Origin of the sequence: Buttiauxella ferragutiae (assembly GCF_022637515.1) — a bacterium.
Classification (GTDB): Bacteria; Pseudomonadota; Gammaproteobacteria; order Enterobacterales; family Enterobacteriaceae; genus Buttiauxella; species Buttiauxella ferragutiae.
In genome coordinates this window covers 2,595,219-2,651,877 of sequence record NZ_CP093332.1, presented here as the reverse complement: position 1 = coordinate 2,651,877, position 56,659 = coordinate 2,595,219, and the positions used below count along the sequence as shown (strand labels likewise).

The following is a 56,659-nucleotide window of genomic DNA, read 5'->3' as shown; positions in this document are numbered from 1 at the left end:
ACAATTTTTGCCGTTAAGCAAGGCGTAACATGCCGAAAATTTAATCTAAATTGTTAACGCGCCTCGTGGATCTCAAATTGACAAACCCTTACCAAGCGGTGCTTCCAATTCAGGCCGAGCGGTGCCTACACTGCAAATGGCAGCAATTGCCAGGGCTTATCCATTCATCACCTACCTACTCGACTCCGGAGGTTTGCAATGTTTCCTGAGTACCGTGAATTGATTACCGAATTAAAATCCGCCAACCCGCGTTTCCTCAGCTTGTTTGACAAGCACAATCAGCTTGATGATGAAATTTTACGCAAGGAGGGGCCGCAAGGGACGGGATACAACGAAAAAGTCATGCAGATGAAAAAAGAGAAGTTGCGGCTAAAAGATGAGTTGTATCAGATGTTGAAGAAAGCCAGTCAGTAGGTGAAATTTCAGGAAGGGGAAACTCCCCTTCCTTTGTTTTTTAAGCCGCAGTAACCAACCTAAAAACAATCGCATAAAGCTCATTCAGACCTGGATAAATATCCGCAATCACCTCTTTAAGCTGAGGCAGCGTCATATTTTCCTGACGCGCATGCTCGTCAGTCAGTTGCCCGAGCAACACCGGCATCACACTGATCACTTCGATGGTGCAAAAATAGACATCGTCTTCATAACGCCCGACACGTAATTGCTGGCCTGCCGTAAAGTGCGACTCAGAGACATCACGCAGCGTGATTGTTTTACGGCCGGCAACAATATCACCCTCAAAGCGCTGGAAAAAAGTTATGTCATTCATCACGTACCGTTCCTGTTCTTTAACTAGTTGAAGTATAGAGAGTTTAAAACAGAGAAAACAACAACGCGACAGGGAAACTCATTGGCCAGGTTGCCCCTACCAGCACAGAACATAACAGTTTGATGCTCTTTTTATCCCGAGATAAAAACCATGTAATAATCGCGGTTATTAACGACATAACCACATAAAAAACCAACATCTTCTGATAAACCGACATTTTTATAAGCTGATTGCAGTGAAATTACACTATAAAATATGCTCTTTTTTGTGGCGTATATCAAGTTTTAACAATCACGCCCCCTCCTCAGCCACCTCATTGATTGATTGCACTATATTTAAGCTACTCACCAGACAAAGGGTCTGGGGTAAAGCGGAGATTTTTTATGGGTCACTACGTTTTAAAGAAATCAGCGAAGGCGACTGCCGAACCATTTTATTTCGTGTTAAAGGCCTCTAACGGGCAAATTATCGCCCAAAGCGAAATGTATGCCTCGAAAGCGGCTGCACAGAAGGGGATTGAATCGGTTCAGAAAAATGGTGCATCGACTGATATTCGCGATGAAACGGAATAATTAACAATATATAAAGGTGATGACGCCGGCACTAAGTAGTGAAAACCTCTGTCTTAAAGAAAAGTGCAAGCGTCATCAACTTATTAAATGGAAATAACTAATCATTAAGGGGTGATTTTATCTGAATCATAATCTCAGTGCCGGATAGCGACTATCTTTAGATTAGATTTATCGCTCTATGATTCGAGGCCATTATGTTTCTAAACTACTTTGCGCTTGGTGTGCTTATTTTTGTGTTTCTCATTATCTTTTACGGGATCATTATTCTTCACGACATTCCTTATCTTATTGCTAAATCACGTAATCACCCACATGCCGATGCGATTCATGTCGCTGGTTGGGTGAGTTTGTTTACCCTGCATGTTATATGGCCGTTCTTATGGATTTGGGCCACTCTTTATCGCCCGGAACGCGGCTGGGGGATGCAGCAAGACCCAGAGATTACACTGGCTTCGTTACAGCAAAGGGTGACTGAGCTGGAGCAAAAGTTAGATAACAATAAAATAACTCCATCGGAGTAATATCATGGATTTACTCATTATCCTGACATATGTTGCTTTGGCATGGTCAATATTCAAGATATTTAAAATACCAGTAAATAAATGGACAGTGCCAACCGCTGCATTGGGAGGAGTGTTTTTAATTGGCGCGCTCATTTTATTAATGAACTACAACCACCCTTATACTTTCCTGGCGCAAAAAGCGGTTATTTCAATTCCGCTGACGCCACAAGTCACAGGGATAGTGAGTGAAGTGACCGATAAACAAAATACAATGATTAAAAAAGGGGAAGTGCTGTTTAAATTAGAACCCACCCGCTATCAGGCACGGGTAGACAGACTTCAGGCTGATTTAACCACTGCCATTCATAGTACGGAGTCACTCAAATCAGAACTTGATGCCGCCATTGCCAACACGGCCCGTGTCAGTGCAGAACGCGACAGATTGTACAAAGATTACCAGCGTTACCTTCAGGGCAGTAAAGCGAAGGTTAACCCGTTCTCTGAAAGTGATATTGATAATGCCCGACAAAATTATCTTGCACAGGACGCACTGGTAAAAGGCTCGGTTGCTGAGCAGTCACAAATCAAAAGCCAGTTAGATAGCATGGTCAACGGCGAACAATCCCAGATTGTTAGCCTGCGCGCCCAGCTTGCAGAAGCCAAATACAACCTTAACCAAACCGTGGTTCGTGCTCCGAGTGACGGTTACGTGACTCAAGTGTTAATCCGCCCAGGTACCTATGCAGCAGCCCTGCCGTTGCGCCCGGTGATGGTGTTTATACCGCAACAAAAACGCCTGATTGTCGCGCAATTCAGGCAAAATTCGCTGTTACGTTTAAAACCTGGTGATGAAGCCGAAGTGGTGTTTAATGCACTCCCAGGCCAGGTTTTCCCTGGAAAACTCACTTCAGTTTTGCCGGTCGTCCCTGGTGGTTCTTATCAGGCACAAGGTACGCTGCAATCATTGACGTTAACCCCAGGAAGTGACGGCGTGTTGGCGATAATTGAGCTTGCCCCTAATGCGGATGTTGATGCGTTACCTGATGGGATTTTTGGCCAGGTCGCCGTCTATTCCGACCATTTCACCCATGTGTCGGTGATGCGTAAGGTGCTACTGCGTATGACTAGCTGGATGCACTACCTGTATCTGGATCACTAAACTAACAAAGACAAAAAAGCTCGCCGAGGCGAGCTTTTTTTATGCACAAACCAGTTAATCAAATACACCATTAATAACAGAAGTCACAATCGCGGTACTGAGTGCGACTAACACGAGGTCCTGACCAACCGCCTGCCATTCATAACCAGGATAATAAGGCAGTTGATTCAGCATCGTTCCCGGGACCGATTTCTTCGCGATACCCGGAGGTAACGGTTTACCGCGTGCCAGGTTTTTTGCAATACCTGGAGGCAACGGTTTATATCCGGTAAAACCATAGTTAACCGCTAAACGTCGCGCATCATTAAATGTGATGTCGGTATCGACGTGGTCTGGCTTGCCGTAGTTTTTACGGCTCCCTTGATTTTCTTTTGAATTACCGTTTCCTTTATCACTCTTATCCGCTTTAGCCGATTTATCGGATTTGTTACCGCTATTTCCCTTATTACCATTGCCATTACTGTTTCCCTGGCTGCCACCATTACCACCACCGTTTCCATTGCCAGGATTTGCTAATGCTGACACGGAAAAGATGGACAGTGTAAGAGCAACCGTCGCAGCAGTTAATAAAGAGCGAGGCTTACGCATATTCATTCCTGTTAGTGTGGATACTCCTACAAATTTATGTGTGTCTGAGCCAACTCGCAAGGTGAAAACTCCTGGAGTGTGGGGTCAAACATGAGTATCCATATTGTCCGGCCGAATGCCCCACCTCGCACTTTCAGTACTTGATATCGCGGGCGGTTTGTCGGCCTTCCCGTTTATTCTGACGGTGTTCTTGACGGCAATCAGCATTACCGAACACGCCATTGCGACAATCTTGTTTGGTTTGTCGAGAATTTTCGCGCGTGTCCTGGCGCACGCCTCGGGCATCCTGGCGTTGCTCTGATTGCTCAGTTGCCTGTGCGGGTATAGCGCCTGCCATGAACACGGCGGCCAGCAGCATTAATACATATTTCTTCATAGTAACCCCTCAAAAGAAAGCACATCAGTGTGGCACACCTAAATTATAGACTTCATGAGCACAACCGCTTATTGGCGTCTTAATGTTTAATCATAACATGGCGGACAACGGTGTAATCCTCCAGCCCAAACAGTGACATGTCTTTGCCGTAACCCGACAGTTTTTGCCCACCATGTGGCATTTCACTAACCAGCATGAAATGGGTATTCACCCAGGTACAACCGTACTGTAAGCGAGCGCTAAGGCGATGCGCGCGGCCCACATCTTTTGTCCAGACTGAAGAGGCCAGGCCGTAGCTGGAATCATTCGCCCAGCCCAAAACCTGCTCTTCTTCATCAAATGCGGTCACGCTCACCACCGGACCGAAAACTTCTTTCTGCACGATGTCATCTTCCTGCTTCGCCCCCGCAAGCAAGGTTGGCTGGAAGTAATATCCCGGCCCGTCCACTTTCGCCCCGCCCGTTACCACTTTGACATGTGCCAGAGCTTTGGCGGCATTCACCGCGTTGTTGACCCGCTCAAGATGTGCGGCAGAACTTAACGGCCCAAGTTCGGTAGATTCATCTTCCGGCGCGCCAACTTTCAGGCTGCTGACCGCTTCCCCCAGTTTCTCAACCAGTTTGTCGTAAATACCCTTCTGCGCGTAGATACGACAGGCTGCGGTACAGTCCTGGCCCGCGTTGTAATAGCCAAAAGTCCGCACGCCTTCCACTACCGCATCCAGATCGGCATCATCAAACACAATTACCGGCGCTTTGCCGCCCAGCTCCATATGAGTGCGCTTAATCGAAGGCGCAGTATGGCTGATGATATGTTCACCGGTAGCAATCGAACCGGTTAGCGACACCATGCGCACTTTCGGGTGACCGGTCAGCACATCGCCGACCGTTTGCCCGCGCCCAAACAGCACATTCAACACACCTGCCGGGAAAATATCTTTCGCCAGTTCCGCCAGCTTAAACGCAGTAAGCGGGGTGATTTCAGACGGTTTAATCACCACACAGTTACCAGCGGCAAGTGCCGGGCCGAGTTTCCAGGCTGCCATCATCAACGGGTAGTTCCACGGCGCGATAGACGCCACCACACCCACCGGATCACGGCGGATCATCGAAGTATGACCGCTCAGATATTCCCCCGCCGCTAGCCCGTTCAGGCAGCGGCTTGCGCCCGCAAAGAAGCGGAACACATCCACCACCGCGGGAATTTCATCATTCAACACGCAGTGATAAGGCTTGCCGCAGTTTTGCGATTCCAGGCGGGCAAACACATCGCCATTTTGCTCAATCACATCAGCCAGTTTCAGCAGATGTTCGGCGCGCTCTTTCGGCGTGGTTTGCCCCCAACTGGCGAAGGCGTTATCCGCCGCTGTCACTGCGTCATTAACCTGGTTCGCCGTGGCTTCGGCGATTTCCAACAGCACTTCACCGGTTGCCGGATTGTAGACCGGTAACTTTTCCCCGAGGCCGTCTACTAACTGGCCGTTAATTAATAGCTGGCTTTGCATAGTGATACCCTTCTCAACGTTATTTACCGCTGCCCGCGACGTCATCTCCGCCACGGCTCAGCCAGTACGCCCCTAGAATCGGAATGGTGGTCATCAGCATCACCATCAACGCCACCACATTAGTAACCGGAACTTCACGTGGGCGCCCAAGCTGGTTGAGCAGCCACAACGGCAAGGTGCGTTCGTGTCCGGCGGTAAAGGTGGTGACAATAATTTCATCAAATGACAGCGCGAACGCCAGCATGCCTCCGGCTAACAGTGCCGAGCCGAGATTCGGCAAAATCACATAGCGGAAGGTTTGCCAGCCGTCAGCCCCCAGATCCATCGAAGCTTCAATTAAACTATAAGAGGTGCGACGGAAACGGGCGATGACGTTGTTAAACACAATCACCACGCAAAACGTTGCGTGGCCCACCACAATAGTCAGGAAACCGGGTTCAAAATTCATCATTTTAAAGGCGGTTAACAACGCAATACCGGTGATAATTCCCGGCAAAGCAATCGGTAACAGCAGTAATAACGAGATGGCATTTTTGCCAAAGAATTCCCGCCGCCAGAGTGCCGCAGCGGCCAATGTCCCGAGAATCAAAGCAAGTAGTGTTGCCAGTGAAGCAATTTTAAGTGACAACGTCACCGAATCCAGAATATCGCCGCGCGATGCGGCAACGCTGAACCAGTGCAGCGTCAGCCCTTTGGGTGGAAAGCTGAATGCAGCTTCTTCGGTGTTAAAGGCATAAAGCGCGATAATCAGCAGGGGGAAATGCAGGAAAATCACCCCGCCCCAGGCGGCGATTTTCAGCAGTAACGGAGCGCGTTCAGAGTGCATCGAAAGCCCCCAGTCGTTTCACCAGTGAAAGATAAATGGCGATCAATACAATCGGCACCAGCGTAAAGGCCGCGGCCATCGGCATGTTGCCAATTGCCCCTTGCTGGGAATAGACCATGTTGCCGATGAAATACCCCGGCGGGCCCACCAGCTGCGGCACAATAAAATCACCGAGGGTGAGCGAAAAGGTAAACACTGAACCCGCCGCCACACCTGGAATCGCCAGCGGTAAAATCACATGGCGGAAGGTTTGAGCCGGGCGAGCCCCCAAATCTGCCGATGCCTGTAACAATGACGGCGGCAAGCGCTCAAGTGCGGCCTGAATCGGTAAAATCATGAACGGCAGCCAGATATAGAGAAACACCAGGAAGCGGCCAAAACCAGAAGTCGACAGCGTATTGCCGCCGATTGCCGGAATGGTCAGCATCAGGTTAAGCAACGGCTCCAGACCCATGTGTCCAAGAAACCACTGCGCCACACCATCGCGTGAAAGCAACAATGTCCAGGCATACGCTTTCACGATGTAGCTCGCCCACATCGGCAACATCACCGCGATATAGAAAAACGCTTTGAGTTTGCCGGTGGTGTAGCGCGCCATGAAATACGCCATCGGAAACGCCAACACCGCACTGGCGATCGTCACGGCGATCGCCATGGTTAGCGTGCGCAAAATAATGTCGTAATTCGCCGGGTTAAACAGTGCGGCAATGTTGGCGAACGTCAGGTCTGGCGTGACCGACATGGTGAAATCATCGAAGGTGTAAAATCCTTGCCACAACAGTGTCAGCAACGACCCCAGATAAATAACACCAAACCACAGCAATGGTGGCAGCAGTAACAAAGCCAGCCAGAATCCAGGACGTTGCCACAAAAACGTAGCAACGCGGCGCATCAGGCGGTTGTCAGGATGGGATGCGGGAAGACTCATATCCATTTCATCCTTCCCCCAGCAACGGAACCATCGCCGCCCGGGGCCAGACTGCGGTGACCTGCTGGCCGATTTGATAGCGTTCTTCGCTGATAATGCGTTGCGGGTTCGCCTCACTGACCAACAGTTTTTCGCCACCGGCAAGACGCAGTTCAAAACGCGTTGCCGCCCCTTGATAGTGGATTTCCTGAATCATGCCATTGACACGAATTTCGTTGCTGAGGCTCGGTTCATTACTCAGGACGATATGTTCAGGGCGCAGTGAAAATAACGCTTCTTCGCCACATACTTTCCCGGAAAGCGCCGGTTGCAACACGTTTGAAGTGCCCACAAAACTCGCCACAAACGCAGTGCGCGGTTTCATATACAACTGGCGTGGCGTATCAACTTGTTCGATACGGCCATTGTTAAACACCGCCACGCGGTCGGACATCGACAACGCTTCACTTTGGTCATGGGTGACAAAAATAAAAGTGATGCCCAATTCACGCTGCAGGTTTTTCAACTCGCCCTGCATCTGTTCACGCAGTTTGAGATCCAGCGCGCCCAGCGGTTCATCCAGCAACAAGACACGTGGGCGATTGACTAAGGCACGTGCCAGCGCCACACGTTGCCGCTGCCCACCGGAAAGTTGCGACGGTTTACGAGCGTGAACAAAACCCAGTGCCACGCGCTCGAGTGCTTCTTGCGCTTTGGCGAGGCGAGTTTTCTTATCCACGCCTTTGACCATCAAACCATAAGCAACATTTTCAAGCACCGTCATATGGGGGAATAAGGCGTAGTCCTGGAAGACGGTATTCACATCCCGTTGATAAGGCGGCACGTCTTGCGCCGGTTTGCCGAAAATGGCGATTTCGCCGGAGGTGACCTGTTCAAAGCCCGCAATCAGCCGTAAGCAGGTGGTCTTGCCCGAGCCAGATGGCCCGAGCATGGAGAAAAACTCCCCGTCTTCAATATCAATTGAGACGTTATCTACGGCTCGCACATCACCGTAAAGGCGCGAGACGTTTCGAAACTGCACAGCGTACGGCATAACTCCTCCAGGCTTAACGGCCACCCATGATGGCGATGTAATCCTGGGTCCAGCGACTGTACGGCACGAATTTACCGCCTTCGGCTACCGGGGTTTTCCAGAACACGATCTTATCGAAGTAGTTATAGCCGTTGGTTTCACAGCCTTTATCGCCGAGCAAGGTACTGGCTTTACAACCTTCAGCCACGGCAGGCAGTGAGCCAAACCAGGCCGCTACGTCACCCTGAACTTTCGCTTTTAGCGAGTGGTCCATCCATTTGTAGGCGCAGTTCATATGTTTCGCATCAGCATGCAGCATGGTGGTATCTGCCCAACCGGTGACGCCCTCTTTCGGGAATACGGTACCAATCGGCTGGCCTTCCCCTTTCAGGGCGTTGGCCTGATACGGCCAGGCGCTGGAGGCCACCACCCCTTCGTTTTTGAAGTCGCTCATTTGCACAGTGGTGTCATGCCAGTAGCGGTGAATCAGACCGTGTTGGTCACGCAGTACCTTCAGCACTGCCGCGTATTGTTCTTCGGTGAGTTGGTACGGGTCGGTAATGCCAAGTTGTGGCTGTGTGGCTTTAACAAACAACGCGGCATCGGCAATGTAAATCGGCCCATCATAAGCCTGCACTCGGCCCTGATTGGTTTTGCCGTCAGGCAAGTCTTGTTTGACGAACACCACGCTCCAGCTGTCAGGCGGTGTCGGGAAAGTTTTGGTGTTGTACATCAGCAGGTTTGGCCCCCACTGATACGGCGTGCCATACACTTTGCCGTCGACGTTAAACCACGAGCCTTTTACCAGGCGCGGATCAATATTTTTCCAGTTAGGGATAAGCGCAGTATTAATCGGCTGCACACGTTTACCCATAATCAGGCGCAATGAGGCGTCGCCCGATGCGGTCACCAGGTCGTAACCGCCCTTCGCCATCAAACTGACCATTTCGTCAGAGGTGGCCGCCGTTTTCACGTTCACCTTACAACCGGTCTCTTTTTCGAAATCCGTCACCCAATTGTAGGCTTTGTCGGTATCACCACGTTCGATGTAACCCGGCCACGCGATAATATCGAGCTGCCCTTCACCGGCACCAATTTTGTCTGGAAGCCCTGCCGCCTGTGCAGAAAGCACGGTCAAACAGAGGGTGGATAGAGTCCATATAGCCTGTTTTGTACGCATTGCTGCTACTCCTGTCGGAAAGATAAAGGCGGCACGACATGGGTTATTTGTGCCAAAAGTGCAAAAAAATCCCCGTACAAAAACAATAGTCTGCGCCAATATGGCAAGCATGGCGGTAACCGGATATTTCACCAGGATGTGATAGAGGGCGCAGTAAACAGCGCGACGGGCATCGCGGTACGAGTAAGATAACCAGATGATTTTTAAAGTGTAGACAAGGTGTAAACGAAGCGGTGACTCTGCGCTACTGCTTTCCACAACTATCGAAATTTCATATGGATGGAGGTAAAAGATGCAGGTTGCTCATATCGCCCTGTGGACCAACAATCTTGAGAGCGCCTGTGCCTTCTGGCGTCAACATTTCAACGCGCATATTGGTGAGGCTTATCACTCAAAGCGCCGTGAAGGGTTTATCTCCCATTTTGTGACGCTGGAAAATGGCCCCGCACTGGAACTGATGACGCTACCGGGGCTGGTGGATAAACCGCCGCGCGAAGATAACCGCACCGGCTGGGCGCATATCGCTATTAGCCTGGGTTCTGTGGAAGCGGTCGATAAACTCGTCGCCAGCCTTAAACCGCTCGATGCTCTGGTACATGAAGCTCGCTGGACTGGCGATGGTTTTTACGAGGCGGTGATAGCAGACCCGGATGGTAATCTGATTGAGATAACGTCCTGATAACCGACAGTGGTACAGATTGAAGAAGTAAAAAATCAGGGCCATTAACGGCCCTTTTTTCGCTCACCGATTTCCGGGGCGGCTATCGCCTTTTCAATTATTGAGATTTCATATGGATTACTATGTTTAATTTCATTAAATATGTAATTAATAATACCTCAATGAAGTTATCTTTTGAGCTACAAATACCATCAACAAATCAATAAATACTCTTATTTCACGGTAATTCATTGAAAAATATTCTTTACATACATTATCATGCAGCAATTAAATACACGTAAATATATGGAGCCATAACTATGTTCAGTAAAGATCATCGTATTGATATGCACATCAATAATGGTTTATTTAACGGGAAGATTATTTACATTCATTACACTTCTAAGGAAGGACTTGCTGCAATTAAAATGCAAAGAAAGATATCAGCCAACCCCAATCGGGCTCGCCGGGGAGACAATGCTAAAAAAGGGGTGTACCTGGCGTTGGCTAAAGATGCAATGAATAACACCTATGCACATAATTTACTGTTTTTAGGTGAAAAGAAGTACGAAGCAAGTGCTATGTATTGCATTGTTTTTGTCTTCAATACAACTTGTTATCTTCATTCCGCTCCAGTCAGCTCCGGCAGCCCTGCAACAGAAGTTATCTCATTGGATGATATATACTTTAATAAAATAAATATCCTGTATGACGGCCAAAATCCTTTTATTTAGACACTATCGTATTTGTGGATAATGCGCGGGAGGGAATGATTTTTCATCCTCCCAGCGAGGTTCGCAGATGTTTTACTGTTCAGTCCACATTTGCCATAAAAATGCTTCAACCCTCGCCAGGTAAAATACCACCATTCTGCGCGCTGGCGCGGCTAGTCTGGTGGAAGAGGTCACCTGATGCGAAACAACGGCTTAAAAGCATGCTTATTTATCATCATAATGAATCGAAGATGGATGACGGCATAACGCATCAACTTTAATATCCATATACGGGTACAACGGCAACTCTATCAACAGGTTATGTAACTCTTCGGCATCTTTAACATCAAAAATGCTGACATTGGAATATAAGCCAGCAACCCGCCAAATATGGCGCCACTTACCTTCATGCTGTAATCGTTGTGAATAGGCTTTCTCTTTGGCTTTAATTTCAGCAGCAGTTTCCACTGGCATATCAAGTGGAATATTTACCGTCATCTCTACTTTAAATAACATGATTATTTCCTTATACCTTGCGGCAATATTATGGCACTCATATTCTTCCCGTCAGTTTTCAAGATGTTTGCCGGTCAAGTCTCCCCGGCAAGCAAAACGGTGCGTTCTGATAATAGAAGTTCCCCCACCAAAGCGTCAACGGCGGTAATCGAATTTTCGTGCGAATATCGCCCGCGCGGCGGCTAAAGCATCTGGTTTTTGGTGATGCGGTACAGTACGTGGCGGCACAACGGCTGGCCTTGCTTGAGGGCTGGGTGGTCAAACTCTTCGCAACGATGCATGCCGATTTTTTCCATCACGCGTTGTGATGGCTGATTTTCCAGCGCGGTAAAAGCGACGATTTCGTCCATTGCGTATTGGTTGAAACCAATTTCCAGCGCTTTACGTGCCGCTTCCGGTGCGTAACCTTTACCCCAGAACGGTTTATCCAGCCGCCAGCCTATTTCAATCACCGGGGAAAACGGCAGTTCGTATCCAGGAATATTCAGGCCCACAAACCCGATAAACGCCCCGCTGCTTTTCTCTTCCACCGCCCATAATCCCCAACCTTTATCGGCGAGGATCTGTTCGACAGCATTCACCATATTGTCGCTTTCTTCACGGGTGCGCGTATTGGGGAAGTAACGCATTACTTCAGGACTGGCATTCATCGCGGCAAACGGCTCGCGGTCGCTTTGCTTCCATAGCCTTAAAATCAGGCGCTCGGTCTGGTATTCCATTGTTCACTCCTTAATTTGTTGGCGAATTAAATCAGCCAGGGTGATCACCGCGTGTTGTTCACGCTCACCTAACACCCACGAAGCATTAAGACGAAAATAATTATGCCATGCGCCGCCAGTGGTAAACATTTTGCCCGGTGCAATGCTGATTTTGTGGGTAATAGCTTGCTCACTCAACACGCTGGCATCCATATAATCGGGTAATTCTACCCACAGGAAATAGCCGCTTTCGCTATGGTGAATTTTCACCTCAACTGGGAAATACTGATGTAGCGCCTGCAAGGTTTGCTGTTTACGCTCAGCCAAAATGCGCCGCAGTTTGCGTAAATGGGTGTCGTAACGTTTGGTCGCCAGATAATCAACCAGCGCCAGTTGCATCGGCGAACTGGTGGAAAGTGTGCTCATTAATTGCAGTTGCTGAATACGCCGCGCATGTTTGCCTGCCGCCACCCAACCGATGCGAAACCCCGCGACCAGGCATTTCGAAAATGATGAACAGTGCAGCGTGATGCCTTGCTCGTCATACGCCCTGGCCGGTAACGGACGATCGCGTCCAGAATACAGCTCGCTGTAAACATCATCTTCGATAAGCGTGACATTATGCTGTTGTAACAATTCCACCAGTTGCAGCTTCTTATCAGGTGACAACGTCACGCCTAGCGGATTCTGACTATTGGTCATTAACCAACATGCTTTCACCGGATAGTCGTTAAGCGCCTGTTTCAGTGCGATGAGATCAATGCCGTTTTGCGGGTCAGTTGCCACCGACAGAGCCTTTAAGCGCAAGCGTTCCAGCGCCTGTAACGCGCCATAAAAACACGGATTTTCAACAATCACCCAATCCCCCGGCTCAGTGACTGCTTGCAGGCTGAGATTGAGCGCTTCAAGCGCACCAGCGGTTATCACAATCTCCTCTGGCGATACCTGCATTCCCTGCTGCGCATAACGCCTGGCAATGGCGTGCCGCAAGGCTTCGTTACCCGGTGGCAAGTTTTCAATCACGCTCATGGCAGTGGCGGTTTTGCTGACAGTGGCCAGTGAGCGGTTAAGTTGTTGTTGCGGAAACAGACGCGGATCTGGGAATGCCGAACCGAATGGCACTACCGATGCGTCGCAACTGGCCTGCAACACATCAAAAATGTAGGTATTGATATCCACCGCTTCATCACGCATGACTTTCACGGGGGCAAGCGTGCTCCGCGCTGCAGGGCGAGAAGCGACGTAATAACCCGACTGCGGCCTGGCAACAATCAAACCCTGGCTTTCCAGGGTTTGATAAGCATGGCTGACGGTCATGAAGCTCATACCACTCATCGTCACCTGCTCACGTAGCGAAGGAAGCTTGTCCCCTGGCAACCACACCCCGAGTGCAATCTGGTCAATGATTTGCTGCGCAAGTTGCTGGTATTTTTTCATGATTAACCTGTGCTTGCTGCCTATATCAGATAGCTAAAAATACGCTAAATTTCACAACTGTTATAGGCAAAAAACGTTGTTCTGTTTCTTATTCCCACCAGGATAACCCTCTAACATAGCGTCGAAGTTACTGTGCTATGAGGTTGCGCATGTTTGGTTTAGACGCTTTTCATCTGGCGAGGATTCAGTTTGCTTTTACTGTCTCCTTCCACATTATTTTCCCCGCCATCACCATTGGGCTGGCCAGTTATCTGGCAGTGCTTGAAGGGTTGTGGCTCAAATCTAAAAACCCGGTTTTTCGTTCGCTTTACGATTTTTGGTCAAAGATATTCGCGGTTAACTTCGGCATGGGCGTGGTGTCCGGGCTGGTGATGGCCTATCAGTTCGGCACCAACTGGAGCGGTTTTTCGCAGTTTGCAGGCAGTATCACCGGGCCATTGTTGACCTATGAAGTGCTGACCGCATTTTTCCTTGAGGCAGGGTTCCTGGGCGTGATGCTGTTTGGCTGGAAGCGCGTCGGGCCTGGGCTGCATTTCTTTGCGACCTGCATGGTGGCGCTGGGCACTTTGATGTCCACCTTCTGGATCCTCGCGTCCAATAGTTGGATGCAGACACCGCAAGGTTTTGAAATTCATAACGGGCAAGTGGTGCCTGTTGACTGGTTTGCCGTGGTGTTTAATCCGTCATTCCCTTACCGCTTACTGCATATGTCCGTGGCCGCTTTTCTTAGCAGCGCGTTTTTTGTTGGGGCATCAGCGGCCTGGCATTTGCTGCGGGGCAACAAAACTCCGGCGATTAAAACCATGTTTTCAATGGCATTATGGATGGCGTTAATCGTCGCGCCACTGCAAGCGATGATTGGGGATATGCACGGCCTGAATACCCTGAAACACCAACCGGCGAAAATTGCCGCCATTGAGGGGCATTGGGAAAACGTACCCGGCGAACCTACCCCGCTGCTGCTGTTTGGCTGGCCGGATATGGAACAAGAGCGCACGCGTTACGGGCTGGAGATCCCGGCACTCGGCAGCCTGATCCTCACCCATAGCCTGGACAAACAGGTTCCGGCGCTAAAAGAGTTCCCGAAAGAAGATCGGCCAAATTCCACCATGGTGTTCTGGTCATTCCGCATTATGGCGGGGCTGGGCATGCTGATGATTCTGGCAGGCGTGTTCAGTTTGTGGTTGCGCTATCGCCACCGGTTATACGAAAGCCGCCCGTTCCTGCGCTTTATGTTGTGGATGGGGCCATCGGGGCTTATCGCGATTCTGGCAGGCTGGGTGACGACTGAAGTGGGTCGCCAACCGTGGGTGGTGTATGGCTTGCTGCGCACCAAAGATGCCGTTTCGGCACACGGGAATTTGCAGATGAGTATCAGCCTGCTGACCTTCTTTGTGGTGTATATGTCGGTGTTTGGCGTGGGTTATAGCTATATGGTCAGGCTTATCAAGAAAGGCCCGCAGCCATTTGATGACGATACGCCCTCCACGCACGGCACGCCTTCTCGCCCGCTATCGGCGGTCACCGATTCACTGGAGGAGCCACGTTAATGGGCATCGATCTGTCAGTTATTTGGTTTGTGATTATTGTCTTTTCCACCCTGATGTACATCGTGATGGATGGGTTTGATCTCGGCATTGGCATCCTTTTCCCGTTTGTTCGCGGTGCACAAGACCGTGATGTGATGGTCAATAGTGTTGCCCCTGTCTGGGATGGCAACGAAACCTGGCTGGTGTTAGGGGGGGCGGCACTGTTTGGTGCTTTCCCTCTGGCTTATGCGGTGATTGTTGATGCGTTAACCATCCCGCTGTCGTTGATGCTAATCGGGCTGATTTTTCGCGGTGTAGCGTTTGAATTCCGCTTTAAAGCCACGCCAGCGCACCGTCCATTCTGGGATAAAGCGTTTATTGGTGGTTCGATCCTGGCAACCTATTGCCAGGGTGTGGTAGTCGGTGCGGTGATTTCAGGTTTCCCGGTGACAGGACGCACTTTTAGCGGCAGCCAGCTTGACTGGATCACGCCGTTTAATCTGTTCTGCGGCCTTGGTTTGGTGGTGGCGTATGCGCTGCTTGGCGCCAGTTGGCTGGTGATGAAAAGCGCAGACCCGCTACTAAAAACCATGCGTAACATCATCAAGCCGCTGTTGATGGTCATGCTGGCGGTCATCGCCGTTATCAGTATCTGGACGCCGCTTGGGCACCCGCAAATTTCCACCCGCTGGTTTAGCCTGCCGAATTTCTGGTTCCTGTTGCCGGTTCCACTGCTGGTGGTAGCGTGCAGCGCCTGGTTATGGCTCTCGGTCAGTCGAGAAAATAGCTGGCACAGCACGCCGTTTTTGCTGACGTTAGGGCTAATTTTCCTCGGCTTTAGCGGACTAGGGATCAGTATTTGGCCGTATCTGATCCCGCCATCCATTACCTTGTGGCAGGCCGCCGCCCCGCCGCAAAGCCAGGGTTTTATGCTGGTCGGCGCACTGTTTATTATCCCGATAATTTTGGTTTACACCTTCTGGAGTTATTACGTTTTCCGCGGAAAAGTGCCGCATGGCGAGGGGTATCACTGATGAAACAGACTGGAGTTCGTTTGTTGTGGATGGTGGCGTTATGGGGCGGCAGTGTTTTGGCACTGGCCGCCGTGGGGATGGGTTTCCGGCTGCTGATGACCGCGGCGGGGTTTAAGTCCTGACCGGAATAGCGGTGGATGACGCTAGCGTTTATCCACCCGACAAAACCAAAGCTATTTGGCCAACACCCCGTTGGCCGCACTCATATAACGCAATGAGAAGAAAATTCTGTCCTGCCCCTGCGGGACAGGGGTCGACAACAATTTCTGCTGATACGCCGCCGGAGCGGGTTGCGCTTTAAAGGTTTCGGCCTGCTTATCCTGGCGGAATAGCTCTATGACCTTTCCGGCAGATGGCGCTTGCAGATACAACGCCCGCTCAGTTTCCGTCAGCACTTGCGTTCCCGCACCGTCCTGCATCCACACTTTCACACCGCTATGGTTCAGGGTGGTTATCCATTTACGGTATGAGTCCGGCGTCATGTTTCCGGCAAAGAAGCTACTGACCGCAACCGGTTTATCCGCGACAGCGGCCAACGACAAACGCGTGTTGTTCATCCAGTTTTCCGCAACTTGCTGCATTTGCGGGGTGCGCCAGCGTCGGTCATCGAGTTCACTGCTGATATACCAGCCAGAAATCGCCTGCTCACCCAGTACTTCAACCCAGCGTTTTGCCACGGCAACGTCGTTGGCGCGCAAGTGGTTGAGATAGTTTTCCAGTGCGGGCATTGGTTGTTTTTGGCGTTCGAAAAACTGTCCATCAGCTGCCAGACCAATCACCAGTTTTAGGCTGCTTGCGGTGGTGAGTTGCGCTTTACGCTCAAGCCAGGCGCGAGACTCCCCGCCCGTGAAAGCATCGTCGTAACGGCTCCATTGCAAGACCAGGGTATCAATTCCCTGCCCTTTAAGTTTGCTCAATACGCTTTGCCACTGCGCGTCGGAAACGGTGGTATCGCGCAGTTGCGGCTGATACATCACGGCATTCATCGCACTGGCAAAAGGCACTACCAGCAGTAGCGTTGTTGTCAGAAGTATTTTCTTCATTACCAGCGCACTCCCAGCGTCAGGAACAAATTATTTTTGGAATTAGTATCGCGGTTGTGGCCGGAAAATACTCTCTGGTATTCCAGCCCGACGCTCGCTTTATGCGGGAACGCGTCGTAATGCGTTTGCCCAAACCACGTATTTAACCGCACCCCAACGCCACCCAGCGTATTGTCCTGGTATGGGTCGCCCGTGTTGGCGTTGTACTGCGCGTGCCAGTAAGGCTCAATGGTTTGGTGTTGATTGATTTTCTGATGCCAGCTCATTCGGTAATCCGCGGTGTAAAGCTGATAATCCGCTTTCACGTAATGTGCCGCATCAAGATACAGGTTTTGTGCCATCCAGCCATTACCGGTGGGATGCCAGTCATCACTGTATTTACCGCCGTTGAAGAACGACGCACTCGCGCGCAGCATCAGGTCACTTTCGCCATGCGCCTTATCTAACGGGATCTGCTGTTCAGCCGCCAGGTAGATAACCTGGTCACGCAACGGTTTCCAGCGCACGCCAATCCCTAACATCGGCTCATACAGCGGCATGAAGTTATGGTCGCTTTCAGTGCTGCTGCCCGCGAACAGACGGCTGTAAACCGAGAGCTGGTCACCGTCGACAATTTGGTTTTTACCGATGCGGTACTCCGCCTCAAACTGCTGATAGCTACGGTAGCTTTTATTCGGCTGTACGCCGCTGCTGCTGCCCGAACTGTTCAGCGAGTCAGGCGTTAAACCGAATGAACCGTCCCAGGTAAAAGTCCAGCGGCGTTCGCTGTCTTCGTGGGTGCGGCGGAACTCAAAGCGGTCTTTTTTCTGCTGTTCGTTGAGCGTTTGCTGTGGTGTGAGAGTGTTATCTATGTCATCGACTACCCGCTCGCTGTACTCGCGAGTTTTGGGTTTATCGTCCAGTCGCTCGTTGAGATACACCAGTTGGCGCAGGATTTCGGGCGAGTCGGGTTGAGAAGCGCGGGCTTTTTCCAGCGCATCGCGGGCTTCAGAATGTTTGCCTTGCGTCAGTAGCGCAAAGCCACGCGCCGCATCATCCATTTCTGGTGCTGAGTCAGTTTTCAGGTTCGGTCTTTCTGATGCGGGAACGCGCGCCCAGCTGGCCTGTGCTAACTGATAATCTTCCGCGGTATACGCCAGATAAGCCACTTGCCGTTGGTAGTAAGGTGACGGATCGCGAGCTGCCGCTTGTTGCGCGGCATGCAGAGCAAGACCTGGCTGGAATGGATAACATTGCGCCAGATGTGACCAGCTTTCCGCGTCATATTGTGGCGACAAATCGCCTAATAAATTACGCACAATCGGGCAGTTTTCTGCGCCCTGGAACACGCGAGCCTGAGCCATGCGCTGCGTGGCTGTCGGTAACGGTTTTTGCAACCGCGCTTTATTTTCCTCAGACAACCACTGCGGATGCGCCGCAAGCTGGCTGTACAAACGCGTTGAGAGCGAATCCTGCAACTTACCGGCTTGTTCAAACGGCCAGTAGTTCAACAGCAATTCGGTGGCTGCTTGCTCCTGCCCCATAGCCACCATTTGGTAGCTGGCGGTTTCCAGTTCCTGCGCGGACAGACTACGCATTTGGCTAATTTTGCGGATCAACTCCATGCTGGCTTGCGTGTCTTTTCGCGCAAAACTTAACGCCAGGCGCTGATCAAGTCCCTGATCGTCCGGGAAGTTACTGAGCAGCGCGTTGGCTCCTTGCCAGTCGCCTTGTTGGATACGGATGGGGACCAAGGTCGACAACACATACTGTTGGTTTTCTGGGTGTTTGACCGGCCAATGGGCAACCGTGTTACCCGGGTCCTGGCAGTAGGTTGCCAGTAACCGTAGCCAGTTACGCTCTTCGGCAGGGTTGGTGAACTCCGGCTTATGGCTGGTGAGATAACGGCGCAGTGGTGCCAGCGCGTTACGTTCAGCCAGCGATTGAGCATACGCCAGTTGCATACCAGGGCTGTTCATCACACCCTGACTTTGCAAATCGAGGATCCGCTGGTCGCGCTGCATATGCAGTAAAATGGCAAACCATTGCTGGTACTGCGCCTCGCTCAGGGTGGCATCGCTATCCAACAGTGCAAAACCCTGGTCGGCGGCCGCCCACTGATGCCTGAAGATCGCCCGCTGGATGTAGTTATCCGTTAACGCTTGCGCGGCTTTGGTGTGACGGAATTGAGGGTCAGACAGTTGGGCGCGAGCGATGTCTAACTGGTTGAGTTTGACCGCATAATTCCCTACTTTGCTGCGGCAATCCACCGTAGGCTCGGCATCGCATTTCTTCTGCAACTCCTGCAATTGGCTGAGGGATTTCACTTGCTGCTCGGCAACCGGAATCGCCGCCAGGGCTTGCTGCAAATCAGGGTTTTGCGGATTTGTCTTGAGCTCACGTTTCAGTAAAGCTTGCGCTTTCTTTTCGTGACCAAAATGACGGTAAGCCTCTGCCAACCATAATGTCAGACGCACACTGTCAGGCGCCATTTCATGCGCATGTTCAAAACTGCTCAAGGCGCGCGTTTCATCGTTAACCTTCATGGCTTGATGCGCCCGCTCGATATGCGGGTAAACCTTGAAATAGCGGTAATCGCTCAAGCCCAGGTCTTGTTTTGATCCTTCTTCTGCAGCGAGCGCAGGCGTTGCGAGTAATGTACCGCATATCAACATGGCCAGCGGATTCAGGCGGATGTTCATAACACCTCCCTAGCCAGGCGCGCCTGTTGTAACTTAGTGATACCGGCATTTTGCAGCAGTTGGCTGAGGGACGGTTGCAGTTTATCTTGCTGTTCCAGTGCGCGACTGACCACGTTTTGGTCGACCACACCTTCTTGCACCAGGAATTCCCCAAACATCAAATCGCTACGCTCATAGCGCAATAACACCGCACGCAGAACCGCTTCGTTGAGCTTGAATTCGTTGGTGAGCACTTCGGCAAAAAAAAGTTGACCGGAAACATATTGCTTCCAGAGGTCATCAGCCTGTGACGGGCTGATAAGATCTTCACTCACCGCACTTTCCAGTATCTGTTTCTCTTTGAGCAATTGCTCTGAGCCGTACCAGTAGCGCAAGCCAATCACCACCTGTCCGCGTGGCACCACCACGTATTTAACCGGACGGCCAACTTTGCGGCTTAGTGCCGAAAGCGAAACCGGGTCGATTGTGTTTTCGCAGGCCAGAGTCAGTGTCTCACCTTCAAGGCGCAATGGCAGCACCGCATGGTGTTGAGCGACTTTTGCCGGGATGCTGTTGACCAGTTGTGGATCCAGTGCCAGCGAGTCTATTGATTCCATCGGCACATCGGCCTGTTTTGCGAGTGCGACCGCAAGTTGTTCGGCGGTGATATAGCCGAGTTGTACCAGGCTACCCCCCAGTTTCAGACCTGGAATACGGTTTTGCAGTGCTTCTTCAAGTTGCTGCTGGGTAAGCACTCCCGAATCCACAAGGATGTAACCCAGAGGCTGAGCGGAACGTTGCTCGCTGACCGTCGGGAAATCGTGGGTAGTTTTATCCCAGGCAACGCGACGCGGGTCGCCGTGCTGGATAACCTGCTTAATCGCCCGCCAGTTAGCAACAAAGTTAATCAGGTTTCCCCAGAACAGACGCGGGATCACCAGCAAACCTTGCCCCATCCCGTAATAGCCGGTGACAAAAATCATGCGCTGGAGTATGCGATTGGACATCAACCCGAAGTTAATCCACAGCAGGGTTGTCAGCCATGGGCCACCCACGAAGATCGACAGAAATTGCCACGCACCATCAACGCTACGCTGATAAATCATGATCGCTACCAGCTGCATCATCACCAGCATCGCAGCAAAACTGAGGAAGTTGGCAATGGCCCCTTTGCGGTCACGCCACAAGAAATAGTTAAGAATCGGGCTTGGGCTCCAGCGGTGTGTTTTAAACCCCTGGAAGACAATACCGATGATCCAGCGCGATTTTTGCCGCACCGCAGTCGCAAAGGTGTCCGGGAAATATTCACGTACACAAATCACGTTGGCGGTACGCGAACGTTGTAAGAAAGGTTTTGCTGAGCTGTCGTTTTCATCCACGACAGGGAAGCGGCAGAAAATTTCTTCCATGCCCTTCTGACGCAAGCGGAAACCGATGTCGTAGTCTTCGGTCAAACTCTGCACGTCAAACGCAATACCATCACCGTCTGCCAGCAGTGCTAACACGGCTCGACGACTGAAACAGGTCCCTACGCCTGCACTCGGAACCTGCCCCGCTAAAGCTTCACGAACAGGCACATCTTTGCCGTGCAGTTCGGAAAATTCATCCAAATAACTGAGGCTGGTGAAATGTGTCCATTTGCGCTCAAACGGATAAACAGGGATCTGAATTAAATCTTTTCTATCGACCAGATAATTGAACAGGCGTAATTCGAGTGGAGAAATAACGTCTTCTGCATCGTGCAGAATAAAGCCGGAGAAATTAAAACGCGCGCTACGTTCAAACTGCAAAATCGCGTCGAGAATGTTATTCAGGCAATCCGCTTTGCTGGTTGGGCCTGGCCGTGCACACACCACTTTATGGACATTTGGAAAACGCGCGCAAACGTCGTCGACATCGCGTTGGGTGTACGGGTCATTAGGGTAAGTGCCGACAAAAATATGATAGTTTTCGTAGTCCAGCGAGCTGGCGGCCAATCTCGCCATGTTACCGATAACCCCGGTCTCATTCCACGCGGGAACCATAATTGCCAGTGCCTTTTCTTGCGGCTCATACAGGGCTTTATAGTCCAGATAATCGTTGTTGCGGTAAACCGTCGCTGAGCGCCATACCCGGCGAACCCAATAAACGACATCGATAAATAAATCATCTACTCCGCTAATTAACATCAATATCGCCAGAGTAATAGCGATGACTTTCAACCCGTAAAGATAGGTTGAAAAGCAATCAACAAACCAATCCATTTTTTACCCCAAAGGTCATGTGAAACCGTGTACTGTCATCCACAAGAGGGCTGATGCAGACACAAAAAAGCCTCATATGTTACCGGTATCATAATGTAACAAGATAAACTCAGAAAGGAGATAACTCTAATATTGCACTTATTTACAATCACAAAGATTATACCATCAACAACAAAACCAGTGTTTTCAGCTGACATTTACAATTGTTACAGGACATTTGAAGTGAGCAATGGTTTCTGGTGCCAGTTCTTGCCAGAAACGGCTTTGATCTTTACATTGGCGGGCTGAATACCTGTGGGAGAAACGGATATGACTTACTTCTGGCTCATTGTGGCAATTATTGCCGAGGTGATAGCAACTACCTCACTGAAACTATCAGAAGGTTTTAGCCGTTTATGGCCAAGTATCACCACCATTTTGTTTTATGGCGTGGCGTTTTATTGTTTATCCATCACTATGCGCACCATCCCTACCGGGATTATTTATGCGATTTGGTCAGGGGCCGGGATCGTGTTGATTGGTGCGGTAGGCTGGATATTTTTGGGGCAGAAACTCGACTGGCCTGCTCTTGCAGGTATGGCGCTGATCATTCTGGGTGTGTTAGTCATTAACCTGTTTTCAAAATCAGTCGCTCATTAATTCTGCCTTATAATGCCTGGACTGCGCCCTTTTCACTGGTAAAAGGGTTGTAGCATGTCATCTCTTTAATCAACCTATCGTAAACCAAAAGCTAACAATCTGGTCTTTTACACTGCTGACAATTCTTTTGTTTTATTTCTAAAAGTTGAATAGTCACAAGGTGAAATCATCTATACAGTGGGCCCGTCACGTTAATGAGATTGAAGATGATGGTTAAACAGTTACGATCAAAACTGGGGATGATTTTGTTAGTCATTGGTGCGGCCTTGTTCTCTGGCCAGACGGCTGCGCAAACTCACGGTCACCTGTATTTAGTCGTCAAAAGTGCTGACATGTTGCTGCGCCATCAGGCTGATAGCGATGAAATCCGTCAAGCCGCCGAAGAGTCTGCCGCTGATTTCCGTGAGCATTATTATCACGTTAAAGAGCGACGGGCCGGGACCTTTCAACTTTAGAAAGTATTGCTCTCACCGATTCTGCCGGCAAAATTAACCGGGAATCGGTGAGATCAATTTATCGGTTATTTATCGCCGAAATGGATAACGGTACGAATCGATTTTCCTTCGTGCATTAAATCGAATGCTTCGTTGATTTGCTCAAGCGGCATGCGATGGGTGATAAACGGGTCGAGGTTGATTTTGCCAGCCATCGCATCCTCTACCATGCCAGGCAATTGTGTACGCCCTTTCACGCCACCAAACGCTGAACCACGCCAAACACGGCCGGTAACCAGTTGGAACGGACGGGTTTTGATTTCCTGGCCGGCACCTGCAACGCCGATGATCACGCTCTCGCCCCAGCCTTTATGGCAGCATTCTAGTGCCGAACGCATAACATTCACGTTACCGATACATTCAAAGCTGAAGTCCACACCGCCGTCGGTCAACTCGACGATGACATCCTGAATCGGCTTCTGATGATCTTTAGGGTTGATGCAGTCGGTCGCCCCCATTTCAGTCGCCAGTTTGAATTTTTCTGGGTTGGTGTCGATAGCCAGAATGCGACCCGCTTTTGCCTGTACCGCGCCCTGAATCACCGCCAACCCAATGCCGCCGAGGCCAAACACCGCGACGGTATCACCCTCTTTTACTTTCGCCGTGTTGTGAACCGCCCCGATACCGGTGGTGACGCCACAACCCAGCAGACAAACTTTATCCAGTGGCGCTTGTTCGTTCACCTTAGCCAGTGAAATTTCCGCAACCACAGTGTATTCGCTGAAAGTACTGGTACCCATGTAGTGATAAATCGGCTCGCCATTGTATGAGAAACGTGTGGTGCCATCTGGCATCAAACCTTTACCCTGGGTGGCGCGAACCGCCTGGCAAAGGTTGGTTTTACCCGATTTACAGAATTTACATTCGCGACATTCTGCGGTGTACAACGGAATAACGTGATCGCCAGGTTTCAGGCTGGTCACGCCCTCACCAACTTCCACCACAATCCCGCCGCCTTCATGCCCCAGCACCGCCGGGAAAACACCTTCAGGATCATCACCCGACAATGTGAACGCATCGGTGTGGCAAACACCAGTATGGGTAATTTTGACCAGCACTTCGCCTTTCTGTGGCGGAGCAACATCAATTTCTACGATTTCCAGAGGCTTGCCTGGACCGAATGCAACAGCAGCACGTGATTTCATATTATTCTTCTTCCGTCGTCAGATGAGTGTGAGTTTTATTTTAGATAAGAGCGGATTAAATGGCCGACTTCCGCCATGCGTACAGCACGCTGATCTTCGGATGTCTCCCCCGCGACCAGTTCGTCTTTAAGATGGATTTCCATCATTTCGCCCATCAAACCGTTGGCTGCGCCGCGCACGGCAGCGATTTGTTGCAGGATGGCAATGCAAGGATCGCCATTTTCCAGCGCACGCTCTATCGCTTCCGTTTGACCGCGAATCCGCCGCACGCGAGTCAGGATACGTTTTTTGTCTTCAGGTGAATGTGGCATAGCGACCTCAATATACTATAGGGGGGTATGGTACATGAAAAATATCCCGCCTGACACCAGTAACAACCAATATCAAACTGTACAAAAAATGAACCACGGAAAATTCCGGTGTTCTAATTAAAATGGATGGTGATTCAATATCGGCTGCTACAAAGCCTGGCACCATGTCACTTTGATTTTTAACTCAGACTTTGGACTTAAGGGGGTAAGATGAAAAGACATACGGAAAAACGAATAGCAGGCTCTATTCTGGAAGTAAGATGTTTGCGCGTGACCCCTCCCGTTTGTATTCATAGAGTTGCGTTCGAAGATGGTAAATTTGCGGTGGTGCGTTGCGTAACAGATGGTTGTCTCGTTCCCGGACACGTCATCAACCGTGATGCGCAGGGATGGCACTATGATGAGAAAATAATGAAGCTGCTGCCTTTTGAATACGTTAATCAAACAGAATCAGAGCGTGATTTCGCGGAATACCCTTAACGATAAAACAAAGACCCCATGATTTCGATGTGGTCTTTGTCCGATCATCAGTTTGAAGCGACACCCGCCAATAAACTCACTCTTTTTTGCCTGGCATCATGCGCAGCAAAGTGTTGTCTTTCCATACGTAATGGTGGAAAAGTGCCGCAAACGCATGAGTGCCGATGACGAAGTAGCCAATATTGGCGATGAGTTCGTGATAGCTTTTGATGGTGAATTCCATATCTTCATCAGGCTCCATCGCATGTGGCATAGAAATGCCAAATACCGACCAGTCACTGCCTTTGAAGTACACGGTTAAAAAACCGAGGATTGGCAGCGTAATAAACATCAAATAAATAATGGTGTGCACCAAATGCGACACACCGGTGATGGCCGGGTGTGGCTTAGGGATAATCGCGGGAGCACGGTATTTAATCCTTACCAGCAGGCGCGCAACCATCAAAAAGAACACGCTAATCCCGCAGGTGACGTGAGTGGCATTAAAGATTGGCCGATAAGAACGAGGTGCAAAACCTTTGAGTTCCATCGCGCAATACGCCCCAACGACCAGTAAAAAAACCAACCAATGAAGCGTTATCTGTAACGCGGTGTATTTGCTACGCATTTGACTGCCCTGCTTTGTGACAATGATTTTGCCAGGATAACGGCAATTACTTAGAAAATCATTAACATCACCTAAAATGACCTAACATTTCCGCTAACAGCGGGAGTTTGCCACCCCCTCATTTCTGAACTATCACTACAGTTGATTAAGATTTAAGCAGCCATCAACAGTTAGACATGAGGTTCTGGTCATGAAAAAAATCGGTATTAATGGTTTTGGACGTATTGGTCGACTGGTGTTGCGCCGCGTTCTGGAAACCAAAAGTGAAGTTGAGATTGTGGCTATCAATGATTTGACGTCGCCAAAGGTGCTGGCTTACTTGCTCAAGCATGACTCCAGCTATCGTAACTTCGACGGCACCGTAGATTTCACCGACGATTCTCTGGTGGTCAATGGCAAGAAAATAGCGGTGTATGCCGAGAAAGACGCCAAAAATATCCCATGGGGGAAAGATGGCGTTGAGATAGTGATTGAATGCACTGGCTTCTATACCTCGGAAGAAAAAGCCAGTGCGCATCTGGAGGCTGGAGCGAAGAAAGTGTTAATTTCTGCCCCTGCGGGGGATATGAAAACCATTGTTTTCAACGTTAACTGCAACACTATTACACCTGAGGATAAAATACTGTCCGTCGCCTCCTGCGCCACGAATTGCCTGGCACCAATGGCAAAGGCGCTGCACGACAACTTTGGCATTAAACTCGGCACTATGACCACGATTCATGCCTATACCGGTACGCAATCGCTGGTTGACGGCCCGCGAGGCAAAGATCTGCGTGCTTCTCGTGCCGCCGCGCAAAATATCATTCCCCATACTACCGGTGCGGCAAAAGCCATTGGGCTGGTTATCCCTGAACTGCAAGGCAAACTCAAAGGACACGCGCAACGCGTGCCAACGTTGACTGGTTCAGTCACGGAGCTGGTGTCGATTCTGGGGAAAAAGGTCACGGTCGAAGAGATTAATGCGGCGTTGAAAAAGGCCACCGAGGGCAATGAGTCGTTTGGTTATACCGACGAAGAGATTGTTTCTTCCGATATTGTCGGGACACATTTTGGTTCCGTGTTCGATGCGACTCAAACAGAAGTGACTGAGGTCGGTGATTTGCAGTTAGTGAAAACTGTGGCCTGGTACGATAACGAATACGGTTTTGTGACTCAGTTGGTGCGGGTTTTGGACGCTGTAGCGAAAGAGTGATAGCTACCCTCTCCCTGCGCTTATCCGGCGGGGAGAGGGTTATAAACTTACTTCAGCAAACGCACTTTAACGGATTTGCCTTTGATTTTACCCTGCTGCAATTGCTTCCAGGCATGACGTGCAACGGATTCACGAACCGCGACATAAACGTGCATTGGATGAACATCAATCTTACCGATATCCGCACCATCCAGCCCCATATCACCGGTCAATGCACCGAGGATATCACCCGGACGCATTTTCGCTTTCTTGCCACCATCGATGCAGAGTGTAGTCATGGTCGCTTCAAGCGGCTTAATGCTGCCGCCCGTTGGGGCTGGTTGCCAGTTCAGAGACAAATTCAGCATTTCAGCTAACACACTGGCACGCTGTGCTTCTTCTGGAGCGCACAGGCTAATCGCCAGGCCGCTTTCGCCTGCACGAGCAGTACGCCCGATGCGGTGCACGTGGACTTCCGGGTCCCACGACAACTCGTAGTTAATGACCATTTCCAGTGCTTTGATATCCAGACCACGCGCGGCAACATCGGTCGCCACCAGCACGCGGCTGCTGCCATTGGCGAAACGCACCAGCGTTTGATCGCGGTCGCGCTGTTCCATATCACCGTGTAGCGCCAACACACTTTGGTTGCTTTCAGTCAGCGCATCGCATACGGCCTGGCAATCTTTTTTGGTATTACAGAACACGACACAAGACGCAGGCTGATGCTTGCTGAGTAATTTTTGCAACAGGCTGATTTTGCCGCTGCGGGAGATTTCATAAAACTGCTGCTCAACAGACGGCAATTCGTCTACTGAATCAATTTCGATAGTTTCTGGCGTGCGCTGCACACGAGAACTGATAGCGGCAATGGCGGTTGGCCACGTTGCGGAGAACAGCAACGTTTGCCTGTCTTGCGGCGCATGGCTGATGACTTCGTCAATTGCATCCGCAAAGCCCATATCCAACATCCGGTCAGCTTCATCCAGTACCAGTGTTTGCAAGGCATCTAAATTAACGGTCTCTTTTTTCAGGTGATCGAGCAAACGACCTGGCGTTGCCACAATCACATGAGGCGCGTGTTGCAGCGAGTCGCGCTGCGCACCAAACGGCTGGCCACCACAAAGCGTCAACACTTTGATATTTGGCATATAGCGCGCGAGACGACGTAGCTCTTTCGCCACCTGGTCTGCGAGTTCACGAGTTGGGCATAACACTAACGATTGAGTAATAAACTGGCTGGCATCAATGTGTTGCAGCAAGCCCAGACCGAATGCTGCCGTTTTACCACTGCCAGTTTTCGCCTGTGCACGGACATCTTTCCCAGCCAGAATCGCGGGTAATGCGGCCGCCTGAACAGGCGTCATGGTGTGGTAACCAAGTTCGGTGAGATTGGCGAGTTGTTCTGCTGGCAGAACGTTTAGGGTAGAAAAAGATGTCACAGTTATACTCTCAATTAATGGGCTGTCAGACAGCGTCTGGCGCGCATGTTAGCAGATTTGAGGGGGCTTCGCGGCAGTTTCCAGCAAAAGGAAGGCAATTAAAGGCACGACCTATATTTAAGTTGCAGCAGTCTATCCTGAATTGAATAAAGCCAGATGTGGGTAAAATATTGTGTTTTGTGCAAACGGTATCCGAAACGGACCAGGTAATAATGGATAAGTTTGGATTTACAGATATTAAACGGTGGTTAAACGAATATAAGTAAATTCTCATACAGCTAATCGCAAGGCTGTAAATCCCTATATTTCAATGCGAGACTACGCGAAGTTCACACATAAAAAATAGGGTTGTTATGAAAAAGTTAATGATAGCGGTAGTAGCAGCAGCGGCATTATCTGGTTGTGCACAGCAGACTTTCACAATTAACAAAGATATTGCTGAGAAACCACAGCAAACAACGACACATCACTTCTTTGTTAGCGGAATTGGCCAGACCAAAACTGTTGATGCGGCGGCTGTATGTGGCGGTGCCGATAAAGTGGTTCGTACTGAAGTTCAACAAACGTTTGCCGATGGTTTCCTGGGCTTTATTACCTTTGGTATCTATACCCCACGTGATGCACGCGTTTACTGCTCTAAATAAGTATCATTGCCGGTGTCATTCACCGGCAGTTAATTATAAAAATAACCTTCCAGAATGATGCTATCCGACCATTGTCAGGCTGGCTGAAACGACAACCGTACTTCACTTGATGTTCATACCTCTTCCGAAACAGCGGTTACTGCAAAACGTGCTGGCATTCGGCGCGCTAATCCGTACCATACACGCCAGAATTACGCGTTATGCGTGTTGGTTTAGCCTGAGAACTTCATGACCAGTCAAAAAGAAACTTACAACCTGAACAAATTACAGAAGCGCCTGCGTCGTAACGTGGGTGAAGCGATCGCTGATTACAATATGATTGAAGAAGGCGACCGCATTATGGTCTGCCTGTCTGGCGGCAAAGACAGCTACACCATGCTGGAAATTCTGCGCAATTTGCAGCAGAGCGCGCCAATCAACTTCAGCCTGGTTGCCGTTAACCTCGATCAGAAACAACCGGGGTTCCCTGAGCATATCCTGCCCCAGTATCTGGAAAGCATCGGCGTTGAGTACAAAATCGTCGAAGAAAACACTTACAGCATCGTCAAAGATAAGATCCCAGAAGGCAAAACCACCTGCTCGCTGTGCTCTCGTTTACGCCGTGGCATTCTTTATCGTACTGCTACTGAGTTGGGCGCGACGAAAATCGCCCTGGGTCATCACCGCGACGACATCCTCCAGACGCTGTTCCTGAATATGTTCTACGGCGGCAAGATGAAAGGCATGCCACCAAAGCTGATGAGCGATGACGGCAAGCATATTGTGATTCGTCCGCTGGCTTACTGCCGTGAAAAAGACATCGAGCGCTTTGCCATTGCTCGTGAGTACCCGATTATTCCGTGTAATTTATGCGGTTCGCAGCCGAATCTGCAACGTCAGGTGATAGGCGATATGCTGCGTGACTGGGATAAACGCTACCCTGGCCGTATCGAAACCATGTTCAGTGCGATGCAGAATGTGGTGCCTTCACACATGTGTGATACCGAACTGTTTGACTTTAAAGGTCTTCAACATGGTGCCGATGTGGTTGATGGCGGCGATTTAGCCTTTGACCGCGAAGAGTTGCCGATGCAACCAGTGGGCTGGCAGCCAGAAGAGGACGACAACGAGCAACCTTTGCAGCGCCTGGATATTCTCGAAATCAAATAAACACCTCGTCCCTCTCTCGCCCGAGAGAGGGAATTCCCTACATGTGCGGTGGCGGATCAATAATCGGCTTTGGGTCGGGGTCTAACGGATCGGGAAGTGGTTGCGGTCTTGGGATCGGGTCTGGAACGGGAGTCGGTTCACTCGGAAAGGTCGGGTCGCTCATCGTTAGGCTTCGATATGCAGTCATGATTGCCTCCTGTAGTACTCCGTTGAAACACGTTCCTTAAGCATAGACAACAAATCGCAGACAAAAAAAAGCCGACTTATAGTCGGCTCGTACGAATCAATTGTGCTATGCAGTAATTCTAAAAAAGGAAGTAAGACAATATGGAGCGCAACGCCCATCGCTTGACGTTGCATTCACCTGCGAGAGAGATAGTGCCTTGAACCGACGTTCCATTTATTGACCTCGCTCAATTATCACCGCCTTTTTTAGTCCGCCTGATGTTAAAAATGTTAAATTTTACAGCCATTTACTACGATGTAACCACCAGGCAACACCACCTATAAGAACCACCAACATGATGCAGAACATGCTGAAACCAAAATGCCAGCCGCCGCCAGGAATTCCACCTAAATTCACCCCAAACAACCCAGTCAAAAATGTGCTGGGTAAAAAGACCATCGCCATCAACGACATGGTGTAAGTGCGTCGCCCCATCGCTTCCTGCATCACCTGAGCGATTTCGTCCGTCATCACAGCGGTACGCGCAATACACGCATCTATTTCATCCAGTCCGCGTCCTAGCCTGTCGGAAATATCCTGCATCCGGCGACGATGATCGTCGGTCATCCACGGTAAGCGTTCGCTGGAAAGCCGGGCGTAAACATCGCGTTGTGGTGCCATATAACGGCGCATTACGATCAGTTGTTTGCGCAGCAGGGCAAGATAGCCGCGTGGCGGGATTTGCTGGTCAAGCAGGTTATCTTCCAGGTCGATGATTTTATCGTGCAGCTGTTCGATAAATTCGCTGGCGTGATCGGTCAGCGCATCACAAACATCCACCAGCCAGGAGCCGCTGTCGTTCGGGCCTGCGCCCTCTTTAAGATCGTTGACCACATCATCCAGCGCTAATACCTGTCGCTGACGCGTAGAGACAATCAGCCGTTCATCGATATACAAACGCATGGCGACAAGCTGGTCCGGGCGTTCATCTGTGCTACCGTTAATGCAACGCAGAGTGATAAGAGTGCCCTCTCCTATGCGTGACACGCGCGGGCGCAAGCTTTCCCCTGCCAGAGCATCGCGAGCATAATTTGGTAGCACTGACGTCTTCGCCAGCCAGTTCGCACTCTCTGAATGGGTATAATTCAAATGCAGCCAGGCAGGATGCTCAGCATCAATAGTGTCGTTACTCTCGATGCTATCGACACCGCCTTTGCCATCCAATTGCCAGGCAAATACAGCATCCGGCACAATTAACTGATGTCCCTTGATGGTTTCCACTGCATTTCTCCACGTGTGACCACATTAATGCAGTTAGTCTAGCCGTCTTCTTTTGTTATGTAACTCGGAAAAATAGGCAAACACGCTGAATTTGCTCAATAAATAATGTTACATTTCTGTTGGTTTTTTAAATATTGCAATGCCAAAGCGGCATACGGAGATAAGCTTTGCGAGAAAGACGTAACGAGAGTCCTGATTTAGACTTTCGCCTTAAGAGCATGCGACAGCGCGCTATCACCGTGAGCGGCCCATGGTTCCTATGGGTTAACCTATTGTTCTGTTTATTTATATTAGGCCGTCATTATTTCTCACCACTGAAGCAAGTGGCCAGTATTACGCAGTCTTACCCCGCTATGGAAATCATCATGGCGCTGATTCTGGTTATTGCATCGTCGGCAATTTTTATTCTGCGTATGGCCCATGATCAATATGCGGAGTGGTTGAGCAAGTTTCTGCACGGAGCCCTAATGTGCATCAGCGCGTTATGGGTGGGCTGTTTTTACTTGTTTCTCGCCAGCGGTGATTCACGGATTGTTTTTCCCTTCGCGGCGTTACTGATTTTCACTGCGCTAATTTCACTTTATTTTGATGGCCGCGTGTTGCTCAGTTTCACTTTGCCTATTTGGGTGGTGATTCTGATATGTAATTTTGTCTACCCCTCAGAACTGACCGTACTCAATGCCTTACTCTACGTGCTGCTGGCCTGTCTTTTTGAGTCTGGTCGCCGGATTTTACGCGGCTGGTTTGTGTTAGCCATCAACCGCGAGCAAGAAAACAGAGTACTGATTAAGCAATTACAGAATCTGGCGAACCACGACCCGCTTACCGGCCTTGCCAATCGCCGTTCTTTCCACTTGCTGTTGGATAAAGCAATGCAACGCCACGAGCAATGCGGTACGTCCGTATCGTTAATTATGTTGGATGTCGATTATTTTAAGAAATATAACGACCATTACGGGCATCAGGCGGGTGACGAGTGTCTGGTGAAGATTGCAAAATGCCTTGAGGCTGCAACACGTTCAATACATGATGTTGCCGCACGTTTTGGCGGAGAGGAATTTATTATATTGCTGCCTGAAGCCAATCAGCAGCAGGCCATTGAAGTGGCAAAACGAATCCAACAAAATATCCAGGATCTGGCGATTCAACATGCCGCCTCGCCTGTCGCACCTTATGTAACCATAAGCCTGGGTATTACAAATTTAACACCTGCGACTAACGCAACGCGTTTTATCGCTCAAGCCGATGCGGCGTTGTATAAAGCCAAAGAAGCGGGCCGCAACCAGTGGCAAATTTTTTCTAACTGACAAATGAGATAAAAATGAAAATTGGCGTTCTGTTTCCTATTGCGATCATCATTGCTGCAATCGTCTTCATCACCTGGTTTATTGTCGGCGGCTACGCAACCTCAACCTCCTGAAACGCAGTTTACTAAGGCTTATCCGCCCTTTTAGTCGCGCGGATAAGCGTAGTGTTACTGGTTAATGTGCCACGATATACATGGTGCGGCTGTACGCGACATCTTCAGGGTTATTAATCGGATAACCTTTCAGCCACGGTTTGATCAAGCGACCATTGGTGTATTGATAAATCGGGGCGATTGGCGCCTGTTCCTGAATGATTCGCTCAGCCTGGTTGTAATCTTTATTCCGCGCAACATCCGTTGTTTCCTGGCTTGCCTGTTGCATCAGCTTGTCATATTCCGGCGAATTGAAGCGCGAAATATTACCGCTGTGAGTAGAAGTTAACAGTGACAAGAAGGTGGATGGTTCATTGTAATCACCAACCCAGGACGCACGAATAACATCGAAATTGCCGGTATTACGGCTGTCGATATACGTTTTCCATTCCTGGTTTTGCAGTTTCACGTCCACGCCAAGGTTCTTCTTCCACATAGATGCCACCGCAATAGCAATCTTCTGATGGTTTTCCGAAGTGTTGTACAGCAGTGTCAGATTAAGTGGTTTGTTGGGGCCATAACCTGCCGCTTGCAGCAAAGTTTTTGCCTGAGCGTTGGCCTCTTCCTGGCTCATTTGCTCAAATGGTGAAGGTTCTGGTTTAAAACCTGCGGTCACATCAGGGGTAAAGCGCCACGCTGGCTTCTCACCGGTACCCAACACCTTATCTGCCATGATGTGACGGTCAATGGTCATGCTCAGAGCCAGGCGAACGCGTGCATCAGCGGTTGGCCCTTTCTGGGTATTAAACGCGTAGTAATACGTTCCTAATTGTGGCGGCGTATAAACCTGGCCTGGAATATCTTTTAGCAGCTTTTGATAGAGATTTTTTGGGAAGGATTCGGTGATATCGATATCCCCTGCCAGGTAACGTTTGGTCGCTGACGACTCCTGGTTAATCGGAATAAAGGTCACCTGGGTAATGACCGTTTTGCTGTTATCCCAGTAATTTTTGTTCTGCACCGCGACCAGTTTTTCGTTCACAACACGGTCTTTCAGGGTGTACGCACCATTGCCCACCAAATTACCGGGTTTGGTCCAGTCGTTACCGAATTTCTCTACCACTGCTTTGGGTACTGGATAGAACGAGAAGTTGGCCGTCAGATTCGGGAAATATGGTACCGGTTTATCCAACTGGATGCGCAATGTTCTGGCATCGACTGCCGTTACACCCAGTTTATCGGCTGGCATTTTTCCATCTATGATAGCTTGCGCATTATTGATACCCGCAAGGGCGGCAAACCAGGCGAAAGGTGAAGTGTTTTTTGGGTCAACCAGGCGCTGCCAGCTATAGACGAAATCTTGTGCTGTGACTGGCGTACCGTCCGACCAACGTGCGTCATTGCGTAAAGTAAATGTCCAGGTGCGGTTGTCATTACTTTGCCATTTGGTGGCCACACCAGGCTCCAGTTGCCCTTTTTCATTTTGGTTTACCAGGCCTTCAAACAGATCGCGAATGACCTGAATTTCTGGTAATCCCACCGCTTTTACCGGATCCAGAGAAGCGGGCTCATCTTTGATATGGCGCACCAGACTCTGGTCGGAGGCAAGTTGAGTCCCTGCAGGAATATCTGCTGCCCAGGCTTGTGAAAACGAGCAAGCAAGTGTTAATGCACAAGTGGTGATACGAAACCGATTTCTCATCAGTGCCCCTTTAGTTGTTTATTTTTGTAAGAGTAATACCTTGCCCAGATCGAACCATTAATGTAGCGCAATTACTTGTTTTGCCAATAAGAAAAACACCCCGCCAAGATGCAATTTATGTGGAGCATCTCACTCAAATGACCTTTTTACTCTTCCTGCGGGCATAATTTCGAATTCTTCTTGCGCACCGTTTAAACGCATTTTTTAAACCTCTTAAGCAGTCTCCATTTGAAAGTGAGGTGGCCGGATACCCAGCCTTAAGATACATAATGGCCTGGCATACAGTTGTTTCAGATGAGATTTTAACTAAACACTGCTATTAATAATGTCTTGCAACTCGTCACAGTAAGGACATTTATGCCCGGTCATCGCCCTCGCCCGCAACGAGGACATCTCCCTCCAGGAAGCGAACGCTTTGGAAAATCAGTTTTCGGCGCTCCGCTTATCTGGTTCCCAGCAGCACCCAGTGAGCAACGCAGCGGTTTGATCATTGCCGGAACACATGGCGATGAAAACGCAGCGATGGTCACGCTGTCCTGCGCACTGCGCACTCTTGAGCCTGAACATCGCCGCCATCATGTGGTGCTAGCGGTGAATCCTGACGGCTGCCAGTTGGGTTTGCGCGCCAATGCCAACGGAGTGGATTTGAATCGAAATTTCCCGGCTGCCAACTGGAAATCGGGCGAAACGGTTTATCGCTGGAACAGTAGCGCTGACAAACGTGATGTCGTGCTGTCGACGGGTAAAAAACCGGCGTCCGAACCGGAAACCGCAGCGCTGTGCCAGTTAATTCACACCTTGCAGCCCGCGTGGATTGTCTCTTTCCATGACCCACTGGGATGTATCGAAGATCCTGATAACTCGGTGCTCGGAGCCTGGCTTGCTAAAGCGTTTGAATTACCGCTGGTGACCAGCGTAGGCTACGAAACGCCCGGTTCATTTGGCAGCTGGTGCGCAGATTTAGGCTTGCCGTGTATTACCGCAGAATTCCCGCCCATCTCAGCTGACGAAGCGAGTGAGCGGTATCTGGATGCCATGATGGGCTTACTGCATTGGCAGAAGTCATAGAAATTTACGGATAAAGTTTGCCGGTTTCGAAGTGCAGCCCTGGCTCGACATCAACGGCCAGCCACGTTGGGCCATCGAGATCGGCAAAACGGACCTTCGCCGCTAGCGGCAATGCGGCGGCGATGGCCCGTGATGTGCACAACATGCAGCCGAGCATCACATCAAACCCTTGCTCACGCGCCGCTTGCGTTAACGCCAGCGCCTCGGTTAACCCACCGGTTTTATCCAGCTTCACATTCACCATTTCGTAGCGCCCTTTCAGCGCTGCCAGGCTTTCACGCGTATGGCAGCTTTCATCGGCACAAATCGGTAATGGGTGAATAAAGTTTGCCAGCTGGCTGTCTTGCCCTGCGGGTAATGGTTGCTCAAGCATCGCCACATTCAAATCAGCCAACAATTGGCAACGCGCTGCCAGACCTTCACTGTGCCAGGCTTCGTTAGCGTCAACAATAATGACAGCCTCCGGGGCTGCTGCACGAATCGCCACCATGCGCTCAGTAATCAACCGGTCATCAATTTTGACTTTCAGCAAACGTGCGCCTTTGTCCCATAACAGTTTTGCGGCTGCCGCCATTTGCTGTGGTTCAGCAATACTGACGGTTTGCGCCGTGGTGACCAACTCTGGTAATTCAACACCGGCCATATACGCCAGAGTACGTTTACTTTTCCGGGCTTCCAAATCCCACAACGCGCTGTCGATGGCGTTACGTGCCGCGCCTGCTGGAAGTGCGGCCTGTAATTGCGCACGCGACATCCCTTTTTCTAACTCAGGAATCAGGGTAGTAATTTGCGCCAGGACAGAAGCAACGCTTTCGCCATAGCGTGGATACGGTGTGCACTCGCCTACGGCTTTAATTCCATCCTCTTCAAGCTCCACCACCACGACTACGGCTTCGCTACGGGTACCGCGTGAAATCACAAAAGGCGTGTGAAGCGGCCAGGCTTCTTGATAAACCTTAACTGTTCTCATTGTTTTTCCAGTGTTCCAGGACATTCGCTGAGTATAGCCAGAGAACACTTTCACTTGCAGTATCAGTTTTTTATATTCAGAAGCTGAATACTGACATACACTGTTCGCGGCGTTAATTATATGTAAAAAGGAAAATCAAACATGTCACAAATCGTTCATTTCCAGGGCAACCCTGTAGCGGTTGCAGGTCAAATCCCACAAACTGGCAACAAAGCTGAAGCTTTTACTCTGGTAGCAAAAGATCTCTCTGATGTTGCACTGAGCCAGTTCGATGGAAAACGTAAAGTACTGAACATTTTCCCAAGCATCGATACCGGCGTTTGCGCCGCTTCCGTGCGCAAATTCAACCAACTGGCGACTGAAATGGATAACACAGTTGTGCTGTGTGTTTCTGCAGATCTGCCATTTGCACAGTCTCGCTTCTGCGGCGCTGAAGGCCTGAGCAACGTGATTACGCTGTCTACTCTGCGTAACCCGGAATTCCAGCAGGCGTACGGTGTGGGTATTGCTGAAGGCGCACTGAAAGGCCTGACTGCTCGTGCGGTTGTGGTTCTTAATGAGAAAAATGAAGTGGTATTCAGCCAGTTAGTGAATGAAATTACTAACGAGCCGGATTATACCGCAGCACTGGAAGCCCTTCAGGCTTAAGTGTGAATGCCCCCCGCTAACCGAGGGCATTGTCCAGATGGCTGACAAAGGTCACTAAACAGGTGTTGTAGGGTGGATAAGCGCAAGCGTCATCCACCATTTTCGCCAGTTTTGTCGGATGATGCTATCTGTACGACCTACGAAAAGGTTTGTCATCAGTCTCGAATGCCCCGCTAACCAGGGGCATTATTCTTACGACTCTGTTTTTCTTTGGCTCAAGCCGTATTCACGCAATTTATTCGCAATCGCGGTATGTGAAACGCCAAGGCGTTTAGCCAGTTTACGCGTACTTGGATAAGTACGATAAAGCTGCGTCAGCACCGAGCGTTCAAAACGGCTGGTAATATCATCCAGCGACCCTTCCATCGCCTCTTCCCCAACCACCAAACTCGCAGTATCAAAATCAGGCAGCAGAATATCTTGTGGACGAAGTTCGTAACCTTCTAACTGTGTTAATGCGCGATAAATCGCATTTTTCAACTGACGCACGTTGCCCGGCCAGCCATAACGCGTGAGCACATTGCTCAAATCATTAGAGAGTTTCGGACGCGGCACCCCTTGTTCATCGGCAAACCGTGCCACAAACAGCTCAGTCAGCGGCATGATGTCTTGCGGTCTGTCGCGCAGCGGCGGCAAATTCAGCGTCAGGACGTTCAGGCGATAATAGAGATCTTCGCGGAACTCCCCTTTTTGTACCATCTCAATCAGGTTCTTTTGCGTCGCGCAAATCACCCGCACATCAACATGGACTTCATGCTCTTCACCTACCCGACGGAAGGTTCCATCGTTGAGGAAACGCAGCAGCTTAGTCTGCATGCGCGGTGACATTTCGCCAATTTCATCCAGCAGAACGGAACCGCCATTCGCCTGTTCAAAGAAGCCTTTTTTACCTTCTACAGCATTCGCATAAGCGCCTGGCGCATGGCCAAACAGCTCGCTTTCAACCACATCATCAGGCATCGAACCACAATTCAGTGCCAGATAAGGTTTTTGCGCTCGTGGGCTACCAAGATGGCAAGCATGCGCCAGCAAATCTTTACCGGTGCCGGTGTCACCAACAATCAACAGCGGCGCGTTTAGCATGGCCAGTTTGTGTGCCTGCTCGACGACATGGCGCATTTTCGGGCTGACGGCGACAATCTGGCTGAATGCACCCACATCGGTATTGGAGAGGTTTTGCAGTTGGCGACCCATACGCACCGTGGAGCGCAGCATTACTACCGCACCAACCAGCGAAGGACCGTCGTTTTCGTTATCCAAATGAACCGGCGTGATTTCCATCAGGAAATTTTGCCCGTTGATCACCACGTGTTCGGTATGTGACTCAACCGGCGCACTTTCAAGCCAGCGCATAAAGTTAAAACCGTTCACCAGGCTGGCAGCGTTATGGTTCCGCAGTTTGTCTTCGTTTTGCCCAAACAGCGTGCAGCTTGCCGGGTTCGCCAGCTCCACTTTGCTTCTCATATCCAGCGAAAGTACCGGCTCTGGCAGCGCTTCAAGTAAAGCGCTCAGCGCACGATGCTCACGCTCAGAAGGCATCCACGGCACAGTACGCACGTCCGTGACCCCAGGAATACGGCGGATTTCAGCCATTAAACTGCTGAACGTGTCGAAATCGAGGGTAGAGAAATTCAGGTAAATTCGCCCAATTGGATCAATTTCGATCCCTCGCAAATCGATACTACGCAGCACAAGTAAATCAAGTAATTCTCGAGTCAGACCAAGGCGGTCCTCGCAAAAGACTTCCAGACGCATGGAGGTGTCCTTCAAATGCAAATTACGGAGTCATTGGGGATACTAATGATACCCCAGATACCGGGCAGTCTAAAGTGATGTGTGAAGAAAAGTTGACAGATAAGCTGATGATACGGGAGGGTTGTACAATTCCAGGACGGATAAGCGCCAGCACCATCCACCGTTGTCATCCGTCATTTACATAACGACCAATGACAGTGGCTGGCGCGTACCCGTGTTACGAAGGTGTATTGGGCTTTTTGTTCATGGTCTCTTTGAGCTGCACCAACAGCTGCTTGCGGAAATCCCCGAGCCGCGGTTTATCACCGTCAATCCACGGTAGCGGGCGGCACAGCTCCATCGCTTTAATCCCCAAGCGCGCTGTCAGTAAACCCGCGCCAATTCCCTGCGCTGCACGCGTGGAAAGCCGTGCCGCCAGATCCTGGCCAATCCAGTCCATACCCACTTCACGCACCAGTTCACTGGCACCGGCAAAGGCGATATTCAACAATACCAGGCGGAACAAACGTATACGGCTGAAATAGCCCAATTCGATGCCATACAGCGTGGCAATGCGGTTAATCAGGCGCAAGTTACGCCAGGCGATAAACGCCATATCCACCAGCGCCAGCGGGCTGACCGCAATCATTAAGGTCGATTCCGCAGCCGAACGGCTGATTTCCCGACGCGCCTGGTTATCAAGCACGGGCTGCACCAAACGTGCGTACAGCTCAACTACTTCGCGGTCGTTTTGCGTTTCATGAATCGCGGCATACCAGCGTTGTAATGCCGGATGCCCGTGATCAAGCCCAGCCTGGCGCGCCAGCTTTTCACAAAATGCCCGACCCTTACCCATTCCGTGACTGTGCATCAAATCGCGTGCTTCATCGCGCTCTTCTGCACGCTGGCGTAAACGCCATAAACGACGCCACTCCGTTGCCACCGAACCGACACCCGCGGCGATAATTAACCCACCGGCGATGCCGCCGCCGAGCGCTATCCAGTCTTGCGTAACAAAAGCGTTATGCGTCCACTGGACGCCTTGCGCCACCACGCTGACACCAAACAGCCCAAGGCCCACCTGAACCATGCGCCGCCATATACTGCGTTTAGGATGTAACGCGGCTTCAATAACCGCTTCGGCCTGCCCTTCATCTTCCACTTCATCCAGCGAATTTAAGACGGGAGTAAACTTTTCAGCTTCCGGCTCACTAAAAGCATGCGCGGCTTTGAAACTCGGTTCTTGTTCCACATCCAACGGTTGCGTGAAATCGACACGCGGTTTTAATGGTTCGTTCATCGCAATTTATCCCCAATTAAAAACTCCAGTGCCGCATCCATCCGAATGTGTGGCATTGGCCGGTCCACATCCATGACTTGTGGGCGGAACTGTTCAAACTGAAAACCTTGTTTCTCCCAGAAGGTACTACCAGGCAAACGCGCTGGAACCTCACCAGGATAAACCGTCAGCGGCTCGCCATCACTTAAACGGTTCCCACGCAGCGCCGGAATTTGCTCTCCTTTCACATCAACCAGGCCACTCTGTGTGGCTTGCACCGAGGCAAGACCCATGCAGTCCATGTCGATACCTTCGAACGCGGCATTTTGCCAGGCGTCCTGCACCAGTTGCTGGAGCAGCGCCACCATGTTGGCATGTTGATCAACCGTAACGTGGTCGGCCTTTGTCGCGGCAAACAACAGCTTGTCGATAACCGGTGAAAACAGGCGGCGGAACAAGGTGCGCTGGCCGTAATGGAAACTTTGCATCAGTTGCGTCAGAGCCAGACGCATATCGTTAAACGCTTGCGGGCCGCTATTGAGCGGTTGCAGGCAATCTACCAACACAATCTGGCGGTCAAAACGCAGAAAGTGGTTTTTATAAAAGCCCTTCACCACCTTTTCGCAGTAGTAATCAAAGCGCGCGCGCAGCATGCCAATGTTGGTGGTTTTATCGGCCTGCGCGAGTTTCGATTCGCCGACCGCGTCCACATCCGGCCACGGGAAAAATTGCAGTGCTGGCGCTCCCGCCATGTCGCCGGGTAACACGAAGCGGCCAGGCTGGATAAAGTGCAAACCTTCACGTTTGCAGCGCAACAGATAGTCAGTCCAGGCTTCTGAAATCGCCGCCAGGCGGTTTTCATCGGCTGGTGCGAGCGGGTCTAACCCTTCGCATAATTTGCGCCAAAGTGCGGACCATTCAGCGCGATCGCCCTGCAACAGGCCGGTCATTTGACGCGACCAGCTCAGGTAGTTTTGCGCCAGCATAGGCAAATCCAGCAACCATTCACCAGGGTAGTCGACAATTTCCAGATACAGCGTCGAGGTGTCTTTGAAATGGCGTAACAACGAATCGTTTGAGCGATAGCGCAACGCAAGGCGCATTTCGCTGACACCCCGAGTCGGCGTCGGCCAGTTCGGCGGCGAACCGTAAAGTTGCGCCAGCCCTTCATCATAAGTGAAACGTTGAATACCCAGGTCGCGCTGGGGAACACGTTTCACGCCAAGGAGTCTTTCTTCACGCACCGCATTGAGCAACGGCAAACGCGCCCCGTTATGTACGCTCAGTAATTGATTCACCATCGCGGTAATAAACGCTGTCTTGCCGCTACGGCTTAAACCCGTGACGGCAAGACGTAAATGTCGGTCCACACCCCGGTTCATCAGGGCATTTATTTCATTCTTGATTCTGTTCATCTGCGTCCTGGTTGCACCCTTTTGAAGCTGTTATGAGGGAGGTTATGGGGGTAAATAGTGGCAAATCAAAGGGTATAGCTCAATTTTATAGCCAATTGAAGGCGGCGTATCGTGCATAGACAGCCTCATCGAGCTTAAGTAATATGCGTTATCTTTTGGCGCAGAACAGGACCGGTTCAGTCATGTCGCCCACCATTTATGATATTGCCCGTTTGGCGAACGTTTCTAAATCAACCGTATCGCGGGTGCTTAATAAGCAGACTAATATTTCCCCTGAAGCACTTGAACGTGTTTTAAAAGCGATTGAAGAGTTAAATTACCAGCCTAATAAATTAGCGCGTGCCCTGACTTCATCGGGTTTTGACGCGATTATGGTTATCTCAACTCGCTCAACCAAAACGACCGCAGGAAATCCATTTTTCTCTGAAGTCCTGCATGCTATTACCGCCAGGGCAGAACAAGAAGGATTTGACGTCATATTGCAGACATCCAAAAATAGTAAAGAAGACCTGCAAAAGTGTGTCAGCAAAATTAAGCAAAAAATGATCAAGGGCATTATTATGCTCAGCTCCCCCACTGATGAATCATTCTTCGAGGAACTGGATCAGTACGCTATTCCTGTGGTCGTGATTGGGAAAGTAGATGGTGAGTTCAAGCATGTTTGTTCGGTGGATACGGATAATTATCGCGACAGCATTGCGTTAACCCAAACACTGATCAATAACGGGCATCGTAAAATAGCCTGCATTCATGCCCCGCTTGATTATCACGTTTCGGTAGACCGGCTCGCTGGGTTCAGAGATTGCCTGCTTGAGCAAAATATTAGTTTGCCTGAAGAGTGGGTCGTCGATGGTGGCTATACTAATGAAACAGCACTTGAAGCTGCTCAACAATTATTGAGCCATCAGGATCTTCCTGATGCGATATTCGCCACCGACAGCCTGAAGTTAATGAGTATCTACCGTATCGCCCAAGAAAAAGGCATTAAGATCCCCGGGCAACTTTCAGTGGTGGGATACAGCAACGACATGTTGAGTTTTCTGCTCTCCCCACCGCCAGGAGGAATTGAAGTCCCGACACTGGAATTAGGCACTGCCGGTAGCGCGCTATTGTTTGAGAGAATTTCCGGAAAGTATGCCGCTCCCAGAACATTAATTCCAACGAAGATCACGTTGACGGGCTCTATCTCCTGAGATTAATTCACTTCAAAATGGTGGATAATGCTATCGCTTATCCACCTACAACGGCTAAACAGTTTCGTAGGTCGGATAAGCGCAGCGAAATCCGAAACTTAAAACGCGTAATTCACACCAATACCTGCATAGTGGAATTTATCATTATCACCTTCGTCATGGTTTTCCCACTCGAATGCATACTCCAGCGTCATTGACAGGCCGTTCCGGAAATCATAGGCATACAATAAACCCAGACGATTATAGTCATGGTTTTCAGTGTCAATATCCTCAGACCAATCCCAGTTCGTCCAGCGATCCAACCCCAGACGGGTGTAAGGCGTCAAAGTGGTATTGCCAAGCGCAATCGGCAGATAGATACGCATTTCCTGGGTAGAAAACTCACCGTTATTTTTATCGCTATCGGTATTAAAGCCGCGTTCTAAATAGTAGTTAGTGCGTAGTGTAACGGTTTCATTAATTCGCCAGCTGAACCCCGTTTCCGTTTCAACACGGCTGTCGGAATAGCCGGTCTGGTCAAGATCGTTATCAAAGCGGTAGTATGCCAACCAACCGCTGAAACTCCAGTCAGGGTTAATTTTCACATTCCAGTCCGGCTGGAATTTATAACGCTGGGTATTTGCCGTACCATTGCTGGAACCATCATCATTTTTGAAATGGTAGCCGTAATTACGCATGCCGCCAGTGAAACCTAGTGACCAGTCATCATTGTCGACAATTTGATAACGAATATCGATTTCCGGGCGGTTAAAGTAAGTACCACGGGATAAGTCGCTGTAATCCGCCGAACCTTCCTGATACATGGTTAATGCGATAGACCAGTCACCATAGCTGGCATTAAAGTAGACAGAGGGTTCATATAATCCATCTTTATCCTCACCCTGACCTTCAACGTTTTCTATTTCGTACATCGCACCAATATTATAATTCCAGCCGTTATTTTCCGCAGCTTGCACGCAGGCCGCTCCTGCACAGGCAATAAGCACTGTGCATTGCATTAGCTTTTTCATTTTTGTATTCCTTGTAAAATTTACACAGAGAGAAAAAGCCGGGAGTGTTAATTCCCGGCAGGGTACAGAATATTATTAGTTAATCGCGTATTCAGTTTCAGAATCAAAGAAATGACTTTTATTCATATCGAACGTTATTTTTATATTTTGTGCAGCCCGATAATCACTATCTGAATTGGCGCGTAAGGTTAATTCATGGCCACCTACGGTGGCGTATAACATAAACTCCGCTCCGGTTAGCTCAGCCACCGTAATATGAGCGTCAATGCCTTTATCCTGTAACACCGGGATAATATCCTCAGGGCGAATACCCAATATCACTGGTTTATGTTGATAATTAGCTAAGTTCATTGCCGCATATTTATCATCCGGGATAGGCAGCTTTAATGTTTCAGTGACGAAGCAGCCGTCATCCAGTGTGCCACGGATAAAGTTCATCGATGGCGAGCCAATAAACCCGGCAACAAACATATTGGCCGGATGGTTATAAACCGTTTTAGGCGCCCCAACCTGCTGAATAATGCCATCTTTCATGATAACGATGCGCGTTGCCATGGTCATCGCTTCGGTCTGATCGTGGGTCACGTAGATCATGGTGGTATTCAGTTTTTGATGGAGCTTGCTGATTTCAGCACGCATTTGTACTCGCAACCGCGCATCCAGGTTGGATAGCGGTTCATCCATCAAAAAGACACCTGCTTCGCGTACGATGGCGCGTCCTAGCGCCACGCGCTGGCGTTGCCCACCGGAAAGAGCAGCAGGTTTACGGTCGAGGTAGGTTTTTAACCCCAGAATAGAGGCGGCCCACTGTACGCGTTCATCAATAATGTTGGCGTCGAGTTTCTGCATCTTCAGCCCGAACGCCATGTTGTCGTAAACCGACATATGCGGATACAGCGCGTAGTTCTGGAACACCATAGCGATACCGCGCGACTTGGCAGGCACGTCATTCATGCACACGCCATCAATCAACAGTTCGCCACCACTGATTTCTTCCAGTCCGGCAATCATCCGCAAAGTGGTCGATTTTCCGCAGCCCGATGGTCCAACGAACACGATAAATTCTTTGTCCTCGATTTCGAGGGTGAAATCTTTCACCACATGAACCTGGTTGTTATAAATCTTTTGAATGTGCTGCAACGAGAGTTGTGCCATCACTTGTTCCTTTTTTCACACCGCGTGTGCACTGTGTTTGGTTAACCAGAATGTTTGCAAAAGTGGCCAGTTCAATTCTGCCGTCGTCGGCAGAAGCAAATCGGCGTGTTCAAGCCCCGAGCCAACGCCTACCGAGAGCATGCCGCTGGCGTTAATCGCCTCAATTCCCGCTTGTGCATCTTCAATGCCAATACATCTGGCCGGTTCGACACCCAGCCCTGCACAAGCGGCAAGGAAGATTTCAGGATCGGGTTTTGAATGCTCGATTTGGCTGGCGTCCGCGCAGAAATCGAACTGACCTTTAAGCCGCAACGCTTGCAGAATGCGTGGCGCATTCAAGGAAACAGAAGCCAGCCCGACACGAATATGCTGGTGGTGAAGTTCTTCGAGCAACGCCGCAATTCCCGGCAGGATCGCCGCAGGATCGAGGTGCTGAAGTGACGCGACATAGAGCGCGTTTTTACGCTCGGCAAGTTTGATTTTTGCCTGGCTGTCAAAACGCAGCTCTGCTCCCCCGCTGCGCAAAATGCGCGCCAGGGAATCCATGCGGCTGATACCTTTGAGCTGCTCGTTAATCCGCTCGTCGATCTCAATACCAATTTCACCAGCAACCTGCCGCCATGCCAGGAAATGCAAATGAGCGGTGTCCGTCACCACGCCGTCTAAATCAAAAATCACTGCTTCAGGTTTCATAGTGGTGTTCCTTTTGTGGTACCGCTCCCAGTTAAATGTGTGAAAAAATCAGCCAGCGAAAAAGTTGCAGCCCTCGTGATTTGCAGCACGGTGTTACCAAGGTGAAGATTGATCGGTTTTTCGGACGATGAAGTCACGCTCAGCTGCTGGTGAGTTAACGTCAGTTGGATGCGCACCCCTTGCCAGACAAACGGCAGCGAGATGGATTGCCACTGTTCGGGCAAACATGGGTTCAGATGCAGTTCTCCACATTCCACGGTTAGCCCAGCAAAACCCTGCACTGCACCGAGCCAGATTGCGCCGGTCGCGGCGGCGTGAATGCCGTCGTCACAGCTGTGCGGTTCATCACCGAGATCGATAAGACATGCCTGCTGCCAGAATTGATATGCCTGTTCACGGCGTCCACAACGTGCAGCAATGACGCCATGAATGGCTTTGCTGAGCGAAGAGTCGTGAATGGTGCGCGGTTCATAGTAATCGAGATTGGCTGCCAGTTGGGCTGGCGTAAACTGCCACGGCAACATGTAGGCCAGCATCACCACATCCGCCTGTTTAAGGATTTGCATCTCGTTAACTTCAGCGCGTGAGTAATCCAGCAAGATAGCTTGAGTGCCCTGCTGCTCTTTATAGCTTGTGAGATCAAGGGTCGGTTTGCTGAAGAAGCTGTCGTCTTGCGCAATAACATGGTCTTCACGGGCTTCAGGCAACCAAATACGTGCAAGGAAACGATCGGCCTGGCGGATGAAATCGTCGTCCGGTAACGCAAACTGCTGTAAATAGTGCCTGGCTCGTTCAACGTTGTGATACGCCAGATAGTTGGTATAGGCGTTGTTATCAACATGCTCGGTGTACTCGTCTGGCCCAATGACATCGTGCAGTTCCAGCCTGCCATTAGCCTCAACTGCGCGGCTCATCCAGAAACATGCGGTTTCAAGCAACAGCGCCACTCCGCGTTCACGCATAAAGCCATCGTCGCCGGTGACTTGATAATATGCGTCTACCGCCCAGGCAATATCTGCCACCAAATGGTGTTCAGCCACGGCTGAGGCGACTTTCTGGCGCAAGCCAGTACGGATATTAATTGCCGCAAACTCTGGTGTTTCTTCTTCCCCGGACCAGGCGCTTTCCCACGGGAACAATGCGCCCTGCCAGCCATTTTTGCGCGCTTTCGCCAGTGCGCCCGCGAGGTTATGCCAGCGATAACTCAACAACTGGCGAGCGATTTCTGGTTGCGTCATCAGATGGAATGGCAGCAAGAACACTTCGGTATCCCAGAAAACATGGCCTTTGTAGCCTTCGCCGGTCAGCCCTTTCGCCGCAATACTGCATTTCTCGTTATGCGCGGGGGTCATCGCAAACAGGTGATACAACGCAAAATCTAACGCAATTTGATCCTGGCTATTTTGGCTTTCAAGCTGCACACCGCTGCGTTGCCAGTATGTCTCCCAAACCTGGTTGGACTCGGCCAGCAGTTGCTCATAACCCCGTTCCACACACTGCATCAGCTTGTTCAACGCCTGTTCGCTGCAACTGGCTGCGTGGTAGTCGCTATCTAACGAGCTGGTAATCCAGTTGGTTTTCACCAACTCGAATGTCTGGCCTTTTGCTACCTTGCCGCTACAGTGCTGGGTCAGACGGCGGTTCTTCGCATAAAAGCTGCTGCAACTCTCCGCTGGCAAGGCACAGAAACTGCTAATCACCACTTCATTGCTGCCGTCCAGAGTGCGATAACAACCCTGTAAATACCGCTGTTCAAAGACCCGGACACTGGTTTCATCCAGATGCTGACGGCCCGAATTAGTTTGGGTGGCATCAATACCGGTGCTGATGGTGACCCGCGCATTGTCGTCGAGCGGCGTAATAGCCACACGCGTGCACAACAACGAATGCTGTGCCGCCGACAGGAATCGCTGGCACACGATCTGATAACGTTTACCGTTTGGCGCATGCCACACCAGGCTGCGACGCAGTTCTCCACAAGCCAAATCAAGTTCGCGATGATAATCAGTCACCGTCCCTGAAAGCAGGGTAAATATTTCGCCATCCAGTTCGATGCGCATTTGCAGCACATCAGGCAAATTCACCAGTTCGGTGGTTTCTACGGCTGAACTGCGATGATAAAACCCCGCCAGATACATACCGCGAGTCTGCTCGGTGTAGGCTTCTTCATGGCAGGCCCGTAGCCCCAGATAGCCATTTCCAGCGGCCATTAAGGTGGCAAATTTATTCAGCGTGTGTTGGCTAAATTGCAGGTCTTGCAGTCGGGTAAGAGTGCTCATAAATCGATGCTCGCTCCTGATTCCGCTGCGCGATAAATCGCCGCAACCAGTTGCTGAATAAGGTAGCCCTGCTCGGCATCCGCGATGCTGACTGGCTCACCAAGAACATGATCGACAAACGCCTGCATACTTTTGAAATGGCGCTGGCTGTCAGCGGTTTCTCTTTGTGACAACGTCACCAGCTCTCCAGCTTCATCCTGGTAGATATGCGCCGGGAACAGCGTGGCCCCCGCGTTTACCCCACAGAATTCCACATTCATCACCGATTGCTGGGCAATGTTCAGCGCAAACGAAGTTTCAAGACGCAGGATACCGCCGTTGTGAAACTCGATAGTGGCGAACAGCGCATCTTCTACGGTGTAGGTTTTTGGGTCCCACTCACCGAATTGCCCGCTGTGTTTACGGGTGCCAAGCTTCTGGAACGAGTGCGCCGATACCCGCCGCACCGCCGGAAAACCGAGCACATACATTGCGGCATCGAGCATATGAATACCGATGTCGATAAGCGGCCCGCCGCCCTGTAACTCTTTATTGGTGAAAACACCCCAGCCCGGTACACCGCAGCGGCGCAACGCTTTAGCGGTGGTGACATAAATTTCACCGAGCGTGCCGGCAACCACTTGCTGGCGTAAAAACTGCGTGTCGCTGGCAAAACGGTGGTGAAAATCGTAGGCCAACACTTTCCCGGCTTTGCGGGCAGCATCGCGCATTTCAGCCGCTTGCTCCGGCGTCATGGCCGGTGGCTTTTCACACATCACATGGCAGTTGTGCTCCAGAGCCTGCATCACATGTTGATGATGGAAACGGTTCGGCGTGCAGACGCTGACAATGTCGGGCGCACATGTGCGATACATTTCATCTGCATCGCTGAAGGCATGTGGGATACCGAGTTTGTCTGCCAGCGCCTGCGCACGACCGGTGTGGCTATCAACGACAGCCACCAGTTCCAGTTCACTTCTTGTCAGGTAATACGACGCATGGACGGTTTGGGCGACCTGCCCGCCACCGATAATAGCCACCCTGAGTTTTCGACTCATCTCACGTTGCCTCTTAGCAGGTACGCAAAAATTGCAACGACTGTTGGTACGCCGCCGCCGGATCTTCCGCGCGAATGCGGCCTTCGTAGACGATGTAACCGTCATAGCCATCCGCGCGAAGTTGTTCAAAATGCTTTTTGAAATCGATGCTGCCGCTGCCTGGCTGGTAACGATGGTTGTCGGCAATATGCACATGACCTAGCAGGTCGCGGTTAGCATGAAACGCCGTGCTGATGTCGTCTTCTTCGATATTCATGTGATAGAAATCGCCGATGATTTGCGTGTGTTTTAGCTGGTTTTCTTCGATATACGAACGCGCATCGGCCAGAGTGTTGATCATATGATCCTGGTAACGGTTAAGCGGTTCGAGGTAAACCGTGGTCCCGGTACGTGCCGCGACTTCATCCAGATAACGCAGCGAATCACTAACCGCTTTACGATCCCCTGCCAGGCTGCGCGGTGAGTTCATTGGCGGCAAGCGAAACGTGAACATGCCCCATGCCGCTGGAACCACAATCCCTTTGCCTCCCACTTGCGCCAATGCTTCAAGAATGCGGGTAATTTGTTGCAGGCCATTCAAACGACGCTCTTCAATAAAGTCGCCAATCCAGCCATCGTAACCGCCACATGCGGTAGTGACCGGCAAACCAGTAGCGGCAATCGCCGCTTTCACTGCCTGCACATTTTCGACAAGCAGTTTGCCGTCGATTTCGAAGCCATCTAAGCCCATCGCTTTGACGTATTTGAATTTTTCCAGAATATCTGCCGGGAAAAACGCCTGATTTTGAGTACCGATTTTCATGATTTATTCCTTAATTATTCCTGAAAATATTTCCCTAAGTATTTCGAGGTGCAGAAAGGCGGCAAGAGAGTAAATCCCCTGGAGCTTACTCAAGTAAGTGACTGGGATGCACGAAAGCAGCCAACATATCTGCAACTTGAAAGACGACGGGAAATTAGAAGGTTACGCCCATCTTGATGCTCAAATCCGGATGCTTATCGACATACTTCATGTAGCTTTCGGCGCTGTCATGGAATGTCACTACCGGGTCAATCAGGTCTTCGCAGTTCAGATAACCGTTCATCAACAGCTCCCAGCAGGTTTGTTCAATACGCTTACGATCCCAGCGCGGATAGTCCGGATTTGGTTCGCTGCTGCCGCGGGAAAAGACGATTTTGGCGTTATTGAAGTGAGCTTCGCGACCCAGGTTGAAGTCATGGAAAGGTTTGGCAAAAGCGACGTAAGAGATGGTGCCGCCGTAGGCGATACCGCGCAGTGCGGCTTGCAGCGCCTGGTCGTTGCCGCTGGTTTCGATAATCACGTCCGCGCCAAGCTTATTGGTGATCTTTTTGATTTCCAGGCCCACGTCGGTGCCAATCGGGTTCAGGCAGAAATCTGCGCCGTGACGTTTGGCTATTTCACAACGATGCGCAATAGGGTCAACGCCAATCACGACGGATGCACCAGCTTTTTTCGCCAGTTGAATGGCAATTTGGCCAATAGCACCGAGGCCAACGACGACTACAAAATCCCCTACCCGCACATTGCCATCGCGCACACCGCTCATGGCGAACTGCGCCGGATCGTAGCAAACCGCATTTTTCCAGCTCGCTCCGGCAGGCATTTTGCGCAGTTTGTAGTTGTTAACGCCGTTGGCGATAACCGTTTCCTGTAATGGGCCGTAAGTGCAAACCTGGTCGCCCATTTGATATTCGGTGACGTCAGCACCGCATTCGATGACTTCACCGACGACCATATTACCGAGCTGGAATTTGCCAAATTCAATACCACGGGCTGCACCTTCTGCGCGTGGCACAAACATATTCCATTCCGTCGAAAATTCTTCGTCGATAAACGGGCTGGCGGCGCGGAAATCCACCACTTCGGTGCCGTGTTTTGGCGCACCGAAGGCCACTTTGATTTTCACTTCGTGTGCCTGTACGGCACGATCTTCATAGTCCACTAAGGCCGCGATACGCGGTGCGGTTGCGACTAACTTCTTCATTTTTAACTCCAGTAATTAAATGTTGTGGTGGATGACGCAGCGCTTATCCACCCTACAAAACAGTGCAAATGAACCTGCTTAACCTTTAACGCCGCCTGCAGTCAGGCCGCTTTTAATAAAGCGTTCGGAAAGTGCGTACATCACTACCACTGGCAATGCAGTCACCAGCGAGGCCGCCATCATTCTTCCCCACACGTAATCCGGGGTGCTGAACAGCGTGCTTAAGCCAACTGGCAGCGTGAAGTTTGCCGAGCTGGAGAGGAAAATAGAGGCAAACAGATAGTCGTTCCACGCCACCATAAAGCAGTAGACGAATACCGAAACCAGCCCGGAAATCGCCAGCGGCACGGTGATGTAGAAGATGATTTGCAGGCGGTTTAAGCCGTCCATCATCGCTGCTTCTTCTATTTCATCCGGAATGGTGTCGAAGTAGCTTTTCAGCATAAAGACCGCAGTTGGCAGGGTCTGCGTCACCATCGTGATGATCAGCGCCAGTTCGGTATCGTAAATCCCCAGTGCGGTGATGATTTTGAACAATGGCACCACCAGCAAAATGCCGGAAAACATATACACCGCGTAGAAACTGGCGTTGATGGTCATCCGCCCTTTAAAGCGCAATTTGGAAAGTGCATATGCGCCCAGGATGCCGATCAACACCGCAATGGCAGAGGAAGTCAGCGATACCACCAGGCTGTTTTTGAAGTAGGTCAAAAACGGGAAGATGGTTGGGTTAAAAATGTCGATGTAATGCTGCAACGTCCACTCTTGCGGGAAGATGGTCGGATGCAACGAGATGGCCTCTTTCGGACTTTTAAACGAAGTCATCAGCATGACAAAGAACGGGAATAGCGTGATTGCCAGGAACAATGCCAGCCCAGAGTAAAAGCCCACGCGCCCTAACAGTTTGCGATGATTAGCGGTCATTTAAGATTCACCCGTTTTCTGGTCAGCAAGATGACGGCGAAGATAATGACGAACAGCACCACGGAAATGGCGGCTGCTTTTCCTAAGTCATTAAAGGCAAAGGCCGTTTTATAGAGATAGACGCCGAGAATGTTGACCTTGGTGGTTAACAACCAGACATCCGCAAACATGTAGAACATCCAGATGGTGCGCAGCGTCACCACCGTTGCCAGTACCGGCATAATGGCTGGCAGCGTGACAATTTTGAATTTCTGCCAGCCGTTCGCCCCGTCCATTTCAGCCGCTTCGTACAGCGATTTGTCGATGGTCTGCAAAATCGCCAGGAATGAGATAAACGCATATGGGAAGTAGCGCCAGATGGCGAACAGCACTACTAAAAAGAAGCTGCTGCCGGGGTTGTCGAACCACAACGGCGCTTCGTTGAACAGATGCAGCATGTCGACGCCGAGATAGTTCACGATGCCGTAGCCGCTGTTAAACATATATTTCCACGCGAACACCAAAGAGATTGACGGTGTCACGTAAGAAAGGATCACCAGCGAGCGCGCTGTTTTACGTAACCGAAACTCGCGGTTAAAGAACAGCGCCACGCCCAGCCCTAACCCTGTACTGCCAAGAACTACCAGCGCGGTGTACCAGAACGTGGTCCATAGCGAGTGCCAGAACGCCGTATCGCTCAGGATGTTGAGGTAATTTTCCAGCCCGATAAACCGCGAGCTGATGTTCGGGTTAAGCGGCAAGCGCAAAAAACTGATTTCGATGTTCGATAGCATCGGCCAGGCCACTAATCCCCCCAGCAATAACAAGCTGGGGGCGAGTAGCATCATGGCAAATGGCATATCAGAGCGGCCTGAGAACCACTTCTTCATAGTGACTTATCCTGTGATTTCAGTGTTGTTTCATCAATTCGACGATGCGCTGCTGGCTGTTATCCAGTGCCGGAGCGGTGGCTTGTTTACCCACCGTGACCTGGTTGACCATTTCACTCAAAATGGCTGAGCCGGTGATGTCGCCCATGCGGGTAAAGTTTTTCTCCCCCACTGAGCCAAAGACCTGCACGTTCGGGAATTGGGCAATCAGTTCGGCGGGAAGCGTGCCAAAGGCTTTGATTACCTCGTTATTTTTGTAGCTGTCGGTTTGTGCGACGGCTTTAGTGACCGGTAATGCCGCACCAGGTGACATCAGCACCCAATCAGCCGAGTTCTGCGCAGTCTCCATGAATGAGATAAATTTCTGTGCCGCTTCGGTTTCTGGCTTGCTTTGCCCGGCGGTAATGGTCAGCGAGGTGATCATGCCGTACACCGCCGGGGATTTTTCCGTAGGCACTACGAAGCCGAGATCCTGCGGTGAACCGTCTTTATAGAAAGCTGGCAAGATGTAGGTGGAATAAACCGCCATCGAGGTGGTGCCATTCATAAAGGCATCTTTTATTTCCATCACATCGTTGGAACCTGGCATGGTGTACTGCGCCAGCTCGCGGTAATAATTGAGCGAGGTCAGCATTTCAGGTGAGTTAGCGGTGACGTTTCCGGCAGCATCAAAGACGTTGGCACCATTTGAGAGCGCGAATTGCGAGAAGGTTTGTTCGGTCATCACGCTTTCAGCCGTGGGCAGCGCAATACCGTATTTCTTGTGGGCGCTATCGGTCATGACGCGCGCCGCGTTGAGCAATTCCGTCCAGTTGGTGGGTTCGTTCACTCCGGCCTTCGCCAGCGCGGATTTGCGATACCAGATGCCGCCCAACCAGGCGCTGATAGGCACACCGGTAAAAGCACTGCCGTCTTCGGTGCGCACCACGCGTAAAATGCCATCGTAGAAACTACTTTCGCCGACGCCTGAAATCACGGTTTTGATGGCATCACGATCGATAAGCTGCTCTTTATCCATCACTTTGGCGTAATCGTGGCTGACTTCGATAACCTCGGGCAGCGCGCCGGAACGTGCCAGGGTGATCACTTTGGTGTTATAGGCGTCTTCTTCGACAGGCACCTGCTTAACGATGATTTGTGGGTTTTCCTCGCTGAAACGAGCGATCAATTTGGTGATGACCGCCTGGCGTTCCTGTTCAACCGACGAATGCATAAATTCAATAGTGACCTGCTCAGAATCGTCTTGCTTACATCCTGAGAGCAAAGCAGCGGCTACCAGTGCTGTTAACAGCACTGCTTTTTTCGTTTTCATGGTTATTCCTTTATATTAATAGCTAAGCCACAACACCTGATAAGGTTGTATTTCGTAAGATTGCTTTCCGTTAATTTTTATACCGGAAATTAAATCCTGAATATTATTACCTGGCAGAGTAATCTGTTGGCGATGATGGCTCAGATTGAATAATGCCGTAACATGATTTCCCTCTTTCGAGGTTCGTTTTATTTCTAACACACTGCCATTAATGCATTGCGTAATAAAACTGCTGTCAGGATGGAATGCCCGGTGATTTTTACGAACATTGATCAGATGAGATAATTGTTTATACACTTGCTGGCGTAAACTATTTTCATCCAGCAGCTGGCTTTCAATTGCATGCCGTTCATATTTCTGACGGTTGATAGCGCGGTTATAACCCAGGCGCTCGACTCCGGCTTCATCATTACGTGACCCCAGAATACTTTGCACGTAAATGGCAGGGACACCCGGAAATGCAAGCAATATGGCATGAGCCAGGATAAATCTGGCCAGACGTTCCTCATCACTGCTATCCCGACGGTTTAGCGCATCCATATACGTGACGTTTATTTCATAGGGGCTGCGCGTACCATCAGGATTATTTTTCCAGTTGACTCGTGCGCCTTCATCCTGAAGCTGATTCACCAGCTGTAAAATATCTTCTTCCGGTAATATTCCGCGCAACGGATTGAGCCCAATGCCGTCGTGGGAGGCGAGGAAATTAAACCATGTCGTATTGCCATTTGTGGCATCAGATAAAGAGTTTGCCCACTGGCTTAACACCTGCGCAGAACCGGTATGGATCGCGTGTAACACCAGCGGCGGCAAAGGGAATTGATACACCATCTGGGCTTCGTCATGGCCGTTACCCAGATAGGAAATATTGTCTTTGTGCGGGACATTTGTCTCGGTAATCAATACGGTACCAGGTGCTACGGTGTCCACAACCGCACGGAACAACTTCACCAACTGGTGGGTTTTTTCCAGGTGAATACAGTTCGTGCCAATGGTTTTCCACATATAGCCCACCGCATCAAGACGGATATAATCGGCTCCCTCTTGCAAATAGCGCAGCAGGACATCGACCATAGCCAACAGCACCAGTGGATTGGCAAAGTTGAGGTCGATTTGGTCATCGCTAAAAGTGGTCCAGATATGTTGCTGCGAGCCATCAGCCAGGGTAAATGGTGAGAGTAATGGCAGCGCGCGCGGACGAGTAACCTTGGATAAATCTGTCCGCGGTTCAACAGAAATAAAGAAATTCTGATATTCAGGATTTCCCGCAAGATATTCTGTGAACCAGTGGCTTTTTGCCGATATATGGTTGCAGACAAAATCGAACATCAGACTGGTTGATTTATTTAATTGTGCGACGTCCTGCCAGTCACCACATACTGCATCAACCTGATGATAATCAATAACCGAAAACCCATCATCAGATGACCATGGGTAAAAAGGCAGTAAGTGGACGTGGGAGAAACTATTGGCTAGCCAGCGATGATAAAAATCATTCAGCGTTTTTAAGGTTTTTTCATTTTGTTGATGAAACTGATCGGCATAGGTGATAAGCACCACATCACGCTCATCCCACCCCTGCTTGCGGGTTTTCAGATTCGTATCTTTGGCCTTCTTTACCCTGGAAATAAAAGTATTAATGACTGATTCATCTAACGGGTCATCATAAATAGCGGATAGTAATTCTATAATTTTTTTCATTTTGATTTTCTCATGGGAGCGGTACCACGAGAAGCGAGACTACTCCCGCTTTATTTTTCTGTCAACGCGAGGAAAGCTGAAGGTTAATAATTGTGAGGTAACGCAAATTAAAATGAAAAAGCAGGAAGGTAACGGTACAAGAAGCCCCAGTTCGGTTCCAGAATGAACAGAACTGGTTTAAGCGCACTGCCAGCAACATTTTCTGTGGGCGGCCTGAGCGAGTTTCGATTCGCCGACCGCGTCCACATCTGGCCTGGCCTGATTACAAGATATTGACGATTGCCACCGCAGAACCGGTATAGGAACCGGGTAGTAAATCAGAACCGGCTTGTAACTCAGATTGTAAATAAAAAGTGGTTGCCCCATTGACTAATGCAGCCCCGGTTAATGTTCTTGCCCAATCGGTTTGATTTAACGATACAGACAGATAACTGCTTAAACCCGGACCTGGCCCCATATTAACCACCGTATAGGGATCATGAGTGTTATCCATACCCTGGAGAGTAATATCCACGGTGGTTTCACCATCACAGGTGATAGCAAATGACTCTTGTTTTATATTTCTGTGTGCGTTGTTATATAAAACATTGCCATGTGACAAGGTAATATCTGTTGATGATAAAGAACAAATAACATCTGGGTTACCAGGTTCGCCGGTATCATCAATGCGGATATCGAGCGGTAAATAAATCGTTTGTTTGTACTCAGGTGTTCCTGCTGGGTTTGTCGTCCACCAATTATTGGCACCCGACATAAACCAGGTACTTGTGCCCGCGAGTAGTATTGGA

Annotated in this window: 58 protein-coding genes (1 of these 58 running past the window's edge); 20 read left to right on the top strand and 38 right to left on the bottom strand. The window is 50.2% G+C overall.

Features of this window, described 5'->3' with window-relative positions; all coding sequences use genetic code 11:
- Positions 1-198: 198 nt before the first annotated feature.
- Positions 199-414: an HP1242/YdcH family protein gene (locus MNO13_RS12265; RefSeq protein WP_064546600.1), complete on the top strand. Its 216-nt coding sequence runs from the start codon at positions 199-201 to the stop codon at positions 412-414.
- A gap of 40 nt (positions 415-454) precedes the next feature.
- On the opposite strand, the gene yqfB is transcribed toward MNO13_RS12265, so the two are convergent.
- On the bottom strand, positions 455-769 hold the full coding sequence (gene yqfB / locus MNO13_RS12260; RefSeq protein ID WP_237931532.1) for a N(4)-acetylcytidine aminohydrolase: 315 nt from the start codon (positions 767-769) through the stop codon (positions 455-457).
- Between the two features lie 43 nt (positions 770-812).
- Positions 813-986 carry a GhoT/OrtT family toxin gene (locus MNO13_RS12255; protein ID WP_064546596.1) on the bottom strand — a complete coding sequence of 58 codons (174 nt, stop codon included), beginning with the start codon at positions 984-986 and terminating at the stop codon, positions 813-815.
- A gap of 166 nt (positions 987-1,152) precedes the next feature.
- Here MNO13_RS12255 and MNO13_RS12250 point away from each other — a divergent pair, with 166 nt between their 5' ends.
- The 3 genes from MNO13_RS12250 to MNO13_RS12240 all read left to right on the top strand — a co-directional run bounded on the left by MNO13_RS12250 (position 1,153) and on the right by MNO13_RS12240 (position 3,003).
- Entirely contained in the window at positions 1,153-1,341 is a 189-nt protein-coding gene (locus tag MNO13_RS12250) for a YegP family protein (protein ID WP_064546594.1), read from the top strand.
- Positions 1,342-1,535: 194 nt separating this feature from the next.
- Entirely contained in the window at positions 1,536-1,862 is a 327-nt protein-coding gene (locus tag MNO13_RS12245; protein ID WP_064546592.1) for a DUF3302 domain-containing protein, read from the top strand.
- Positions 1,863-1,866: 4 nt separating this feature from the next.
- A complete protein-coding gene (locus MNO13_RS12240; protein ID WP_064546590.1) occupies positions 1,867-3,003 on the top strand; it encodes an HlyD family secretion protein in 1,137 nt (378 codons plus the stop codon).
- 54 nt (positions 3,004-3,057) lie between these two features.
- Here the strand turns inward: MNO13_RS12240 and MNO13_RS12235 are convergent, their stop codons facing one another.
- The 7 genes from MNO13_RS12235 to ydcS form a co-directional block, all read right to left on the bottom strand.
- Positions 3,058-3,591: an anti-virulence regulator CigR family protein gene (locus tag MNO13_RS12235; protein ID WP_064546551.1), complete on the bottom strand. Its 534-nt coding sequence runs from the start codon at positions 3,589-3,591 to the stop codon at positions 3,058-3,060.
- Between the two features lie 133 nt (positions 3,592-3,724).
- Entirely contained in the window at positions 3,725-3,967 is a 243-nt protein-coding gene (locus MNO13_RS12230; protein WP_064546550.1) for a hypothetical protein, read from the bottom strand.
- Between the two features lie 79 nt (positions 3,968-4,046).
- The gene (gene patD / locus MNO13_RS12225) at positions 4,047-5,471 is read right to left on the bottom strand and encodes an aminobutyraldehyde dehydrogenase (protein WP_121813525.1); all 1,425 of its coding nucleotides are present in this window, start codon (positions 5,469-5,471) and stop codon (positions 4,047-4,049) included.
- Between the two features lie 19 nt (positions 5,472-5,490).
- The gene (locus MNO13_RS12220; protein WP_064546546.1) at positions 5,491-6,297 is read right to left on the bottom strand and encodes an ABC transporter permease; all 807 of its coding nucleotides are present in this window, start codon (positions 6,295-6,297) and stop codon (positions 5,491-5,493) included.
- Positions 6,287-7,225 carry an ABC transporter permease gene (locus MNO13_RS12215; protein ID WP_422387192.1) on the bottom strand — a complete coding sequence of 313 codons (939 nt, stop codon included), beginning with the start codon at positions 7,223-7,225 and terminating at the stop codon, positions 6,287-6,289. The genes MNO13_RS12220 and MNO13_RS12215 overlap by 11 nt, the downstream gene beginning before the upstream one ends.
- Before the next feature lie 7 nt (positions 7,226-7,232).
- Complete coding sequence (locus MNO13_RS12210) at positions 7,233-8,258, bottom strand: ABC transporter ATP-binding protein (protein ID WP_064546541.1); 1,026 nt, start codon at positions 8,256-8,258, stop codon at positions 7,233-7,235.
- A 13-nt stretch (positions 8,259-8,271) separates the two neighbouring features.
- Positions 8,272-9,417, bottom strand: a complete 1,146-nt coding sequence (ydcS, locus tag MNO13_RS12205) for a putative ABC transporter substrate-binding protein YdcS (protein WP_064546539.1) — start codon at positions 9,415-9,417, stop codon at positions 8,272-8,274.
- A 292-nt stretch (positions 9,418-9,709) separates the two neighbouring features.
- On the opposite strand from ydcS, the gene MNO13_RS12200 reads away from it, so the two are divergent.
- Together MNO13_RS12200 and MNO13_RS12195 are read left to right on the top strand one after the other, a co-directional pair.
- Complete coding sequence (locus MNO13_RS12200) at positions 9,710-10,096, top strand: VOC family protein (protein ID WP_064546537.1); 387 nt, start codon at positions 9,710-9,712, stop codon at positions 10,094-10,096.
- A 299-nt stretch (positions 10,097-10,395) separates the two neighbouring features.
- On the top strand, positions 10,396-10,809 hold the full coding sequence (locus MNO13_RS12195; RefSeq protein ID WP_241940037.1) for a hypothetical protein: 414 nt from the start codon (positions 10,396-10,398) through the stop codon (positions 10,807-10,809).
- Between the two features lie 204 nt (positions 10,810-11,013).
- Here MNO13_RS12195 and catC read toward each other — a convergent pair whose 3' ends face one another.
- The 3 genes from catC to MNO13_RS12180 form a co-directional block, all read right to left on the bottom strand.
- Positions 11,014-11,304 (bottom strand): muconolactone Delta-isomerase, encoded by a 291-nt coding sequence (gene catC, locus MNO13_RS12190; protein WP_241940036.1) that lies wholly within the window; start codon positions 11,302-11,304, stop codon positions 11,014-11,016.
- Positions 11,305-11,486: 182 nt separating this feature from the next.
- A complete protein-coding gene (locus MNO13_RS12185) occupies positions 11,487-12,023 on the bottom strand; it encodes a GNAT family N-acetyltransferase (RefSeq protein WP_121813530.1) in 537 nt (178 codons plus the stop codon).
- Between the two features lie 3 nt (positions 12,024-12,026).
- A complete protein-coding gene (locus MNO13_RS12180; protein ID WP_232885834.1) occupies positions 12,027-13,439 on the bottom strand; it encodes an aminotransferase-like domain-containing protein in 1,413 nt (470 codons plus the stop codon).
- 149 nt (positions 13,440-13,588) lie between these two features.
- On the opposite strand from MNO13_RS12180, the gene MNO13_RS12175 reads away from it, so the two are divergent.
- The 3 genes from MNO13_RS12175 to MNO13_RS12165 are packed head-to-tail and all read left to right on the top strand — an operon-like array spanning position 13,589 to position 16,124.
- Positions 13,589-14,989: a cytochrome ubiquinol oxidase subunit I gene (locus MNO13_RS12175; RefSeq protein ID WP_232885833.1), complete on the top strand. Its 1,401-nt coding sequence runs from the start codon at positions 13,589-13,591 to the stop codon at positions 14,987-14,989.
- Positions 14,989-16,002 carry a cytochrome d ubiquinol oxidase subunit II gene (gene cydB / locus MNO13_RS12170; protein WP_241940035.1) on the top strand — a complete coding sequence of 338 codons (1,014 nt, stop codon included), beginning with the start codon at positions 14,989-14,991 and terminating at the stop codon, positions 16,000-16,002. Before MNO13_RS12175 ends, cydB begins: the two co-directional genes overlap by 1 nt.
- Positions 16,002-16,124: a DUF2474 domain-containing protein gene (locus MNO13_RS12165; protein ID WP_064546514.1), complete on the top strand. Its 123-nt coding sequence runs from the start codon at positions 16,002-16,004 to the stop codon at positions 16,122-16,124. Before cydB ends, MNO13_RS12165 begins: the two co-directional genes overlap by 1 nt.
- Before the next feature lie 51 nt (positions 16,125-16,175).
- Here MNO13_RS12165 and MNO13_RS12160 read toward each other — a convergent pair whose 3' ends face one another.
- From MNO13_RS12160 to nfrB, 3 genes are read right to left on the bottom strand one after another with little or no spacing between them, the layout of a single operon-like run.
- On the bottom strand, positions 16,176-17,045 hold the full coding sequence (locus MNO13_RS12160) for a DUF4434 domain-containing protein (protein ID WP_232885831.1): 870 nt from the start codon (positions 17,043-17,045) through the stop codon (positions 16,176-16,178).
- A complete protein-coding gene (locus tag MNO13_RS12155; protein WP_232885830.1) occupies positions 17,045-19,726 on the bottom strand; it encodes an NfrA family protein in 2,682 nt (893 codons plus the stop codon). Before MNO13_RS12155 ends, MNO13_RS12160 begins: the two co-directional genes overlap by 1 nt.
- The gene (gene nfrB, locus MNO13_RS12150) at positions 19,723-21,948 is read right to left on the bottom strand and encodes a cyclic di-3',5'-guanylate-activated glycosyltransferase NfrB (RefSeq protein ID WP_232885829.1); all 2,226 of its coding nucleotides are present in this window, start codon (positions 21,946-21,948) and stop codon (positions 19,723-19,725) included. Before nfrB ends, MNO13_RS12155 begins: the two co-directional genes overlap by 4 nt.
- A gap of 309 nt (positions 21,949-22,257) precedes the next feature.
- Between nfrB and MNO13_RS12145 the strand changes: the two genes are divergently transcribed.
- On the top strand, positions 22,258-22,587 hold the full coding sequence (locus tag MNO13_RS12145) for an SMR family transporter (RefSeq protein ID WP_232885828.1): 330 nt from the start codon (positions 22,258-22,260) through the stop codon (positions 22,585-22,587).
- Positions 22,588-22,793: 206 nt separating this feature from the next.
- On the top strand, positions 22,794-23,042 hold the full coding sequence (locus MNO13_RS12140; protein ID WP_083963370.1) for a DUF2554 family protein: 249 nt from the start codon (positions 22,794-22,796) through the stop codon (positions 23,040-23,042).
- A gap of 65 nt (positions 23,043-23,107) precedes the next feature.
- Here MNO13_RS12140 and MNO13_RS12135 read toward each other — a convergent pair whose 3' ends face one another.
- A complete protein-coding gene (locus MNO13_RS12135; RefSeq protein WP_064546502.1) occupies positions 23,108-24,226 on the bottom strand; it encodes an S-(hydroxymethyl)glutathione dehydrogenase/class III alcohol dehydrogenase in 1,119 nt (372 codons plus the stop codon).
- A 35-nt stretch (positions 24,227-24,261) separates the two neighbouring features.
- Positions 24,262-24,537: a metal/formaldehyde-sensitive transcriptional repressor gene (locus MNO13_RS12130; RefSeq protein ID WP_064546500.1), complete on the bottom strand. Its 276-nt coding sequence runs from the start codon at positions 24,535-24,537 to the stop codon at positions 24,262-24,264.
- Positions 24,538-24,747: 210 nt separating this feature from the next.
- Here MNO13_RS12130 and MNO13_RS12125 point away from each other — a divergent pair, with 210 nt between their 5' ends.
- A complete protein-coding gene (locus tag MNO13_RS12125; RefSeq protein WP_064546494.1) occupies positions 24,748-25,017 on the top strand; it encodes a hypothetical protein in 270 nt (89 codons plus the stop codon).
- 76 nt (positions 25,018-25,093) lie between these two features.
- On the opposite strand, the gene cybB is transcribed toward MNO13_RS12125, so the two are convergent.
- Positions 25,094-25,624, bottom strand: coding sequence for a cytochrome b561 (gene cybB / locus MNO13_RS12120; protein WP_232885827.1), 531 nt, complete (start codon positions 25,622-25,624; stop codon positions 25,094-25,096).
- Positions 25,625-25,814: 190 nt separating this feature from the next.
- On the opposite strand from cybB, the gene gap reads away from it, so the two are divergent.
- On the top strand, positions 25,815-26,816 hold the full coding sequence (gene gap, locus MNO13_RS12115; protein ID WP_232885826.1) for a type I glyceraldehyde-3-phosphate dehydrogenase: 1,002 nt from the start codon (positions 25,815-25,817) through the stop codon (positions 26,814-26,816).
- Between the two features lie 47 nt (positions 26,817-26,863).
- Here the strand turns inward: gap and dbpA are convergent, their stop codons facing one another.
- The gene (gene dbpA, locus MNO13_RS12110; protein ID WP_064546489.1) at positions 26,864-28,237 is read right to left on the bottom strand and encodes an ATP-dependent RNA helicase DbpA; all 1,374 of its coding nucleotides are present in this window, start codon (positions 28,235-28,237) and stop codon (positions 26,864-26,866) included.
- A 353-nt stretch (positions 28,238-28,590) separates the two neighbouring features.
- Between dbpA and MNO13_RS12105 the strand changes: the two genes are divergently transcribed.
- Positions 28,591-28,881: a Bor family protein gene (locus tag MNO13_RS12105; protein ID WP_064546488.1), complete on the top strand. Its 291-nt coding sequence runs from the start codon at positions 28,591-28,593 to the stop codon at positions 28,879-28,881.
- A gap of 228 nt (positions 28,882-29,109) precedes the next feature.
- Positions 29,110-30,030, top strand: coding sequence for a tRNA 2-thiocytidine(32) synthetase TtcA (gene ttcA / locus MNO13_RS12100; protein ID WP_064546486.1), 921 nt, complete (start codon positions 29,110-29,112; stop codon positions 30,028-30,030).
- A gap of 37 nt (positions 30,031-30,067) precedes the next feature.
- On the opposite strand, the gene ynaL is transcribed toward ttcA, so the two are convergent.
- Both ynaL and zntB read right to left on the bottom strand, forming a co-directional pair.
- On the bottom strand, positions 30,068-30,217 hold the full coding sequence (gene ynaL / locus MNO13_RS12095; protein ID WP_157092952.1) for a proline-rich small protein YnaL: 150 nt from the start codon (positions 30,215-30,217) through the stop codon (positions 30,068-30,070).
- Positions 30,218-30,493: 276 nt separating this feature from the next.
- A complete protein-coding gene (gene zntB, locus MNO13_RS12090) occupies positions 30,494-31,477 on the bottom strand; it encodes a zinc transporter ZntB (RefSeq protein WP_064546484.1) in 984 nt (327 codons plus the stop codon).
- Between the two features lie 218 nt (positions 31,478-31,695).
- Here zntB and MNO13_RS12085 point away from each other — a divergent pair, with 218 nt between their 5' ends.
- Both MNO13_RS12085 and MNO13_RS12080 read left to right on the top strand, forming a co-directional pair.
- Positions 31,696-32,784, top strand: a complete 1,089-nt coding sequence (locus tag MNO13_RS12085; RefSeq protein WP_121813537.1) for a GGDEF domain-containing protein — start codon at positions 31,696-31,698, stop codon at positions 32,782-32,784.
- A 14-nt stretch (positions 32,785-32,798) separates the two neighbouring features.
- Complete coding sequence (locus MNO13_RS12080) at positions 32,799-32,897, top strand: YoaK family small membrane protein (protein WP_157092951.1); 99 nt, start codon at positions 32,799-32,801, stop codon at positions 32,895-32,897.
- A 61-nt stretch (positions 32,898-32,958) separates the two neighbouring features.
- Here the strand turns inward: MNO13_RS12080 and MNO13_RS12075 are convergent, their stop codons facing one another.
- Entirely contained in the window at positions 32,959-34,578 is a 1,620-nt protein-coding gene (locus MNO13_RS12075) for a peptide ABC transporter substrate-binding protein (protein WP_064546480.1), read from the bottom strand.
- A 357-nt stretch (positions 34,579-34,935) separates the two neighbouring features.
- Here MNO13_RS12075 and mpaA point away from each other — a divergent pair, with 357 nt between their 5' ends.
- Positions 34,936-35,646: a murein tripeptide amidase MpaA gene (gene mpaA, locus MNO13_RS12070; protein ID WP_064546478.1), complete on the top strand. Its 711-nt coding sequence runs from the start codon at positions 34,936-34,938 to the stop codon at positions 35,644-35,646.
- Between the two features lie 4 nt (positions 35,647-35,650).
- Here mpaA and ycjG read toward each other — a convergent pair whose 3' ends face one another.
- Positions 35,651-36,616, bottom strand: a complete 966-nt coding sequence (ycjG, locus tag MNO13_RS12065) for an L-Ala-D/L-Glu epimerase (RefSeq protein ID WP_121813538.1) — start codon at positions 36,614-36,616, stop codon at positions 35,651-35,653.
- Between the two features lie 141 nt (positions 36,617-36,757).
- On the opposite strand from ycjG, the gene tpx reads away from it, so the two are divergent.
- A complete protein-coding gene (gene tpx, locus MNO13_RS12060) occupies positions 36,758-37,264 on the top strand; it encodes a thiol peroxidase (RefSeq protein WP_133521518.1) in 507 nt (168 codons plus the stop codon).
- 192 nt (positions 37,265-37,456) lie between these two features.
- On the opposite strand, the gene tyrR is transcribed toward tpx, so the two are convergent.
- From tyrR to MNO13_RS12045, 3 genes are all read right to left on the bottom strand, one after another.
- Positions 37,457-39,019: a transcriptional regulator TyrR gene (gene tyrR, locus MNO13_RS12055; RefSeq protein ID WP_064546470.1), complete on the bottom strand. Its 1,563-nt coding sequence runs from the start codon at positions 39,017-39,019 to the stop codon at positions 37,457-37,459.
- Between the two features lie 217 nt (positions 39,020-39,236).
- Entirely contained in the window at positions 39,237-40,298 is a 1,062-nt protein-coding gene (locus MNO13_RS12050; protein ID WP_064546468.1) for a YcjF family protein, read from the bottom strand.
- Positions 40,295-41,692 (bottom strand): YcjX family GTP-binding protein, encoded by a 1,398-nt coding sequence (locus tag MNO13_RS12045; protein WP_064546467.1) that lies wholly within the window; start codon positions 41,690-41,692, stop codon positions 40,295-40,297. Before MNO13_RS12045 ends, MNO13_RS12050 begins: the two co-directional genes overlap by 4 nt.
- Before the next feature lie 182 nt (positions 41,693-41,874).
- Between MNO13_RS12045 and MNO13_RS12040 the strand changes: the two genes are divergently transcribed.
- Positions 41,875-42,885, top strand: a complete 1,011-nt coding sequence (locus MNO13_RS12040; protein ID WP_064546465.1) for a LacI family DNA-binding transcriptional regulator — start codon at positions 41,875-41,877, stop codon at positions 42,883-42,885.
- 98 nt (positions 42,886-42,983) lie between these two features.
- On the opposite strand, the gene MNO13_RS12035 is transcribed toward MNO13_RS12040, so the two are convergent.
- From MNO13_RS12035 to MNO13_RS11980, 12 genes are all read right to left on the bottom strand, one after another.
- The gene (locus MNO13_RS12035; RefSeq protein WP_232885825.1) at positions 42,984-43,895 is read right to left on the bottom strand and encodes an OmpG family monomeric porin; all 912 of its coding nucleotides are present in this window, start codon (positions 43,893-43,895) and stop codon (positions 42,984-42,986) included.
- Between the two features lie 75 nt (positions 43,896-43,970).
- Entirely contained in the window at positions 43,971-45,050 is a 1,080-nt protein-coding gene (locus tag MNO13_RS12030; protein WP_064546460.1) for an ABC transporter ATP-binding protein, read from the bottom strand.
- A gap of 15 nt (positions 45,051-45,065) precedes the next feature.
- Positions 45,066-45,743 (bottom strand): beta-phosphoglucomutase, encoded by a 678-nt coding sequence (gene pgmB / locus MNO13_RS12025; RefSeq protein WP_064546458.1) that lies wholly within the window; start codon positions 45,741-45,743, stop codon positions 45,066-45,068.
- Entirely contained in the window at positions 45,740-48,022 is a 2,283-nt protein-coding gene (locus MNO13_RS12020; protein ID WP_232885824.1) for a glycoside hydrolase family 65 protein, read from the bottom strand. The genes pgmB and MNO13_RS12020 overlap by 4 nt, the downstream gene beginning before the upstream one ends.
- Positions 48,019-49,059: a D-glucoside 3-dehydrogenase gene (locus tag MNO13_RS12015; RefSeq protein WP_064546454.1), complete on the bottom strand. Its 1,041-nt coding sequence runs from the start codon at positions 49,057-49,059 to the stop codon at positions 48,019-48,021. Before MNO13_RS12015 ends, MNO13_RS12020 begins: the two co-directional genes overlap by 4 nt.
- 13 nt (positions 49,060-49,072) lie before the next feature.
- Entirely contained in the window at positions 49,073-49,861 is a 789-nt protein-coding gene (locus MNO13_RS12010) for a 3-dehydro-D-guloside 4-epimerase (RefSeq protein WP_232885823.1), read from the bottom strand.
- 154 nt (positions 49,862-50,015) lie between these two features.
- A complete protein-coding gene (locus MNO13_RS12005; protein WP_232885822.1) occupies positions 50,016-51,065 on the bottom strand; it encodes a D-guloside 3-dehydrogenase in 1,050 nt (349 codons plus the stop codon).
- Between the two features lie 78 nt (positions 51,066-51,143).
- Positions 51,144-51,989, bottom strand: coding sequence for a carbohydrate ABC transporter permease (locus MNO13_RS12000; protein WP_064546447.1), 846 nt, complete (start codon positions 51,987-51,989; stop codon positions 51,144-51,146).
- Complete coding sequence (locus MNO13_RS11995; protein WP_064546445.1) at positions 51,986-52,858, bottom strand: carbohydrate ABC transporter permease; 873 nt, start codon at positions 52,856-52,858, stop codon at positions 51,986-51,988. The genes MNO13_RS12000 and MNO13_RS11995 overlap by 4 nt, the downstream gene beginning before the upstream one ends.
- Before the next feature lie 19 nt (positions 52,859-52,877).
- Positions 52,878-54,170: an ABC transporter substrate-binding protein gene (locus MNO13_RS11990; RefSeq protein ID WP_064546443.1), complete on the bottom strand. Its 1,293-nt coding sequence runs from the start codon at positions 54,168-54,170 to the stop codon at positions 52,878-52,880.
- Between the two features lie 15 nt (positions 54,171-54,185).
- Positions 54,186-55,871, bottom strand: coding sequence for a sugar phosphorylase (locus tag MNO13_RS11985; protein ID WP_232885821.1), 1,686 nt, complete (start codon positions 55,869-55,871; stop codon positions 54,186-54,188).
- 262 nt (positions 55,872-56,133) lie between these two features.
- Positions 56,134-56,659 carry the 3' portion of an MrpH family fimbial adhesin gene (locus tag MNO13_RS11980; RefSeq protein WP_162302976.1) on the bottom strand. The gene runs 635 nt beyond the window's last position, so the window shows 526 of its 1,161 coding nt (coding positions 636-1,161); its start codon lies beyond the right edge, outside the window; the stop codon is at positions 56,134-56,136.

Coding starts and splice junctions, on each gene's coding strand:
- MNO13_RS12145 (WP_232885828.1), top strand. CDS start 22,258: ATGACTTACTTCTGGCTCATTGTGGCAATTATTGCCGAGGTGATAGCA.
- MNO13_RS12235 (WP_064546551.1), bottom strand. CDS start 3,591: ATGCGTAAGCCTCGCTCTTTATTAACTGCTGCGACGGTTGCTCTTACA.
- ynaL (WP_157092952.1), bottom strand. CDS start 30,217: ATGACTGCATATCGAAGCCTAACGATGAGCGACCCGACCTTTCCGAGT.
- MNO13_RS11985 (WP_232885821.1), bottom strand. CDS start 55,871: ATGAAAAAAATTATAGAATTACTATCCGCTATTTATGATGACCCGTTA.
- nfrB (WP_232885829.1), bottom strand. CDS start 21,948: ATGGATTGGTTTGTTGATTGCTTTTCAACCTATCTTTACGGGTTGAAA.
- MNO13_RS12160 (WP_232885831.1), bottom strand. CDS start 17,045: ATGAAGAAAATACTTCTGACAACAACGCTACTGCTGGTAGTGCCTTTT.
- MNO13_RS12050 (WP_064546468.1), bottom strand. CDS start 40,298: ATGAACGAACCATTAAAACCGCGTGTCGATTTCACGCAACCGTTGGAT.
- tpx (WP_133521518.1), top strand. CDS start 36,758: ATGTCACAAATCGTTCATTTCCAGGGCAACCCTGTAGCGGTTGCAGGT.
- ydcS (WP_064546539.1), bottom strand. CDS start 9,417: ATGCGTACAAAACAGGCTATATGGACTCTATCCACCCTCTGTTTGACC.
- MNO13_RS12210 (WP_064546541.1), bottom strand. CDS start 8,258: ATGCCGTACGCTGTGCAGTTTCGAAACGTCTCGCGCCTTTACGGTGAT.
- MNO13_RS12220 (WP_064546546.1), bottom strand. CDS start 6,297: ATGCACTCTGAACGCGCTCCGTTACTGCTGAAAATCGCCGCCTGGGGC.
- pgmB (WP_064546458.1), bottom strand. CDS start 45,743: ATGAAACCTGAAGCAGTGATTTTTGATTTAGACGGCGTGGTGACGGAC.
- patD (WP_121813525.1), bottom strand. CDS start 5,471: ATGCAAAGCCAGCTATTAATTAACGGCCAGTTAGTAGACGGCCTCGGG.
- MNO13_RS12020 (WP_232885824.1), bottom strand. CDS start 48,022: ATGAGCACTCTTACCCGACTGCAAGACCTGCAATTTAGCCAACACACG.
- MNO13_RS12245 (WP_064546592.1), top strand. CDS start 1,536: ATGTTTCTAAACTACTTTGCGCTTGGTGTGCTTATTTTTGTGTTTCTC.
- MNO13_RS12005 (WP_232885822.1), bottom strand. CDS start 51,065: ATGAAGAAGTTAGTCGCAACCGCACCGCGTATCGCGGCCTTAGTGGAC.
- MNO13_RS12230 (WP_064546550.1), bottom strand. CDS start 3,967: ATGAAGAAATATGTATTAATGCTGCTGGCCGCCGTGTTCATGGCAGGC.
- MNO13_RS11995 (WP_064546445.1), bottom strand. CDS start 52,858: ATGAAGAAGTGGTTCTCAGGCCGCTCTGATATGCCATTTGCCATGATG.
- MNO13_RS12040 (WP_064546465.1), top strand. CDS start 41,875: ATGTCGCCCACCATTTATGATATTGCCCGTTTGGCGAACGTTTCTAAA.
- MNO13_RS12130 (WP_064546500.1), bottom strand. CDS start 24,537: ATGCCACATTCACCTGAAGACAAAAAACGTATCCTGACTCGCGTGCGG.
- cydB (WP_241940035.1), top strand. CDS start 14,989: ATGGGCATCGATCTGTCAGTTATTTGGTTTGTGATTATTGTCTTTTCC.
- MNO13_RS12185 (WP_121813530.1), bottom strand. CDS start 12,023: ATGGAATACCAGACCGAGCGCCTGATTTTAAGGCTATGGAAGCAAAGC.
- ycjG (WP_121813538.1), bottom strand. CDS start 36,616: ATGAGAACAGTTAAGGTTTATCAAGAAGCCTGGCCGCTTCACACGCCT.
- MNO13_RS12135 (WP_064546502.1), bottom strand. CDS start 24,226: ATGAAATCACGTGCTGCTGTTGCATTCGGTCCAGGCAAGCCTCTGGAA.
- tyrR (WP_064546470.1), bottom strand. CDS start 39,019: ATGCGTCTGGAAGTCTTTTGCGAGGACCGCCTTGGTCTGACTCGAGAA.
- MNO13_RS12075 (WP_064546480.1), bottom strand. CDS start 34,578: ATGAGAAATCGGTTTCGTATCACCACTTGTGCATTAACACTTGCTTGC.
- MNO13_RS12255 (WP_064546596.1), bottom strand. CDS start 986: ATGTCGGTTTATCAGAAGATGTTGGTTTTTTATGTGGTTATGTCGTTA.
- MNO13_RS12200 (WP_064546537.1), top strand. CDS start 9,710: ATGCAGGTTGCTCATATCGCCCTGTGGACCAACAATCTTGAGAGCGCC.
- MNO13_RS12105 (WP_064546488.1), top strand. CDS start 28,591: ATGAAAAAGTTAATGATAGCGGTAGTAGCAGCAGCGGCATTATCTGGT.
- MNO13_RS12165 (WP_064546514.1), top strand. CDS start 16,002: ATGAAACAGACTGGAGTTCGTTTGTTGTGGATGGTGGCGTTATGGGGC.
- MNO13_RS12000 (WP_064546447.1), bottom strand. CDS start 51,989: ATGACCGCTAATCATCGCAAACTGTTAGGGCGCGTGGGCTTTTACTCT.
- MNO13_RS12215 (WP_422387192.1), bottom strand. CDS start 7,225: ATGAGTCTTCCCGCATCCCATCCTGACAACCGCCTGATGCGCCGCGTT.
- MNO13_RS12015 (WP_064546454.1), bottom strand. CDS start 49,059: ATGAGTCGAAAACTCAGGGTGGCTATTATCGGTGGCGGGCAGGTCGCC.
- mpaA (WP_064546478.1), top strand. CDS start 34,936: ATGCCCGGTCATCGCCCTCGCCCGCAACGAGGACATCTCCCTCCAGGA.
- gap (WP_232885826.1), top strand. CDS start 25,815: ATGAAAAAAATCGGTATTAATGGTTTTGGACGTATTGGTCGACTGGTG.
- MNO13_RS12175 (WP_232885833.1), top strand. CDS start 13,589: ATGTTTGGTTTAGACGCTTTTCATCTGGCGAGGATTCAGTTTGCTTTT.
- MNO13_RS12180 (WP_232885834.1), bottom strand. CDS start 13,439: ATGAAAAAATACCAGCAACTTGCGCAGCAAATCATTGACCAGATTGCA.
- MNO13_RS12010 (WP_232885823.1), bottom strand. CDS start 49,861: ATGAAAATCGGTACTCAAAATCAGGCGTTTTTCCCGGCAGATATTCTG.
- ttcA (WP_064546486.1), top strand. CDS start 29,110: ATGACCAGTCAAAAAGAAACTTACAACCTGAACAAATTACAGAAGCGC.
- MNO13_RS12250 (WP_064546594.1), top strand. CDS start 1,153: ATGGGTCACTACGTTTTAAAGAAATCAGCGAAGGCGACTGCCGAACCA.
- MNO13_RS12155 (WP_232885830.1), bottom strand. CDS start 19,726: ATGAACATCCGCCTGAATCCGCTGGCCATGTTGATATGCGGTACATTA.
- yqfB (WP_237931532.1), bottom strand. CDS start 769: ATGAATGACATAACTTTTTTCCAGCGCTTTGAGGGTGATATTGTTGCC.
- MNO13_RS12045 (WP_064546467.1), bottom strand. CDS start 41,692: ATGAACAGAATCAAGAATGAAATAAATGCCCTGATGAACCGGGGTGTG.
- cybB (WP_232885827.1), bottom strand. CDS start 25,624: ATGCGTAGCAAATACACCGCGTTACAGATAACGCTTCATTGGTTGGTT.
- MNO13_RS12080 (WP_157092951.1), top strand. CDS start 32,799: ATGAAAATTGGCGTTCTGTTTCCTATTGCGATCATCATTGCTGCAATC.
- MNO13_RS12125 (WP_064546494.1), top strand. CDS start 24,748: ATGAAAAGACATACGGAAAAACGAATAGCAGGCTCTATTCTGGAAGTA.
- MNO13_RS12240 (WP_064546590.1), top strand. CDS start 1,867: ATGGATTTACTCATTATCCTGACATATGTTGCTTTGGCATGGTCAATA.
- catC (WP_241940036.1), bottom strand. CDS start 11,304: ATGTTATTTAAAGTAGAGATGACGGTAAATATTCCACTTGATATGCCA.
- MNO13_RS12085 (WP_121813537.1), top strand. CDS start 31,696: ATGCGACAGCGCGCTATCACCGTGAGCGGCCCATGGTTCCTATGGGTT.
- MNO13_RS12195 (WP_241940037.1), top strand. CDS start 10,396: ATGTTCAGTAAAGATCATCGTATTGATATGCACATCAATAATGGTTTA.
- MNO13_RS12140 (WP_083963370.1), top strand. CDS start 22,794: ATGATGGTTAAACAGTTACGATCAAAACTGGGGATGATTTTGTTAGTC.
- MNO13_RS11990 (WP_064546443.1), bottom strand. CDS start 54,170: ATGAAAACGAAAAAAGCAGTGCTGTTAACAGCACTGGTAGCCGCTGCT.
- MNO13_RS12265 (WP_064546600.1), top strand. CDS start 199: ATGTTTCCTGAGTACCGTGAATTGATTACCGAATTAAAATCCGCCAAC.
- MNO13_RS12030 (WP_064546460.1), bottom strand. CDS start 45,050: ATGGCACAACTCTCGTTGCAGCACATTCAAAAGATTTATAACAACCAG.
- MNO13_RS12035 (WP_232885825.1), bottom strand. CDS start 43,895: ATGAAAAAGCTAATGCAATGCACAGTGCTTATTGCCTGTGCAGGAGCG.